55 protein-coding genes and 2 tRNA genes (1 of these 57 only partly in view) are annotated in these 56,196 nt (G+C 63.0%); 26 read left to right on the forward strand and 31 right to left on the reverse strand.

Going from position 1 to position 56,196, the window contains the following annotated elements; all coding sequences use genetic code 11:
- Positions 1-327 precede the first annotated feature (327 nt).
- Positions 328-3,111 (reverse strand): valine--tRNA ligase, encoded by a 2,784-nt coding sequence (locus JQK88_RS11970; RefSeq protein ID WP_203278399.1) that lies wholly within the window; start codon positions 3,109-3,111, stop codon positions 328-330.
- 310 nt (positions 3,112-3,421) lie between these two features.
- Between JQK88_RS11970 and JQK88_RS11975 the strand changes: the two genes are divergently transcribed.
- Positions 3,422-4,051 (forward strand): bleomycin resistance protein, encoded by a 630-nt coding sequence (locus JQK88_RS11975; protein WP_203278400.1) that lies wholly within the window; start codon positions 3,422-3,424, stop codon positions 4,049-4,051.
- A gap of 60 nt (positions 4,052-4,111) precedes the next feature.
- Here JQK88_RS11975 and JQK88_RS11980 read toward each other — a convergent pair whose 3' ends face one another.
- The 5 genes from JQK88_RS11980 to JQK88_RS12000 form a co-directional block, all read right to left on the reverse strand.
- The gene (locus tag JQK88_RS11980) at positions 4,112-5,029 is read right to left on the reverse strand and encodes a PopZ family protein (protein WP_203278401.1); all 918 of its coding nucleotides are present in this window, start codon (positions 5,027-5,029) and stop codon (positions 4,112-4,114) included.
- 360 nt (positions 5,030-5,389) lie between these two features.
- On the reverse strand, positions 5,390-6,778 hold the full coding sequence (locus JQK88_RS11985) for a TolC family outer membrane protein (RefSeq protein WP_203278402.1): 1,389 nt from the start codon (positions 6,776-6,778) through the stop codon (positions 5,390-5,392).
- A gap of 186 nt (positions 6,779-6,964) precedes the next feature.
- A complete protein-coding gene (locus tag JQK88_RS11990) occupies positions 6,965-7,639 on the reverse strand; it encodes a protein-L-isoaspartate O-methyltransferase family protein (RefSeq protein WP_203278403.1) in 675 nt (224 codons plus the stop codon).
- A gap of 109 nt (positions 7,640-7,748) precedes the next feature.
- Positions 7,749-7,822 (reverse strand) — tRNA-Cys (locus JQK88_RS11995).
- A 452-nt stretch (positions 7,823-8,274) separates the two neighbouring features.
- The gene (locus tag JQK88_RS12000) at positions 8,275-8,535 is read right to left on the reverse strand and encodes a hypothetical protein (protein WP_192257346.1); all 261 of its coding nucleotides are present in this window, start codon (positions 8,533-8,535) and stop codon (positions 8,275-8,277) included.
- 232 nt (positions 8,536-8,767) lie between these two features.
- Here JQK88_RS12000 and JQK88_RS12005 point away from each other — a divergent pair.
- Both JQK88_RS12005 and JQK88_RS12010 read left to right on the forward strand, forming a co-directional pair.
- Positions 8,768-8,842: transfer RNA gene (locus JQK88_RS12005), tRNA-Asn, on the forward strand.
- Positions 8,843-8,961: 119 nt separating this feature from the next.
- Positions 8,962-9,105, forward strand: coding sequence for a hypothetical protein (locus JQK88_RS12010; RefSeq protein WP_192257374.1), 144 nt, complete (start codon positions 8,962-8,964; stop codon positions 9,103-9,105).
- Here the strand turns inward: JQK88_RS12010 and JQK88_RS12015 are convergent.
- The 3 genes from JQK88_RS12015 to JQK88_RS12025 all read right to left on the reverse strand — a co-directional run bounded on the left by JQK88_RS12015 (position 9,092) and on the right by JQK88_RS12025 (position 12,441).
- Complete coding sequence (locus JQK88_RS12015; protein ID WP_112565410.1) at positions 9,092-9,982, reverse strand: adenylate/guanylate cyclase domain-containing protein; 891 nt, start codon at positions 9,980-9,982, stop codon at positions 9,092-9,094. The genes JQK88_RS12010 and JQK88_RS12015 overlap by 14 nt on opposite strands.
- A 336-nt stretch (positions 9,983-10,318) precedes the next feature.
- The gene (locus JQK88_RS36050; protein ID WP_376740400.1) at positions 10,319-10,579 is read right to left on the reverse strand and encodes a DNA ligase-like domain-containing protein; all 261 of its coding nucleotides are present in this window, start codon (positions 10,577-10,579) and stop codon (positions 10,319-10,321) included.
- Positions 10,580-12,081: 1,502 nt separating this feature from the next.
- Complete coding sequence (locus tag JQK88_RS12025) at positions 12,082-12,441, reverse strand: hypothetical protein (RefSeq protein ID WP_203278404.1); 360 nt, start codon at positions 12,439-12,441, stop codon at positions 12,082-12,084.
- Between the two features lie 265 nt (positions 12,442-12,706).
- Between JQK88_RS12025 and JQK88_RS12030 the strand changes: the two genes are divergently transcribed.
- From JQK88_RS12030 to JQK88_RS12050, 5 genes are all read left to right on the forward strand, one after another.
- A complete protein-coding gene (locus tag JQK88_RS12030) occupies positions 12,707-12,868 on the forward strand; it encodes a hypothetical protein (protein WP_210388284.1) in 162 nt (53 codons plus the stop codon).
- 67 nt (positions 12,869-12,935) lie between these two features.
- Positions 12,936-13,367 (forward strand): cupin domain-containing protein, encoded by a 432-nt coding sequence (locus JQK88_RS12035; RefSeq protein ID WP_192257380.1) that lies wholly within the window; start codon positions 12,936-12,938, stop codon positions 13,365-13,367.
- 111 nt (positions 13,368-13,478) lie between these two features.
- Positions 13,479-14,234 (forward strand): copper homeostasis protein CutC, encoded by a 756-nt coding sequence (locus tag JQK88_RS12040; protein ID WP_192257382.1) that lies wholly within the window; start codon positions 13,479-13,481, stop codon positions 14,232-14,234.
- On the forward strand, positions 14,231-14,722 hold the full coding sequence (locus JQK88_RS12045; protein WP_192257384.1) for a GNAT family N-acetyltransferase: 492 nt from the start codon (positions 14,231-14,233) through the stop codon (positions 14,720-14,722). Before JQK88_RS12040 ends, JQK88_RS12045 begins: the two co-directional genes overlap by 4 nt.
- 73 nt (positions 14,723-14,795) lie before the next feature.
- Positions 14,796-15,284: an SRPBCC family protein gene (locus tag JQK88_RS12050; RefSeq protein WP_203278406.1), complete on the forward strand. Its 489-nt coding sequence runs from the start codon at positions 14,796-14,798 to the stop codon at positions 15,282-15,284.
- Positions 15,285-15,301: 17 nt separating this feature from the next.
- Here the strand turns inward: JQK88_RS12050 and JQK88_RS37770 are convergent, their stop codons facing one another.
- The 4 genes from JQK88_RS37770 to JQK88_RS12065 form a co-directional block, all read right to left on the reverse strand.
- Entirely contained in the window at positions 15,302-15,412 is a 111-nt protein-coding gene (locus JQK88_RS37770) for an MFS transporter small subunit (protein WP_446669875.1), read from the reverse strand.
- Positions 15,413-15,447: 35 nt separating this feature from the next.
- On the reverse strand, positions 15,448-16,245 hold the full coding sequence (locus JQK88_RS12055) for an FAD binding domain-containing protein (RefSeq protein ID WP_203278407.1): 798 nt from the start codon (positions 16,243-16,245) through the stop codon (positions 15,448-15,450).
- Between the two features lie 12 nt (positions 16,246-16,257).
- A complete protein-coding gene (locus tag JQK88_RS12060) occupies positions 16,258-18,609 on the reverse strand; it encodes a xanthine dehydrogenase family protein molybdopterin-binding subunit (protein WP_203278408.1) in 2,352 nt (783 codons plus the stop codon).
- A gap of 108 nt (positions 18,610-18,717) precedes the next feature.
- On the reverse strand, positions 18,718-19,218 hold the full coding sequence (locus tag JQK88_RS12065) for a (2Fe-2S)-binding protein (RefSeq protein ID WP_112565388.1): 501 nt from the start codon (positions 19,216-19,218) through the stop codon (positions 18,718-18,720).
- Between the two features lie 245 nt (positions 19,219-19,463).
- Here JQK88_RS12065 and JQK88_RS12070 point away from each other — a divergent pair, with 245 nt between their 5' ends.
- From JQK88_RS12070 to JQK88_RS12085, 4 genes are all read left to right on the forward strand, one after another.
- Positions 19,464-20,648, forward strand: a complete 1,185-nt coding sequence (locus JQK88_RS12070) for an FIST signal transduction protein (protein ID WP_192257392.1) — start codon at positions 19,464-19,466, stop codon at positions 20,646-20,648.
- Positions 20,649-20,652: 4 nt separating this feature from the next.
- The gene (locus JQK88_RS12075; protein WP_203278409.1) at positions 20,653-21,996 is read left to right on the forward strand and encodes an ATP-binding response regulator; all 1,344 of its coding nucleotides are present in this window, start codon (positions 20,653-20,655) and stop codon (positions 21,994-21,996) included.
- Between the two features lie 519 nt (positions 21,997-22,515).
- Positions 22,516-23,016, forward strand: a complete 501-nt coding sequence (locus JQK88_RS12080) for a hypothetical protein (RefSeq protein ID WP_203278410.1) — start codon at positions 22,516-22,518, stop codon at positions 23,014-23,016.
- A 30-nt stretch (positions 23,017-23,046) separates the two neighbouring features.
- On the forward strand, positions 23,047-23,478 hold the full coding sequence (locus JQK88_RS12085) for a DUF6392 family protein (RefSeq protein ID WP_203278411.1): 432 nt from the start codon (positions 23,047-23,049) through the stop codon (positions 23,476-23,478).
- Positions 23,479-23,496: 18 nt separating this feature from the next.
- Here the strand turns inward: JQK88_RS12085 and JQK88_RS12090 are convergent, their stop codons facing one another.
- Complete coding sequence (locus tag JQK88_RS12090) at positions 23,497-24,180, reverse strand: response regulator (RefSeq protein WP_023681717.1); 684 nt, start codon at positions 24,178-24,180, stop codon at positions 23,497-23,499.
- Between the two features lie 208 nt (positions 24,181-24,388).
- On the opposite strand from JQK88_RS12090, the gene JQK88_RS12095 reads away from it, so the two are divergent.
- From JQK88_RS12095 to JQK88_RS12105, 3 genes are read left to right on the forward strand one after another with little or no spacing between them, the layout of a single operon-like run.
- Entirely contained in the window at positions 24,389-25,096 is a 708-nt protein-coding gene (locus tag JQK88_RS12095; protein WP_203278412.1) for a fumarylacetoacetate hydrolase family protein, read from the forward strand.
- Positions 25,097-25,100: 4 nt separating this feature from the next.
- Positions 25,101-25,751: a maleylacetoacetate isomerase gene (gene maiA, locus JQK88_RS12100; protein ID WP_203278413.1), complete on the forward strand. Its 651-nt coding sequence runs from the start codon at positions 25,101-25,103 to the stop codon at positions 25,749-25,751.
- A gap of 39 nt (positions 25,752-25,790) precedes the next feature.
- Complete coding sequence (locus JQK88_RS12105; RefSeq protein ID WP_203278414.1) at positions 25,791-26,831, forward strand: zinc-dependent alcohol dehydrogenase family protein; 1,041 nt, start codon at positions 25,791-25,793, stop codon at positions 26,829-26,831.
- A 26-nt stretch (positions 26,832-26,857) separates the two neighbouring features.
- Here JQK88_RS12105 and JQK88_RS12110 read toward each other — a convergent pair whose 3' ends face one another.
- Entirely contained in the window at positions 26,858-27,721 is an 864-nt protein-coding gene (locus tag JQK88_RS12110; protein WP_203278415.1) for a DMT family transporter, read from the reverse strand.
- An 85-nt stretch (positions 27,722-27,806) separates the two neighbouring features.
- On the opposite strand from JQK88_RS12110, the gene JQK88_RS12115 reads away from it, so the two are divergent.
- Positions 27,807-29,246, forward strand: coding sequence for an aminotransferase-like domain-containing protein (locus JQK88_RS12115; protein WP_376740397.1), 1,440 nt, complete (start codon positions 27,807-27,809; stop codon positions 29,244-29,246).
- Between the two features lie 4 nt (positions 29,247-29,250).
- Here JQK88_RS12115 and JQK88_RS12120 read toward each other — a convergent pair whose 3' ends face one another.
- Complete coding sequence (locus tag JQK88_RS12120; RefSeq protein ID WP_203278417.1) at positions 29,251-30,144, reverse strand: LysR family transcriptional regulator; 894 nt, start codon at positions 30,142-30,144, stop codon at positions 29,251-29,253.
- Between the two features lie 131 nt (positions 30,145-30,275).
- On the opposite strand from JQK88_RS12120, the gene JQK88_RS12125 reads away from it, so the two are divergent.
- Entirely contained in the window at positions 30,276-31,730 is a 1,455-nt protein-coding gene (locus JQK88_RS12125; RefSeq protein WP_192257408.1) for an MFS transporter, read from the forward strand.
- 15 nt (positions 31,731-31,745) lie between these two features.
- On the opposite strand, the gene JQK88_RS12130 is transcribed toward JQK88_RS12125, so the two are convergent.
- The 3 genes from JQK88_RS12130 to JQK88_RS12140 form a co-directional block, all read right to left on the reverse strand.
- Complete coding sequence (locus tag JQK88_RS12130; protein WP_112565372.1) at positions 31,746-32,243, reverse strand: MaoC family dehydratase; 498 nt, start codon at positions 32,241-32,243, stop codon at positions 31,746-31,748.
- Positions 32,244-32,421: 178 nt separating this feature from the next.
- Positions 32,422-32,847 carry a phasin family protein gene (locus tag JQK88_RS12135; RefSeq protein WP_192257410.1) on the reverse strand — a complete coding sequence of 142 codons (426 nt, stop codon included), beginning with the start codon at positions 32,845-32,847 and terminating at the stop codon, positions 32,422-32,424.
- Between the two features lie 110 nt (positions 32,848-32,957).
- On the reverse strand, positions 32,958-34,253 hold the full coding sequence (locus tag JQK88_RS12140; RefSeq protein WP_203278418.1) for a DUF445 domain-containing protein: 1,296 nt from the start codon (positions 34,251-34,253) through the stop codon (positions 32,958-32,960).
- Between the two features lie 280 nt (positions 34,254-34,533).
- Between JQK88_RS12140 and rirA the strand changes: the two genes are divergently transcribed.
- Positions 34,534-34,995 (forward strand): iron-responsive transcriptional regulator RirA, encoded by a 462-nt coding sequence (gene rirA / locus JQK88_RS12145; RefSeq protein WP_112565484.1) that lies wholly within the window; start codon positions 34,534-34,536, stop codon positions 34,993-34,995.
- A gap of 5 nt (positions 34,996-35,000) precedes the next feature.
- Here rirA and JQK88_RS12150 read toward each other — a convergent pair whose 3' ends face one another.
- From JQK88_RS12150 to hemP, 5 genes are all read right to left on the reverse strand, one after another.
- Positions 35,001-35,789 carry a heme ABC transporter ATP-binding protein gene (locus JQK88_RS12150; RefSeq protein WP_203278419.1) on the reverse strand — a complete coding sequence of 263 codons (789 nt, stop codon included), beginning with the start codon at positions 35,787-35,789 and terminating at the stop codon, positions 35,001-35,003.
- Positions 35,790-35,812: 23 nt separating this feature from the next.
- The gene (locus tag JQK88_RS12155; RefSeq protein WP_203278420.1) at positions 35,813-36,910 is read right to left on the reverse strand and encodes a FecCD family ABC transporter permease; all 1,098 of its coding nucleotides are present in this window, start codon (positions 36,908-36,910) and stop codon (positions 35,813-35,815) included.
- 4 nt (positions 36,911-36,914) lie between these two features.
- Positions 36,915-37,802: a heme/hemin ABC transporter substrate-binding protein gene (locus JQK88_RS12160; RefSeq protein ID WP_203278421.1), complete on the reverse strand. Its 888-nt coding sequence runs from the start codon at positions 37,800-37,802 to the stop codon at positions 36,915-36,917.
- 125 nt (positions 37,803-37,927) lie between these two features.
- Positions 37,928-38,986, reverse strand: coding sequence for a hemin-degrading factor (locus JQK88_RS12165; RefSeq protein WP_203278422.1), 1,059 nt, complete (start codon positions 38,984-38,986; stop codon positions 37,928-37,930).
- 31 nt (positions 38,987-39,017) lie between these two features.
- On the reverse strand, positions 39,018-39,224 hold the full coding sequence (gene hemP / locus JQK88_RS12170; protein WP_023673860.1) for a hemin uptake protein HemP: 207 nt from the start codon (positions 39,222-39,224) through the stop codon (positions 39,018-39,020).
- On the opposite strand from hemP, the gene JQK88_RS12175 reads away from it, so the two are divergent.
- From JQK88_RS12175 to hmuQ, 5 genes are all read left to right on the forward strand, one after another.
- Positions 39,217-39,534, forward strand: coding sequence for a hypothetical protein (locus tag JQK88_RS12175; RefSeq protein WP_192257704.1), 318 nt, complete (start codon positions 39,217-39,219; stop codon positions 39,532-39,534). The genes hemP and JQK88_RS12175 overlap by 8 nt on opposite strands.
- A complete protein-coding gene (locus JQK88_RS12180; RefSeq protein WP_246749815.1) occupies positions 39,480-41,627 on the forward strand; it encodes a TonB-dependent hemoglobin/transferrin/lactoferrin family receptor in 2,148 nt (715 codons plus the stop codon). The genes JQK88_RS12175 and JQK88_RS12180 overlap by 55 nt, the downstream gene beginning before the upstream one ends.
- A 4-nt stretch (positions 41,628-41,631) precedes the next feature.
- On the forward strand, positions 41,632-42,072 hold the full coding sequence (locus JQK88_RS12185) for a hypothetical protein (RefSeq protein ID WP_203278514.1): 441 nt from the start codon (positions 41,632-41,634) through the stop codon (positions 42,070-42,072).
- Between the two features lie 127 nt (positions 42,073-42,199).
- Complete coding sequence (locus tag JQK88_RS12190) at positions 42,200-43,171, forward strand: energy transducer TonB family protein (RefSeq protein WP_192257426.1); 972 nt, start codon at positions 42,200-42,202, stop codon at positions 43,169-43,171.
- A gap of 51 nt (positions 43,172-43,222) precedes the next feature.
- Positions 43,223-43,537 (forward strand): heme-degrading protein HmuQ, encoded by a 315-nt coding sequence (gene hmuQ / locus JQK88_RS12195; protein ID WP_203278424.1) that lies wholly within the window; start codon positions 43,223-43,225, stop codon positions 43,535-43,537.
- A 38-nt stretch (positions 43,538-43,575) separates the two neighbouring features.
- On the opposite strand, the gene JQK88_RS12200 is transcribed toward hmuQ, so the two are convergent.
- Both JQK88_RS12200 and putA read right to left on the reverse strand, forming a co-directional pair.
- On the reverse strand, positions 43,576-44,637 hold the full coding sequence (locus JQK88_RS12200) for a glycosyltransferase (RefSeq protein WP_203278425.1): 1,062 nt from the start codon (positions 44,635-44,637) through the stop codon (positions 43,576-43,578).
- A gap of 85 nt (positions 44,638-44,722) precedes the next feature.
- Positions 44,723-48,331, reverse strand: coding sequence for a bifunctional proline dehydrogenase/L-glutamate gamma-semialdehyde dehydrogenase PutA (gene putA, locus JQK88_RS12205; RefSeq protein ID WP_203278426.1), 3,609 nt, complete (start codon positions 48,329-48,331; stop codon positions 44,723-44,725).
- A 164-nt stretch (positions 48,332-48,495) separates the two neighbouring features.
- Here putA and JQK88_RS12210 point away from each other — a divergent pair, with 164 nt between their 5' ends.
- Positions 48,496-48,948: an Lrp/AsnC family transcriptional regulator gene (locus JQK88_RS12210; RefSeq protein ID WP_112565348.1), complete on the forward strand. Its 453-nt coding sequence runs from the start codon at positions 48,496-48,498 to the stop codon at positions 48,946-48,948.
- Position 48,949: 1 nt separating this feature from the next.
- Here the strand turns inward: JQK88_RS12210 and JQK88_RS12215 are convergent, their stop codons facing one another.
- Together JQK88_RS12215 and JQK88_RS12220 are read right to left on the reverse strand one after the other, a co-directional pair.
- Entirely contained in the window at positions 48,950-50,149 is a 1,200-nt protein-coding gene (locus tag JQK88_RS12215; protein ID WP_203278427.1) for a cytochrome-c peroxidase, read from the reverse strand.
- Positions 50,150-50,153: 4 nt separating this feature from the next.
- On the reverse strand, positions 50,154-50,597 hold the full coding sequence (locus JQK88_RS12220) for a FixH family protein (RefSeq protein WP_203278428.1): 444 nt from the start codon (positions 50,595-50,597) through the stop codon (positions 50,154-50,156).
- A gap of 156 nt (positions 50,598-50,753) precedes the next feature.
- Between JQK88_RS12220 and JQK88_RS12225 the strand changes: the two genes are divergently transcribed.
- Positions 50,754-51,674: a sugar kinase gene (locus JQK88_RS12225; RefSeq protein ID WP_203278429.1), complete on the forward strand. Its 921-nt coding sequence runs from the start codon at positions 50,754-50,756 to the stop codon at positions 51,672-51,674.
- Between the two features lie 7 nt (positions 51,675-51,681).
- On the opposite strand, the gene JQK88_RS12230 is transcribed toward JQK88_RS12225, so the two are convergent.
- The 3 genes from JQK88_RS12230 to JQK88_RS12240 form a co-directional block, all read right to left on the reverse strand.
- Positions 51,682-52,707 carry an aldose epimerase family protein gene (locus tag JQK88_RS12230; RefSeq protein WP_192257688.1) on the reverse strand — a complete coding sequence of 342 codons (1,026 nt, stop codon included), beginning with the start codon at positions 52,705-52,707 and terminating at the stop codon, positions 51,682-51,684.
- A gap of 187 nt (positions 52,708-52,894) precedes the next feature.
- Positions 52,895-54,352: an NAD-dependent succinate-semialdehyde dehydrogenase gene (locus JQK88_RS12235; protein ID WP_203278430.1), complete on the reverse strand. Its 1,458-nt coding sequence runs from the start codon at positions 54,350-54,352 to the stop codon at positions 52,895-52,897.
- Positions 54,353-54,546: 194 nt separating this feature from the next.
- Positions 54,547-55,494: an AEC family transporter gene (locus JQK88_RS12240; RefSeq protein ID WP_203278431.1), complete on the reverse strand. Its 948-nt coding sequence runs from the start codon at positions 55,492-55,494 to the stop codon at positions 54,547-54,549.
- Between the two features lie 110 nt (positions 55,495-55,604).
- Between JQK88_RS12240 and JQK88_RS12245 the strand changes: the two genes are divergently transcribed.
- A protein-coding gene (locus JQK88_RS12245) for a caspase family protein (protein WP_203278432.1) crosses the window boundary here: on the forward strand, positions 55,605-56,196 show its beginning. It continues 2,423 nt past the right edge of the window; only the first 592 of its 3,015 coding nucleotides appear in the window; it begins with the start codon at positions 55,605-55,607; its stop codon lies off the right edge, out of view.

The following is a 56,196-nucleotide window of genomic DNA, read 5'->3' on the forward strand; positions in this document are numbered from 1 at the left end:
TAGAACCAATTCAGGTTAACGGTGCAACAATGAAATCACATAGCGTACACGTACACTCTCGCGGACCGCATTTCGAACACAGTGGCGGCCTAGCCAGCAGGTCCGAAAATGGCCATTGGGGAGGCACCTTAGGAAAAAAATCAGAAAGAAACGCTTAAAACGGCACGAAATCCGGCTGTTTTACTGGCATTCCGCCCGATTGTTACATTATGGCAACAATGGGGCTGAAACTTTCCGTTTACGTCAATATTAACGCAACGGAATGCCTATTTTTCGGGCAAAAGAGCAGTCGCGACGCGCTTGTCGGCGCCTCGCGAATCCGGCACCTCAACCGGCGTCGCGCACCCTGGTCAGCGCCACCGAAAGCTTCTCCTGCTGATCACGGTATTCGTCGAGTTTTTCGCGCTCGGCGTCGACGATTTCGGCCGGCGCGCTAGCGACGAATCTTTCGTTAGACAGCTTCTTGTGCAACCGGGCGATTTCCTCGGTCACCTTGGCCAGTTCCTTCTGCAGCCGCGCCGCCTCGGCGGAGAGATCGATCAGGCTGCCGAGCGGCAGGCAGATGGTCGCTTCGTTGAGCACGATCTGGGCCGAGCCCTTGGGTGCTGCGTCCTGCAGCGAGATGTCGCCGACCCGCGCCAGCCGCTTGATGGCGGAAGCATGGCGTTCTAGCCTCTGGTGGGTCTCGGTGCTGGCGCCGACCACCACCAGCGGCGCGATCGCTGCCGGCGGCACGTTCATTTCCGAACGCACGGAGCGGATGCCGGAGACCAGATCGACCAGCCAGTTGATGTCGGCGGCCGCATCCGCGTCCTCGAAGTCTGGTGATGGCCAGGCGGCGTGGCAAAGCAGCGTTGCGCGCGTCCTGCCCTCGCCTGCCGTCTGCGCCCACAATTCCTCGGTCATGAACGGCATCATCGGATGCAGGAGCTTGTAGATCTCGTCAAGCACGAAGGCGACGCAGGCGCGGCTTTCCGCCTTGGCCGCCTCGTCGGTGCCCATGAACACCGGCTTCAGGAGTTCCAGATACCAGTCGCAGAACAGGTTCCAGACAAAGCGGTAGGCAGCGCCCGCCGCCTCGTTGAAGCGGTAGCTGGTGATGCCCTCGGTGATCGCGTGCGACGCCCTGGTCAGCTCGGTCAGGATCCAGCGGTTGACCGGCAGCTTGGCGTCGTTCAACCAGAAATCGTCATTGCGCGCGACCTCGTTCATCTCGGCAAAGCGCGTCGCGTTCCATAGCTTGGTACCGAAATTGCGGTAGCCGGCGATGCGCGCCGGGTCGAGCTTCACATCGCGCCCCTGCGCCGCCATCACCGTCAGGGTGAAGCGCAGTGCGTCGGCGCCAAACTCATCGATGAGGTCGAGCGGATCGATGACGTTGCCTTTCGACTTCGACATCTTCTGCCCGTTCTTGTCGCGCACCAGCGCATGCACATAGACGGTGTGGAATGGCTCCTCGTGCATGAAGTGCAGGCCCATCATCATCATCCGGGCGACCCAGAAGAAGATGATGTCGAAGCCGGTCACCAGCACGTCGGTCTGGTAATAGGTCTTCAGCTCCGGCGTGTGATCCGGCCAGCCCAGCGTCGAGAACGGCCAAAGTGCCGAGGAGAACCAGGTATCGAGCACATCCTCGTCACGGGTCAGGATCTCGCCCGGCTTGAAATTCTCGAGCTTGTCCTCGACCCAGGCCTTCCACGGCCCTTCCAGCGCCAGATAATATTCGATGGCAGCGGCCAGCGCCTCTTCCTCGGTCTTCTCGACAAAGACGCGCCCGTCAGGCCCGTACCAGGCCGGGATCTGGTGGCCCCACCACAACTGGCGCGAAATGCACCAGGGCTGGATGTTCTCCATCCAGTCGAAATAGGTCTTTTCCCAGTTCTTCGGCACGAAGTTGGTACGGCCTTCGCGCACCGAGGCGATTGCCGGTTTGGCGAGTTCGGCGGCATTGGCATACCACTGCTCGGTCAGGAACGGCTCGATCGGCACGCCGCCGCGGTCGCCATGCGGCACGGCATGACGGTGCGGCTCGACCTTTTCGAGGAAGCCGCCGGCCTCCATCAGCTCCACAATCTTCTTGCGCGCGACGAAACGGTCGAGACCGTCGAGTTCGTCCCATACGGCCTGGCGCTCCGGCGTGATCTCAAGGCCGGCGAGGAAGTCCTCGTTGTCCGTCAGTTTGATGGCTGCCTCGATGGTCAGGATGTTGATGGCCGGCAGCTTGTGGCGCTTGCCGACCTCGAAATCGTTGAAGTCGTGGGCCGGCGTGATCTTGACCGCGCCGGAGCCTTTTTCCGGATCGGAATACTCGTCAGCCACAACAGGGATTTTCCGGCCGACGATCGGCAGCACGACATTCTTGCCGACCAGATGTCGGTAACGCTCGTCGTCCGGGTGCACGGCGACCGCCGTATCGCCCAGCATCGTCTCCGGACGGGTGGTCGCCACGGTGATGAATGTCCCGGGATTTTCCGGATCGAACGCCTCGCCCTCGATCGGATAGCGGAAGTGCCACAGATTACCGTTGACCTCCTGCGGCTCGACCTCGAGGTCGGAGATCGCCGTCAACAGCTTCGGGTCCCAGTTCACAAGGCGATTGTCCTTGTAGATTAGACCTTCCTTGTAGAGGGTGACGAAGACTTCGAGCACGGCCTTGGACAGGCCCTCATCCATGGTGAAACGTTCGCGCGACCAGTCGGCGGAAGCGCCAAGCCGCTTCAGCTGGTTGAAGATGGCACCACCGGATTCGGCCTTCCACTCCCAGACCTTTTCAATGAATTGTTCGCGGGTGAGGTCGCGGCGATGGATCTGTTTTTCCATCAGCTGGCGCTCGACCACCATCTGCGTGGCGATGCCGGCATGGTCCATGCCGGGCTGCCACAGCACGTTCTTGCCGCGCATGCGCTCGAAGCGCACCAGAATGTCCTGCAGCGTGTTGTTGAGCGCGTGGCCCATATGCAGCGAGCCGGTGACGTTGGGCGGCGGGATGACGATGGTGAAGGCCTCCGCCCCCTCCTCCGAACCTGCCCCGGCACGGAAGGCGTCCGCCTCTTCCCAGATTTTGGCGATCTTCGGCTCGACGGTCTTTGCGTCGTAGGTCTTTTCAAGCATGGGAAAATGGTCCGCGCTGTCGGGATTTTGCTGGTTCGGTGTAAATCGGAAGGTCTTGGCCAAGTCAACCGCAAGGGCCGCCTCGGGTCATGAGAAGCAAATAGGCGTGGCGAGGATCGGATCAAGCGGGAGCTGTTCGCGATCTACTCATCAACGATGGCAGCCCCCTATTCGCCGGAGACAGCCTTGTCACTCGCGCCTTGACCACTGATCCCAGCCATCTTAGGTTGCCAACGCTGCTGTAGGGCGCATCGGCTTCCAGCCGGAGGGGCATTGCCCGCCTACGCCACCTCAACCCCGCAATGCGCCCATGCCGACCCTCGATCACCACAAGAAACAGGCCAAGCTCTATCTCAAATGGCACCGCGAGCGGTATTATCCCGTCGCCGCTGTGATTGGATGGCTCTTGCCGCGTTTTCGCCATCTCAGCGACAGCCAAATCCTCGACCACGGCTTCAAGCTTGCCGATGCCCAGGAACTCGTCGCCAGGAAGTCAGGTTTCGAGAGCTGGCAGGCGCTGAAGGAAGGCCTTCAAACTGTGACCGATCATGCAGCAGACGCCGCAAAACCACATCTCGCCTTTGCCGAGCCACAGCTCTTTGTCGGCGACATCGCAGCAGCCTGTAATTTCTACCGGCAAAAGCTCAGCTTCGAGACGCGCTTCACCTATGGCGAGCCGCCTTTCTACGCCCAAATCATCCGCGATGGCGCACGGCTCAACCTGCGCCATGTCGACAAGCCTCCACTCGCCGCCAATTCGACCGATGACCTACTGGCGGCGACGATCATTGTCGACAACATCAAGGCTCTGTTTCTGGAGTATCAGGCGGCCACCGCCCCGTTCCACCAGACATTGCGGACCGAACCCTGGGGCGCCCGCACGTTCATCGTCAAGGATCCCGACGGCAACCTCATCTGCTTCGCAACCAGCGCGGGCTGACCTCATCGACAAAAACGCCGCCTCATGGGCGGCGTTTCGAGAAGTGATCGTTGGAGGAGATTACTGCGCGCCGCGCGCGACGCGCTCGATTTCCTCGCGCACCAGGCGCTCGACCAGCGTCGGCAGATTGTTGTCCAGCCAATCCTGCAGCATCGGCCGCAGCATTTCCTCGGCCATCTCGTCGAAGGTCTTCTTGCTGCGGCTGGCAAAGGCGTCGGAGAGCTCGCCGAAGGCCGCTGCGACCTGCCGTCCGGTGTGTTCCGAAACGATCGCCGGGCGAACCGGTGTTGCATCGGCCTGGCGCGCCTGCTCGCTGCGCGACGGGCCTGACTCGAAAGCCGGCTCGGCTGCGAGATCGTCCTCGAAAGCCTCGATCTCCGCGGCAGCAGCCTGCCGCTTCTCGGTCTCTTGCTGCCTGATCTCTTGCTGCCTGATCTCTTGCGGCCTGACGTCTAGCGGCTTAGCCACATCGGCGGGCTTTGTCTGACTGCCCACGGCTGCAATTTCGCGCCGCCAATCGGTGACGATGGAATCGGTGGTCTCCGCCTTTGGCCGGGCTGGCGCTTCCGCCCTGGCTGCCGGGGCTGACTCGCTGGCTATTCTGGCGCTCACTTCCGCCAGGGTCATCGGCGCATGCGTGGGGAGCGCGACGGTTGTAGCAGCAGGATTTGCCGGCGTGGCCGGCTTCACCGAAGCCGGCTCGGAGCGCGGCTCCAGCCGTGCCGCGACAGGTTCGGCCAGTTGCGCCTGCACCTCGGCCAGCGTCACCGGCTTCTTGCTTTCGGCCGCGCTGTGCAACTCGCTGCGGAAGGCCTCGACATCCGAGGCCGGCCCGGCGGCAGGTACAAGGTCCTGACGCAACTCATCGGCGTCACCCGGCTGCTTGCGGCCGGCGTCGCTGTCTTCGATGATCCTTCTGATGGAAGCCAGTATTTCTTCCATGGAAGGTTCGCGCTGCGCGCTGCTTGCCGTCGCCATCGTCACATCCGCCGCCCCGCGCATGACCCCGAAAATCGGTTCGATTTTCGGACAGGATCATGCGCAAAATCCAAGTGCTACAGCGTCCTTGCGCGTCCAATCGGACGCGCGGCGCTGTAGTGACCCGCTCTGTCCGTCAAAGCCGGACACGAATCATGGCGACAGCGTAGCCGACGGATCGCCATCGGAGAATCCCCAATCTCGGGAGATGCGGGATTTCAACAATTTAGACATGGCTGCGAACCGAAAACCTTCCTCGGAAAAGATCCTGTCGGTACAAAAGGATAGCGCCGCGCATCCCTGGGATGCGCGGCGCCCCAACACTCCAATCCTGGCGGGACTTGAAACCGCCTGGCGCGATCAGCGGCCGTCCGGTGTGCGCAGACCGATCCACTTGTCCTTGACGGCTCTGTAGTGCTCTTCAGGCTTGTACTTCACCACATTCAACGCCAGGCGCTCGACCGACAGGCGGCCCATGGCCGAAAGAATAGCATAGCTCGCCACCACCACATCGCGCTCGGAGGTGGCAAGGTTGATCTTGGCGCTGATGACATCGTTCTGGGCGTTCAGCACATCGAGCGTCGTGCGCTGGCCGACATTGCGCTCTTCGATAACGCCGTTCAAAGCCAACTGCGCGGCGGCGATCACCTGCCGGTTGGCCGCGACGCTCTCCTGTGCAGAGGTGTATTGCGTCCATGCCGATGTCACCGCCTGACGCACCTGGTCGCGGCTGACATCGACCTCGATGCGAGCCTGGCTGAGCGATTCCTTCGACTGGCGGACCAGGGCCGAGGTGCGGCCACCCGAATAGATCGGAATGGTCAGTGTCGCACCAATGTTAGCGGAACGGGTGGTGCCATTCTGCGACGTCAAGGTTTCCGGCGAGTTTTTGGAGTAGTCGTCCGAAACGCCGGCGGAAGCGGAAAGCTGCGGCAGCAGCGCACCTTCGTGCGACTTCACTTGAAATGCGGCCGCGTCGACCAGATGCTCGGTAGAAAGAATGGCCGGATGTTCGGTCGCCGCGATGTCGATCGCCGCATCGAGGCTCCTCGGCAAAAGCTTCGCCAATGGCGACGCCGCCTTGAGGTTGCCCGGCTCGTCACCGACGATCTGGCGATAGGTTGCGGCACTGGCCAGCGCCTGCGCGCGGGCCGCACTCAACTGCGCCACCGCCTCCGAGCGCGAGGCGTCTGCCTGCGCCACGTCGGTGCGCGTGCCTTCGCCGACCTCAAAGCGCGAGCGCGCCGCGCGCGCCTGCTCGGTCAGGAATTGCAAATTCTGTTCGGTCAGCACCGCCACCTGACGGTCATGGATGACATCCATGTAGGCGCTTGCCGCGTTGAACAGCGTATTCTCTTCGGTGTTGCGCAGGCTCTCGACCGACGCCTTGACCTGCGCCTCGGCTGCCGCGACGTTGTTCTTGGTCTGAAACCCGTCAAACAGCATCTGATTGATAGCGACGCCGAAGCTCCCGGTTGTCAGACGAGTGCCGGTGTTTGAACCGTTGAGGTGCCGGCTGGCGTAGCCGACGTCCGCACTCCCGGTAATGACCGGCCTGTATCCCGACTTGGCGATCGCCACGCCCTCATCGGTGACGCGCACGCCCGCACGGGCCGAATTCAGCGACGAATTGTTCTGGTAGGCCTTGGAAAGCGCGCCGAGAATGGTTTCCGCCGAGGCGGCTATCGGCGAAAGCGCTGTCGCGGAAATAAGGACGGTAGCAAACAAGCTTTTGGCTAAGGACGGCACTTTAAATCCCTCATTCGTTTTGCACGGGAACCACGCCACGCCAGCCCATCCCTAGGGATCAGCCAGCGCCGCGTCGATTTATCGTTCCCCCGCTGACGGCCTCCCGAAACACCGGTTAACCAAATCAGCAACGATTGTCCAATCGCAAGCCAACATGACAACGCCTTTGCTGCAAGGCAAAATCACTTAGAATTCGAACGCATGAATACGTTCAAATCCCGGTAGTGGCTTAATTGCCGCATTAAATGCCCGTCTTCCGGTTACAACCCCCCCTGCTTTGAAAAACAAACGGGCCACACCCGCATTGCCCTGCCCTTCAACGGCGACCAGACGGCCACCTTCGGCGAGTTGGCCGAGCAGCGCCGCCGGCACTTCCTCGACGCTGCCGCCGATCAGAATCACATTGTAGGGCGCCTTGGCGGCATGGCCCTGCGGCAGCGGCCCGGTGACCACGATGACATTGTCGCAGCCCTGCGCCGAGAGTGCGGCCTTGGCCGTCTCTGCCAGCGCGGCATCGCTTTCCAGAGCAATGACGGATTTTGCCAGCCTGGACAGGAGTGCTGCGCAATAGCCGGTGCCGCAGCCGACATCGAGTACCGAATCGCCGGCGTCGATTTCGGCCAGTTGCAAAAGCTTGGCCAGCGGCGACGGCTCCATGAGGTAGCGCGCCCCGCTGCCGTCGGCGCCGTCGGAAATGCGGATATCCTCGTCAATATAGGCAAGAGCCTGTTGGCCAGCCCCGACAAAGGCCTCGCGCGGCACGGCAAGCATGGCATCGAGCAATGCTGCGTCGGTCACATCGGTGGTGCGGACCTGGCCGTCAACCATCTTGACGCGAAGCTCGGAGAAATCAGCGCTCATGTCCCAACCAATCCGTCAAAAACCAATGCGCCGAAATGCGCTTGCCGCGCCAACACTGCGGCGCATTCGACCGGAACTCAAGCCCCCGCCGCGCGGGAGCTGAAGCAACTGGAGGCCTCGCCCGGAATCGAACCGGGGTGCAAGGATTTGCAGTCCTCTGCGTAACCACTCCGCCACGAGGCCTCGTCGCTCCCGGCGAGCGAACTCAATATGGTGGCGACGAAAGGTCGTCAAGCGTCCGCGCAGCATTCCGGCGCGCTTTCCGCGTCAGCCTCCGCAACGTGGTTCCGAGCGGCTTAATCTCTTGGCACGCCAGCATATTAGCCGGTCATTAAGCATGTCCGAGAGGCAGCAGACGAAACTCGAACCCATGGCTCTGCGTAGCGGAAGATGGAGGTAATTCATGCGTCGGCCCGCGGCAGACCGGGAATCCAACACATCGCGCAGATTGTCGCTGCTGCGCTGCGAACAGCTTGTGCGCTACGCGATCGACCGCTTTGCCATCGAGGGCGCAAGCCGGCTCTCGCCGCACGATCGCGCGCGGCTGGCTTCAGCGGCTGCCCGTCATCAAGGAAATCTGCGAGGGGCTGGAAAAGCGCAGCGACGGCTGAGCCGGGACCGTGCGCCCATCACATTCAACCCGGCCGCCGGCGTCGTTCCCACCAGACGACGAACCGCCGCCGCTGGCGGCGCACCGCGGCAAATTCGTAGGAAAGCACCAAAAGGCCGAGCGGAATCATCCAGAAACCGAGAATCGGCAAGAAGCCGAGAATGCCGAAAAACACCAGCACGCCACCGATGGCGATCCTGAGGCCGCGTGAGCGCGGCATGGTGAACTCGCGGCCGAACACCGAAATTTTCCGCGCCGATGCCTGGTTTTCGCCTGCTGCAGTCATGTCGAACGTCGATCCGGTTGCCACCAGTTAAAGCCATATATGGTAAAGGCTGCAATTGCCCTTTCGGTTCCGCCGACCAGGGCCGGACGGCGTCCAAGACCGCTCATATGTGGTGTCATCGGGCGATTGCCAGAAACCATTGCATGAAAAAGCGCTAAAAAATGCGAAATGCTTCTTTGCAAAGCCGAAACGGGTTTGCTATAGGCTGCGCCACTCACATGAGAGCCTCTGTTCCCCGGTAGCTCAGTGGTAGAGCAACCGGCTGTTAACCGGTTGGTCGCTGGTTCGAATCCGGCCCGGGGAGCCAATCTTTTCCATAGGTTTCAGAGTTGCAGGAACCGCCGAAAATTGGCTGGTCTACAGCATATCTACACAACTCGACTTCGCTAGGCGCCGATCGGCATGAGATCGCGCGAAGGAGAGAAAATGGCCATGGAACACGTTTTTGACGATTTGATCGGCCTGCAACGGACACGGCCGAGATGGTATTGGCGCGCCAATGCTGCAGCATTGGCGATTCGCCTCGCCCTCGCCGCCTTGATGCTCTCCAGCCGGGTCAGCCTGAGATAATTTCGTAGCTAAGGATCTGAGCGTCGCTGAGGGACGACCTCCGCCCAGGCGAGATGACGCCGGAGCCGAACAGGAGAACTGCTTCACGGCGAACGAACACTTCATGGTCAGGCCCAGTCGACACAAATGTGCCCGACGAGCTTCGCTCAACAAGCCCCGCCCTGCCGTTCGAAATGGTGAAGGTCGCGTGGTGCCTTGAGACCCAGGGCCGCGGGACGACGATATTGCATTCAGGAGATCGGCCGATGGTCACGAATTCGTTGTTGCGGCAAGATCGCAACTGATCTCCATAGCGGATGACCAGATTGATGTGCCTTGGCGGGGCGAACCGCCTATCGATAATGGTGCCCCGGCTGGCGATCTGCGTAGTGAGCGCCCCATCGTCGCCACCCAGGGTATAGACGTCGAACGGCTCTTCCTTCCCCTTGAAGGGCATTTTGTCGATGAGCCGCAAGGAACTGCGGCCCTCTGAGGAAAGGGCTTCGAAGAAGCTCTGGCTGATCAGCACCTCCCCCGGGTTGGCCGTGGTGGACAACCTTGCGGTGACATTGACAACGTCGCCGAATACTTCGCCCCGCGTGCGAATAACCGCCCCGAAGTGCAATCCGATCCGGGTGGTCAGCGACCCTCTCGTCAGCTGGCTGACAATTTGACGGACGGCCCTCAGCGCCCCCTCTGGCCTCTCGAACAGGCTAAGCACGTCATCGCCCTTCGAGTGAATGAAATCACCGCCGTTCCGGGAGGCGATCTCGCGTATCGCGTCTAGGCAATCCGAGACCTGCTGCAGAGCGGCATCGTCGCCGATGCGCTCATAGAGCGGCGTGCTGCCCACCACATCGGCTAAGAGGACTGCGGCTAGAACTCTTTCCTGATCCATCGTCCTAAAACTCCGGCACCGACCTATGCTTGCGTTGTAGAATGCACGGCAGCGCAGTGTGGCGCTACCGTCAGCACGACATGGTGGGCATGGCCCGCCTGCCTCTGATGGCCGTCCGGGCAGTTGCGGTGCTGATGCTGCCGGCCACCGGCTGACTCAGGCGATCAGGAAGTGCAGTTCCTCCAGTGGAACGGGACAGGCCGGCGCAGCCGCCAAGCTAGGAGTCGAAAGGTGTCCCGTCGCCTTTTCGAACGAACGAAGGGCGGCGGGACAAAAACCGGCGATAAGGGATGTTGATCGTCGGTCGAAGCGTTCTATCTCCGCAACGAAACAGCATCATGTCTCCTCGCGGAAAACCTGTAACGAGGCGTGCCGCAAGTCCTCCTCGCCGCGAAGATGCTTCACGGTCGCGACGAGGCCCAACTTGAACGCCGGCCGCTCCTCCAGGGCCATATCGCGGAGATCATGGCCGTTTAGGTGCAGCAGGTCGAATGCCACGAAATACAAGTCGTGCTGCCGGGGGGTGATCGCTTTGCGTAAAGCCGCGAAGTCGGACAGGCCCTTGTCGTTGAGAACGATGATCTCGCCGTCGGTGATTGCGCTCTCGGCGCCGACCTCGGCACTTGCTGCGGCGAGGTCGCGATATTAGAGGTCCAGTCCAGGCTGCGGCGGGTGAAGAGGCACGTGCCCTCTTCGTCGATCACTATCTGCGATCGATACCCATCGAATTTGACTTCGTGAATCCAGGCATCGCCCTCGGGAGGCTTCTCCACAAGGGTCGGCATCAACGGCTCGACAAACTTCAAACGCATGCACCAGCCGCCAACCGGAGATTCAATTAGCATGCGCTTTATTAGTTCTGGAAAATTTTAACGAATCATTGACCGCGCTGTCCCAAAATAGGACGGCGCGGTCAAATCCCAACCGACTGCGCAGGCGGCTCCGGCAAACGCGCCCTACCCAGCCCAGTGTGTCGGAGCCGCTCCCACACCCGTCTTATTACCAGCAATGGTTGAATCAACGGTTACGACAAGGCCCAAGCACAGCCAGAAATACCATAGCGCGGCGGGGTTGAGCCAATTAGATTCCATCCGCAACTGTGGGCGATCTCGCGCTGCTTCTCTGCCTCTCGGGCCAACCTGTAATTCTGGCGGCGGGCACTATAGGCACGGCACACCTGATTGCTTGGCGGAATCGCTTGCCGCCGTCGGTTGGCGGCCAGTTTTGATCTCTCCTGCTCAAACGCATGACGAAGGTACGGCGAAAGTCGGCTAGGTCCTACAGCGGTGGGTCAATTCCGCCCGGCCGGCGCTTAGGCAGGTAAAGCCCCAAACCCGACTGCCTAGGCGCCGGTTTGATTTCGTGCATCTTGTGCTTGCAACCAAAGTCTCGCGTTTGGGTAGCTATCTCCCATTGTGAACCGGAACTCGCCGGATGTTGGCCCCAACCCCCAACTCCCGACGGGCCCATCCCGATTTGTCACACAAATCAGGGCCGGGGTTAGCCGGCAATTCCAGACTTTGCACAAAAGGTGCCAAGTCTTCCCCCGATCAAATCAGAGGCCGTTCTGCCAATCTGTTAACCAATTCACCTTGACGGTGGGCGGAAGGCTTCACCAGATTGCCTTCAATGCCAGCGATTGTGCCCCATCACCGGACGGCATGACGTTACGTCAAGAATCAGCTACCGCTGCAACTGCGGCGGACCCGATACCCGCTTGGCCGGCGCTGATCAGGCAACCTCCATTGCGGCGCCGGCCCCTTTACATCATCGACCAACTTAAAGATGGCATTGCGTTGCCAAGAAGCGCTTGGCTGAATTGCCGCCGGCCGAATCATTGCCCCCAGGATGTCACGCCCAGCATCGCGTAATCGCGTTGCGCAGTGCTCTGCCGCCAACCGACAATTCAATTAGTATGCACTTAATTAGACCCGGAGAAATTAGATCCGGAGAATTTTAACGAATCATTGACCGCGCTGTCCCAGAATAGGACGGCGCGGTCAAATCCCAACCGGCTGCGCAGGCGGCTCCGGCACCCAACCCCCGCCGCACTGTCGGAGCCGCTCCCACACAACCCATTAGTACCAGCAATGGTTGAATCAACGGTTACGACAGGTACTTTCCGGTGCGTTTTGCCAGTCGTTAGACTTTGATGGAAAAAAGGGAATAGTCGTGCTGGGATCCAGCAGCCGGTGATGGCCCACGCTGGATTCGGGACGTGGGCGTTTAGGTTCCCGCGCCAGTACGGCGACAAGCACCGAGCAGTCGAGTTCCTCGTTGAATGAAACGCACGGATCCGCCTCCAGCAAAATTTGCGCCATGCGAAGCGATTTCAATCTGGCCGTCTTGGCTACACGTTCAGCGCATTCGACCTCGATGACCGCTTTCGAGGACCGCGCACCTGGGCGATCTCCCAGCCAACACATTCCTGCAACCTCGAACTCCCGATGCTGTTCCATCCATCGATTCCATACATTCGTGAACCATGTCGCCGTTCATTTTGATGAAGCCTTGCCCACGCTTAGCAGGGATTCACATCGAATTCAGTTCGATCTGGGATCGGCCTATGGAAACGATCCTTTGAGATGCGCGCCATCGGCGCGGAAGAAACTAGCTCTGTGCAAAACCCCGAAGCGATGTCCAGAGGGGCGGCGATAGGACGGCAGGGACAACATCTGGACTCCAAATGGCATGAACCGCATTGTGATCGCGGGAGAAGGCAAAATGGACAAACTGAATATAGGGGCTGATCAGGCCAAACGCTGGAGAGACCAGGCCGTGCGCGGTCGCCGGAGGCGCCTTTCGCGTAACGTCGGTGCGTGGGTACTGATCCTGATGGCGATAATCGTCTTCTCTGGTCTGATTGCCTTCAAGGCGTACAGATAGATAGCCAAGGCTCGCCAGCTCGCGTTCATCCCTGCCGCGCGGCGTGGCGGCAAAACCTGGAGGACCCATGCGAAAGATTCTGGCATCGGCACTGCTGCTCGCGACAGCGCTGTCTGCAAACCCTGCTGCGGCACTGGACAGTTCCAGTCCACCCGTCGTCGTGACGCCGCTTGCCGATCGTACCCAGACGGCTTCCGGCCAGCTAATCGTGCTGCCGCAGAAAAATGTCCAGGTGCTGGTCTCGACCTACGATATTGCGGTGGGCGCCACGTTGCCGGTGCACAAGCACCCGTTTGCCCGCTACGCCTATGTCGAGGCCGGAACGCTCAAGGTGACGAATGTCGAGACCGGCAACAGCAACACCTACAAGACTGGCGATTTCATCGTCGAGATGATCGGCCAGTGGCACCAGGCGACCAATATCGGCGACGGCCCGGTCAAGCTGCTGGTCATCGACCAAGTCGAGCAAGGCGCCAAGAACACGGTGCTGCGCCAGTAATTGCGGCTCGGCGGGGTTGCCGGCTGGCACAAGCGGCGATTGGCTGTTCCGCTTCCCCGGCAACCGAGCCGATGCTAGGGCTGGCCGTCTGCAATCACGAAGGATCCCCCCTTGGCCGGAAATGCTCGCCCCCTGATCGAAATCTGCGTCGAAGGCATCGACGGATTGCTGGCGGCGCAGGCCGCCGGCGCCGACCGGGTCGAGCTCTGCGCCAGCCTGGTCGAAGGCGGCATCACGCCCAGCTTCGGCACGGTGCGCGCCGCTCTCGAGAGCGCGACCATTCCCTTCCATGTCATCGTGCGGCCGCGCGGGGGCGACTTCCTCTACAGCGAGGCCGAATACCGCTCGATGCTCGCCGATGTCGCAGCACTTCGCGATCGCGCCGTCGCCGGTGTCGTCGTCGGCTGCCTCAATGCGGATGGCACCATCGACGAGGCGCGCATGGGCGCATTGGTCGAGGCGGCCGGTCCGCTCGCCGTCACCTGCCACCGCGCCTTCGACATGACCCGCGACCCCTCCGAGGCGCTGGAAGCGCTGGTCCGCTGCAAGGTCGGCCGCGTGCTGACCAGCGGCCAGAGGGACACCGCGGTGGAAGGCGCCGGCCTGTTGGCGGAGCTGGTCCGCCAGGCCGGCAGCCGCATCATCATCCTCGGCTGCGGCGCGCTCGCCCCTGAAAACATCGCCGAGGTGCTCAAGAAAACCGGGCTGATGGAAATGCATTTCGCCGCGCTCAAGGACGTGCCGAGCGCAATGGCCTACCGCAACCCGCAAGTCGGCATGGGCGGCACCGATCTCGACCGCGAGTACCGCACCACGGTGACCGACGCGGCGCTGGTGGCGGCGACGATTGCGGCGGCCAGGACATGACGGCCGCGCCGATCAGCCGCGTCTCGCCCCAGGACGAAGCGGCGATCCTCGCGCTCAACAATGAGCATGCGGCCGAGCTGTCATGGCTCGAACCCGAACGGCTGTCCTTCCTGCTTAGCGAAGCGTTTTACATCAGGCGCATCGGCTCCCTCGAAGCCTTCATCATGACCTTCGACCAGGATGCGCGCTACGACAGCCCGAACTTCCTCTGGTTCCGTGAGCGCTATCCACGCTTCGTTTATGTCGACCGCGTCGTCGTGGCCGGCCGGGCCCGCGGCCGCGGCCATGCCCGGCGGCTTTATGAGGATCTGTTCGCAGAGGTCGCCCGCGCCGGCCACAGCATCGTAACCTGCGAGGTCAATGCCGACCCGCCCAATCCGGTTTCGGACGCCTTCCACGCCGCGCTCGGCTTTGCCGAGGTCGGCGACGCGGTGATCCATGGCGGCGAGAAGGCGGTGCGCTACTACCTCAGGCAGATCGCCGGCTGACACGAGCGGCTCTGGCGCCGTAAACAAGCCAGAACTAATGTAGCGGTTTCCAGCAGCCGGGGGCGAAACACCAATGCCGAGCAACGTCTTCCGCTTCGACGAAAGCTGGGACATTCCCGAGGCGACGCCGCAACAGGTCTGGGACGTGCTCTCCGACGCCGAATTGCTGCCGCTGTGGTGGGGCGACGTCTACAAGGAGGTCGTGCCGCTCGACCGCAAGGGCAAGGGCGTCGTCGGCTCGCGCGCCAAGGCCCGGGCGCGCGGCGCCCTGCCCTATGAATTGAACTTCATCATCGAGGCGGCCGAGCTCGAGCCCGGCCGGCTGGTGGTGGTCAAGACATTCGGCGATTTCGACGGCCTGTGGCGGGCGGAACTGTCGCCTTCGGGAACCGGCACCCACGTCGATCTCGTCTGGCAGGTGACGGTCGAGAGGCCGATCCTCAAATTGCTGGCGCCGTTGCTCAGGCCGGCCTTTGCCTGGAACCATCGCTGGACGACGCCGCGCGGCGAAGCCGGCCTGCGCCGCTATCTCGCGGCGCAGAAGAATGGCGAAGCAGCCTGATGCCGCCTCGCTGAGCGCTACTGGAACAGCGCCATGGCGCTGTTGACGGTCATCCAGAACCCCCACGGCAGCGGAAAGCCGACGAGCAGCCAAGCGAGCGTAAGCTTGAGCGTATAAAAAGGCGCCACGAAGGCCCCTTTCCAGTCACTCATGTCAGAAAAGTTCAGGCGTTGGCGGCCGCCACCGCGCGTTTTGCCATCACTGCGATCAGGCTGGCGCGGTAGTCGGCTGAGGCGTGGAGGTCGGTCATCAAATTCTTCGCCGAAACCTTGACGCCGTCGAGCGCCGATGCGGCAAAGTTCTTCGCCAGTGCCGCCTCGATCTCTTTCGAACGGAATACGCCGTCATCGCCGGCGCCGGTGACGGCAACACTGACCCCGTCCTTGCCCTTGGCCACGAACACGCCGACGATCGCATAGCGAGATGCCGGATTGCGGAATTTTTCGTAAGCCGCCTTGGCCGGCGCGGTGAAGCTCACCGCGGTGATGATCTCGCCGTCTTTCAGCGCCGTCTCGAACAGGCCGGTGAAGAATTTGGCGGCTGATATCTGGCGCTTGTTGGTGACGATGGTAGCGCCCAGCGCCAGCAGTGCCGCCGGATAGTCGGCGGCCGGATCGTTGTTGGCGACCGAGCCGCCGATCGTGCCCTTGTAACGCACGGCAGGGTCGCCGATCAGCGACGCCAAATGCGCAAATGCCGGGCAGGCCTTCCTGAGCTTCTCGTCATTGGCTACGTCGTAATGAGTGGTAGCGGCGCCGATGGTGACAGTCTTGCCCGACACCTTGACGCCCTGCAGCTCCTTGATCCGCGACAGGTCGACCAGGTCGGAAGGTGCTGCAAGCCTGGTCTTCATCGCCGGGATTAGCGTCATGCCCCCCGACAGAAGCTTGGCGTCGCCGCTCTTCACCAGCTTGGCGGCGTCGGCGACCGAGGCGGCGCGGTGGTAATTGACCGAATACATCTTCGTTCCTCCTCAGTGCTTCTTCGCCGCGCGGATCGCGGCCCAGACCGTTGACGGCGAGGCCGGCATGGCGATGTCGGTGATCCCGATAGCATCGGTGATGGCGTTGATGACCGCCGGCGGCGAGCCGATCGCGCCAGCCTCGCCGCAGCCCTTGATGCCGAGCGGATTGCTCGGGCACGGCGTGTTGGAGGTCGAGACTTTGAATGACGGCAGGTCGCCCGCGCGAGGCATCGTATAATCCATGTAGCTCGCCGTCAGCAGTTGCCCGCTGGCATCATAGTGCGCGCCTTCCAGAAGCGCCTGGCCGATACCCTGGGCAATGCCGCCATGCACCTGGCCCTCGACGATCATCGGGTTGATGATGTTGCCGAAATCGTCCGCGGCGACGAACTGGACGATCTCGGTCGTGCCGGTTTCCGGATCGATCTCGACCTCGCAGATGTAGCAGCCGGCCGGGAAGGTGAAGTTTGCAGGATCGTAGAAGGCGGTTTCCTTCAGCCCCGGCTCCATGCCGGCCGGCAGATTGTGGGCGGTGTAGGCGGCAAGCGCCACCTGGAACCAGGGCAGGCTCTTGTCTGTGCCGGCGACCTTGACTTCGCCATTCTCGATGACGATGTCGCCCTCGTCGGCTTCGAGCAGGTGGGCGGCGATCTTCTTGGCCTTGGCCTCGACCTTGTCGAGCGCCTTTGATATGGCCGACATGCCGACCGCGCCCGAGCGCGAGCCGTAGGTGCCCATGCCCATTTGCACCTTGTCGGTGTCACCATGGACGATCGAGACCGAGTCGATCGGCACACCGAAGCGCTGATTGACGAGCTGCGCGAAGGTCGTCTCATGGCCCTGGCCATGGCTGTGCGAGCCGGTCAACACTTCGATCGTGCCGACGGCGTTGACCCGCACTTCGGCGGATTCCCACAGGCCGACGCCAGCGCCGAGCGAGCCGACCGCCGACGACGGCGCGAGGCCGCAGGCCTCGATGTAGCAGCTCATGCCGATGCCGCGGAGCTTGCCTTGCTTTGCCGCGGCTGCCTTGCGCTTGGCAAAGCCGGCATAGTCGGACGCCTTTGTCGCCGCATCGAGCGAAGCGGCATAGTCGCCGGCGTCATAGTTCAGGATCACCGGCGTCTGATGCGGAAAAGAAGTGATGAAGTTCGTTCGCCGCAGCTCCGCCGGCGACACGCGCAGTTCGCGCGCGGCCGCCTCCATGGTGCGTTCCAGCAGATAGGTCGCCTCCGGCCGTCCTGCCCCGCGATAGGCGTCGACCGGTGCGGTGTTGGTGTAGACGGTGCGCACATTGGCGTGGATCGTCGGGATGTTGTACTGGCCCGACAGCAGCGTCGCGTAGAGATAGGTCGGCACGCAAGACGAGAACAGCGACATGTAAGCGCCGAGATTGGCAATGGTGTCGACCTTGAAGCCGGTGATCTTGTTGTTCTTGTCGAACGCCATTTCGACCGTCGAGACATGGTCGCGGCCATGCGCGTCGGTTAGGAAGCTTTCGGTGCGGTCGGCCACCCATTTGACCGGCACGCCGGTTTTCTTCGACGCCCACAGGCAGACGATCTCTTCGGGATAAATATAGATCTTCGAGCCGAAGCCGCCGCCGACATCGGGCGCGATGACACGCAATTTGTTTTCCGGCGCGACATTGTAGAAGGCGCTCATCACCAGCCGCGCGAGATGCGGGTTCTGCGAGGTCGTCCAGCAGGTGTAATGGTCCTCGGCCTTGTCGTAATGGCCAAGGGCCGCACGCGGCTCCATGGCGTTGGGAACCAGCCGGTTGTTGACGATCTTCATGCGGGTGACGTGCGCCGCCGCCTTGATCGCCGCGTCGGTCGCCTTGGCGTCGCCGATCTCCCAGTCGAAGATGAGATTGTCCTCGGCCTCGGCATGGACCTGGGGCGCGCCTTTTTGCAGCGCCTTGGTGGCATCGACCACCGTCTTCAATTCCTTGTAGGTGATCTCGACAGCCTCGGCCGCGTCGCGCGCCTGGCCCTTGGTCTCGGCCACCACGATGACGATGGCGTCACCGACATAACGCACCTTGTCGACGGCCAGCGGCGACCAGGCGCCCATCTTCATCGGCGAGCCATCCTTGGAATGGATCATCCAGCCGCAGATCAGGTTGCCGATGCCGTCGGCCTTGAGTTCCTTGCCGGTCAAGACGCCGATGACGCCGGGCATGCCTTGAGCCTTTTTGACGTCGATCTTCTTGATCTGCGCATGCGCGTGCGGGCTGCGCACGAAAGCGGCATGCTTCATGCCGGGCACCACCATATCGTCGACATAGCGGCCGGCGCCGGTGATGAACCTTTTGTCTTCCTTGCGCGCGACCCGAGCGCCAATACCTTCAATACCCATAAGAAAATTCCTCCGGAATTTAAGGGAATAGGCAGTAGGGAGTTAGGCAGTAGGGGGAGATCTCGCGGTTCAGTATGGCCGTTTTGCCTACTCCCTACTGCCTACTCCCTAAGCTGCCTGTTTCGCCCTGCCCTTCGACGCCTTCGCCATCGTCTTCGATGCGGCGAGGATCGCCTTGACGATGTTGTGGTAGCCGGTGCAGCGGCAGATGTTGCCTTCGAGCTCGGTGCGAACCGTCGCCTCGTCGAGGCCTTCGGGATGGCGCGCGATCATGTCGGTCGCCGTCATGATCATGCCTGGTGTGCAGAAGCCGCATTGCAGCCCATGATGTTCCTTGAACGCGGCCTGCACCGGATGCAGGTCGGCGCCGTTGGCGAGCCCCTCGATCGTCACCACGGTCGACCCGGAGGCCTGCACGGCCAGCATCGAACAGGACTTCACCGCTTTGCCGTCGACATGCACGACGCAGGCGCCGCATTGCGAGGTGTCGCAGCCGACATGCGTTCCGGTGAGACCAAGATTTTCACGCAGGAAATGAACCAGAAGCGTTCGGTCCTCGGCAGCGCCGCTGACCCGTTTTCCGTTCACGACAAACGAAACGTCCGACATGCATCCTCCCTGGGTATAACCTCGGTAATCATGCTGCCGATGCGGCTTTGGCGCTCGGCCAGGCGCTATTCGTACACCGCACAACGCGCAAAAAACACACGGTGCTCATTGTACTTTCGGACATGGACAAAACGAAAATCATGGGCCCGTCCGCCCCATTGCCAAAGCGCGGATTGAAGGCAACAATGCCATCGACGCTGGCGCAAAAGACATAAAAACAGGCGCACACAAAATGCGTCGGAGGAATGCGGAGAAAGCTGCTGGCCAGTTCACGGACGAGCTATGCATCCGGTCTGTCGGCGCTCACCACAGACGAGCCTGACATGGATGCATTCGCCTGGGCGGTCGCCACGGAGGCCGCTGCCATCAACGCCGGCTTTGCGCTGCTGTTCTTCTCGCAGAGCCTGGTCGACGCCACCGCCCTGTCGCAAGCGCTGAAGACCCATGCGCCGACGCTGGCCTATGCCGCCTGTTCGACTGCCGGCGAGATCACCCCGCAGGGGCTGGAGGAAGGCCATGTGCTGGCTCTTCTGCTTCCTTCCGCATCATTCTGCGCGGTCAGCGCCATGGTCGACAATCTCTCCTCCTCGGGCATGGACAGGATCACCGGTGAAGTCGAGGCCTTGCGGCGCCTGCTGCGCGGGCGCATCGGCAGTTGCCATTCCAACAGCACCTTTGCGCTCTGCTTCATCGACGGCCTGTCCTTTGCCGAGGAAGCGGTGACCTCGGCCATCCATTGGGGGCTGGACGACATCCCGCTGATCGGCGGTTCGGCGGGCGACGATTTGAAATTCGAAACCACCAGGCTGATCTCGAACGGCAAGGTGGCCTCCGACAGCGCCATCATCGTGCTGATATCAACCGAAATTCCCTTCCATGTCTTCAAGACCGACAATTTCGTCCCCACAGACGAGAAGCTGGTGGTGACGGCATCCGATCCCGATCACCGCACCGTGCGCGAATTCAACGCCACCAATGCGGCCGAGGAATATGCCGCCTCGGTCGGCATCGTTGCGCAGACCCTGACGCCGATGAGCTTCGCCTCGCATCCGGTGGTGGTGAAGGTGGGCGGCGAATATTACTGCCGCTCGATCCAGAAGATGCATCCCGACGGCTCGCTGTCGTTCTTCTGCGCCATCGACGACGGCGTCGTGCTGTCCATCGCCCAGCCCAAGGATATGGTGGAATCGACGCGCGCTGCCCTGCGCGACGTCGAGGAGCGGCTGGGTGGCATCGACATGATCCTCGGTTTCGATTGCGTGCTGCGCCGGCTCGATGCGCGCAACCGCCAGGTCTTCCGCGATATCTCCGAACTCTACCGGGTCAACAACGTCATCGGCTTCGGCACCTATGGCGAACAATACCGCTCAATGCACCTCAACCAGACCTTCACCGGCATCGCTTTCGGCGAACGCCAGGCGGCGGAATAGGCCCATGCCGCTCAGGGATATAGACGACGTCGACAGGCTGAAGAAGATCAACGCCGCCCTGGTCAGCCGCGTCGAGCGCTCGATGGACCAGCAGGGCAACGCCTTCTCGCTGTTCCAGACCGCGATTTCGCTGGAGAACCGGGTGCGCATCCGCACCGAGGAACTGCACTCGACCTTGCGCCGGCTGGAGCAGTCGAACATCGACCTCAGTGCCGCCAAGGAAAACGCCGAACTGGCGAACCTGTCCAAGACCCGGTTCCTGGCTGCCGCCAGCCATGACGTGCTGCAGCCGCTCAACGCCGCCCACCTCTCCGTCTCGGCACTGGCCGAAGTGCAGACCAGCGACGAGGGCAAGAAACTCGTCCGTCAGGTCGAGCGCTCGCTGGAGACTATGGAAGACCTGTTGCGCACGCTGCTCGACATTTCCAAGCTCGATGCCGGCGTGGTCCAGCCCGACATTGGCGACGTCAATCTGGAGACGCTGTTTTCCTCGCTACGCTCGGATTTCCAGCCGGTTGCCAAGCTGAAGGGGCTAACACTGAAATTCCGCCCGGTCAGTGCCGTGGTGCGTTCGGACCGCACGCTGTTGCGCCGCATCCTGCAGAACATCCTGTCCAATGCGCTGCGCTATACCCGTTCGGGCGGCGTGCTGGTCGGCACAAGGCATCGCGGCGACACCATCCGCATCGATGTCGCCGACACCGGCTGCGGCATTCCCGACGACCAGCGCGAAGCGGTGTTCGAGGAATTCCATCGCGGCTCCGCCATTCCGGCCGATGCCGGGATCTCCGGCGGCGGGCTGGGGCTCGGCCTTGCCATCGTGCGGCGCATGGCGGCCGCGCTTGGCCATCCAGTGACGTTCTCCTCGAAGGTCGGACGCGGCACGATCTTCCACATCGATGTTCCGGTCGGCATTGGCGCCAGCGCCGACGCCATCGCCAGCCTTGCCGAGATGGAGCGTCCGCGCGGCTACGGCCTGTTCGGCACCAAGGTGCTGCTGGTCGAAAACGACGCCGATGTGCTGCAGGCGATGACTTTCCTGCTCGAGCGCTGGCAATGCCTGGTGCGCGCCGCCACCTCGACCGAGGACGCACTCGGCCTGCTCGGTGACACCGACTGGGTGCCCGACATCGTCATTGCCGACCAGCATCTCGACGACGGCGACCTCGGCACCGCAACAATAGCCGAAGTCCGCGACTATCTCGGCCGCGCCGTGCCGGCGCTGATCGTCACAGCCGACGCCTCCGAAGCCGTAGCCAAAGCCGCCCGCGCCGCCGGCATCGAACTGATGCGCAAGCCGCTGAAACCAGCGCAATTGCGCGCCCTGCTGGCGCATTTGCTGGCTTAGAGGTTCCTTCGCGAGGAAAGTAAACGCAGCATGAGTTACTTAAAGGAAAATCTCATTGGAAAAGAGTTTCGATCAATTAATTACGAAAACGGGAGTATCACGATAACATTTGATAGAAATTCATATATTACAGTAAATACCAAAATTTCATGCTCCATCGTGGCTTACATGCAGTCTATTATAATAATAGATGTTTTCATGGATTCAGATTCGGTTTCCATTATATTTTCAGACAGATCTAGTATTTTAATTTCGAGAGTAATTGAGCACGGAATTTCTCCGGAAAGTTTTGTCTATCATGGCGAAGACAACATAATCATAGTAGATAACTCTACAGAAGAAGAATTATCATGACAGTGCACCTTGCGATGCCCTCTTAGCGCATCGATGCGCAAGCCGCTGAACGTAGCGCGCATTTGCTGGCCTGATAGCACAATGCCGGAAACGGGTGGCCGGGCTCGACCCGATTTGCGAAGCTGACCCCTTGCCCTGCGTATCGCAGGCAGGAAGGATTTCGCCATGAGGCCGAAACATCGGGAACACAAAGCAGTCCATCCAGATAGCGCAGTACGCAACCCGTTTGAGGTCATGGACGTACCGAACCCTGGAGATCAGGAGGTGATGGACTTTGCCTCCGGCGCAACGCTGTCCGGATCCACGGATGACGAGAATGCCAAGGCCTGGGGCGCAAACGGTGGTCAGAACGATTCAATTGAAGGCAACTGGTCGAGTCGCTGGAATGGCGGCGCCGATCCCACGATCGCCGGCGATGCAAAGGACAAATGGAAACAGGGACAAGCCGAAGTGAAATCAGTGAGAGAGCAGGTCTATCTGCATTTCAGTTGGGACAACGCAGCCCGCCACGGCCTCATCGAAGCGCGGCGCGAAGGCAGCAGGATGGTTGGAAAATACCTCAATCTGAGCGATCCCTCAGTTACGCGGCCCTGGATCGGTTTGATCGTGAACGACGAGCGGATCGACGGCCGCTGGCCGGCCGGACGATTGGATTTTCGCAGATAACGGATCGAACGATGGGAGTATGTTACAGGAATGACCAACGATATTCTTGGCTACCTGGGAAAGTCGGCGTCGGCGTTTTTCACGTCACCGCCGTTTGAGTCATGGAAATTCAAAAAGACAGTTGATGATGACCTGCCCGAAATCCGCATTAACTACGTATCTGCGCCCAATAATTTTTCAATCACCTCCGATGTCCACGACAAAATAGACTGCATATTCATAGAGGCTGACAATCTGGATCGAGGTCTCTGGGATATTCCCTTTTCATCCAGTCGCAACGACGTGCTGAGCCGTTTTGGCGTGCCTTCAAAAAGCGGCGCCGCACGGACTGATCCCATTTTGGGCGAGTACGGCCCTTGGGACCGATTTGACGAGGCGGATCATTCAATACACATCGAATATCAGCCTCATGCAGATCGGATAAGGAGGGTGACGCTGATGCGCGCCGACATGGTGCCATGAGTAACCGAGGGCTGCCCTTCAAAACCCCGCCTGATCGCGAAACAGCTCCGCATTGTCGAGCTTCGACACCTCGATCACCGCTTGCGTCCGGCTGTAGACGTTGAGCTTGCGCAGGATCTCCGAGACATGCGCCTTCACCGTGGTCTCGCCGACCTGCAGCTCGTAGGCGATCTGTTTGTTGAGCAGGCCCTGGCGCAGCATCTGCAGCACGCGTAGCTGCTGCGGCGTCAGCTTGGCCAGGCGCTGCACCATGTCGGCGCGGTCGGTGCTGTCAGCGTCCGGCGGCTGTCCCTCGTAGTTTTCCGGCACATAGATTGCGCCCTCCATCACCGAGCGGATGGCGGCGGCGAGATCGCTTTTGCGCGCCGATTTCGGGATGAAGCCGGCAGCACCATAGGACAACGCCTCGGAGATGATCTTCGGCTCCTCATAGCCCGAGACGACAACCACCGGCAGGCGCGGATGGCGGGTCCTGAGCTGCAGCAGCCCGTCGAAGCCATGGACATCGGGCATGTTGAGATCGAGCAGCGCCAGATCGAACGGTTTTATTCCACCCAGAAGATCGAGCGCTTCGGCGATCGAGCGCGCCTCCACCGTGTCGACTTCCGGGTAGGCCATCTGAACGGCGCTGTGCAACGCCTCGCGAAACAGCGGATGGTCGTCGATGATCAGGAAGCGGGCGCGATCGTTGATTGCGGTCATGGGGTTCGTTTCAGTCCTTCCTGGACAGGATACTCCCGCTGGTATGGCCAGCTTATTGGCAAATAGTCTATCGCCATCTTAACCCCGGAGGCGAAGCCGACTTCTTCCAAACAATCAAGGCGGCGCCGACACTTTTGCGGACGCTCATGCCTTGCCCGGCGGTCCAAATCGGTCAAATGTGCCGGCAGTTGAAGCAGAAAGACCGCGCATGACAGATTTCGTCCTCCCCTTGCCCGCAACCCCATCGGTCGCCATAGCAGGCTCGTCAGACCGCTTTGCGGTGCGCCGCATCTTCTGCGTCGGCCGCAACTACGCCGCCCACGCCCGCGAACTCGGCAATGACGAGCGCGACCCGCCCTTCTTCTTCACCAAGCCGGCCGATGCGGTAGTCGACAGCGGCAGCACGATCCCCTACCCGCCGCTGACCAAAAACCTGCACCACGAGATCGAGCTGGTCGCGGCGATCGGCAAGGCCGGCTTCCGCATCCCGCGGGCTGAGGCGCTCGACCATGTCTGGGGCTACGGCGTCGGCATCGACCTCACCCGCCGCGACCTGCAGGACGAGGCCAAGAAAGCGGCGCGTCCCTGGGACTGGTCAAAGGCCTTCGACCGTTCGGCGCCCTGCGGCCCACTAGTGCCGGCGGCAAATTCCGGCCACCCGCAAAAGGGCCGTATCTGGCTCGCCGTCGACGGCGCGGTGAAGCAGGACGGCGACCTCGCCGAGCTGATCTGGCCGATCGCCGATATCGTTTCGATCTGCAGTGAGTCGGTTGCACTACAACCGGGCGACCTGATTTTCACCGGCACGCCGGCCGGCGTCGGCGCGGTGGCGCCGGGCCAGACGATGACCGGCGGCGTCGACAACATCGGCACGATCGAGATCACCATCGGCCAAGATTCCATGGGCAAGACGTGATCCGATGAGCGACCTAGTCCTCCACAACTACTACCGCTCCTCCACCTCCTACCGCGCGCGCATCGCGCTGGAGATGAAGGGGCTGACCTACGATTACGTGCCGCATCATCTGCGCCATGGCGACCATCTGGAACCGGCTTACCTAGCCGTCAATCCGCAGGGGCTGGTGCCGGCGCTGATCCTTAGCGACGGCACGCTTTTGACGCAGTCGCTGGCGATCATCGAGTATCTCGATGAGACCAATCCCGAACCGCCGCTGCTGCCCAAGGACGCGCTCGGCCGTGCGCGCGTGCGAATGCTGGCGCAGATGATCGCTTGCGATATCCACCCGGTGAACAATCTGCGCGTGCTGACCTCGCTGCGCACTTTGTTCGGCGCTGGCGACCAGGATGTCGTCAACTGGTTCCGCCACTGGGTGAACGAAGGTTTCCAGCCACTTGAGAAGATTCTGGCTTCGTCGCCAGAGACCGGCACCTTCTGCCACGGCGACGCGCCGGGCCTGGCCGACATATGCCTGGTTGCCCAGATCGCCAGCAACGCCCGCTTCGGCGTCGACCTGACTCCCTACCCGACGATATCGCGCATCCACGCCGCCTGCATGGCACTGCCGACCTTTCAGAAGGCAGCGCCCGAGAATCAGATAGATGCGGAATAGAAGCGTAATGTTGCTGGCGCAGAGCATGAGGACCACCCGATGAAAGCCGTCGTCTTCGAGAAATTCGGCGAAGCGCCGACGATCCAGACCGTGCCGGATCCCAAACCGGCCGCCGACGGCGTCGTCATCAAGGTAGAGGCGACCGGGCTGTGTCGCAGCGACTGGCATGGCTGGATGGGTCATGATGCCGGCATCGCCCTGCCGCATGTGCCCGGCCACGAGTTGGCCGGCGTTGTCGTAGCCGTCGGCAAGCGGGTCACCCGCTGGAAGGCCGGCGAGCGTGTCACCGTGCCGTTCTGCGTCGGCTGCGGCCGCTGTTTCGAGTGCACCTCCGGCAATCATCAGGTCTGCGAGCACCAGTCGCAGCCCGGCTTCACCGCCTGGGGTTCGTTTGCCGAATATGTCGCCATCGACCATGCCGACACCAATCTCGTACGCCTGCCCGAGGAGATGGAATTCGCCACCGCCGCCAGCCTCGGCTGCCGCTTCGTCACCTCGTTTCGCGCCATTGTCGACCAGGGCCGGGTGACGCCGGGCGAATGGGTGGCAGTGCATGGCTGCGGCGGCGTCGGCCTGTCGGCGATCATGATCGCCAGTTCCATGGGCGCCAATGTCATTGCCATCGACCTCACCGACGAGAAGCTGGATTTCGCCAAGAGGATCGGCGCGGTGGCGACCATCAACGCCTCGACGACGCCGAATGTCGTCAAGGCGGTCAAGCAGATCACCAATGGCGGCGTGCATATGTCGATGGATGCGCTCGGCCATCCCACGACATCGTTCAACTCGATTTCCAATCTGCGCCGGCGCGGCCGCCACGTGCAGGTCGGCCTGATGCTGGGCGAACACGCCCGCCCGCAAGTGCCGATGGACAAGGTGATCGCCTTCGAGCTCGAAATCCTCGGCAGCCACGGCATGCAGGCCTATCGCTACCCCGCAATGATGGAGATGATCCGCACCGGCAAGCTGAAGCCCGAACTGTTGGTCGGCAAGAAGATCAGCCTCGACGAGGCGCCGGCTGCCTTGATGGCGATGGGCGGGTTTGAGGGCATCGGCATTGGGGTTGTGACGAAGTTTTAGGGGCGGAGCCGCCCTCCGCACCCAAACTACCGCGCGAACTTCTTCGCCCCGAACACACAGGCGACCACGCCGAGTGTAACGACAACCATCAGCGGGCTTACCTGTTCGTGCAGAAGCGTCGCCGCCAAAGCGAGGCCGAAGAAAGGCTGCAGCAGCTGCAATTGTCCCACGGCGGCGATGCCGCCTTGCGCAAGGCCGCGGTACCAGAACACGAAACCGATCAGCATGCTGAACAGAGAGACATAGGCGAGACCTGCCCAGGCGCCGGAGCCGATGGCGGCAAAGGATTGCGGCAGCGTTGCGAACGTCAGCACCAGCATGATCGGCAGCGAGATCGCCAACGCCCAGCAAATGACCTGCCAGCCGCCGAGCCGGCGCGACAGCGCGGCTCCTTCCGCGTAGCCCAGTCCGCAGACGATGATGGCGGCCAGCATCAGGCCATCACCGACCGGTGACGCCGTCACGCCTTGCATCAGGGCAAAGCCCGCAACCAGCGCGCTGCCGATGCACGAGAACAGCCAGAAGGCAGGCCGAGGACGCTCACCACCGCGAAGCACGCCGAAGATCGCGGTGGCCAGCGGCAGCAGACCGACGAAGATGATGGAATGGGCAGAGGTGACGTGCTTGAGCGCCAGCGCCGTCAGCAAGGGAAAGCCGACAACCACGCCAAGGGCCACGATCACCAGCGACAGAAAATCGCTACGCTCCGGGCGCTTTTGGCGGAACAGAATGAGCATTGCCAGGCCAAGCAGTCCGGCAATCGCCGCGCGGGCCGAGGTCAGGAATGTCGGATCGAAATCCGCCACAGCCACACGCGTCGCCGGCAGCGAACCGCTGAAAATCAGCACGCCGACGAATCCGTTCACCCAACCGCTCGCGCTCTTGTCCATTCCAGGCTCCATTGCTTTCACCCTCTATCGGGCCGGAGGGTATGGAACTGCCAGAGACAATGCGGTACAATTTCGCAAAACTGTAATGGTCAATCGAGCAATACAGATGACTGAACTCGCTCTCAAAACCAACCGTGCAGATACGCTTGCCGCGACCACGCTTGTCGAAACTGTCATGGCGACCATTCGCCAACGGATTGCCGCGCGCAGCCTGACGCCGGGCGCGCGATTGCCCTCGATCCGCGCTTTCGCCAAAGCCATGCAGGTATCCAAGTCGACCGTGGTCGAGGCCTATGAACGTCTCGCCGCCGAAGGCGCGATCCGCGCCCGGCCGGGCTCGGGATTTTATGCCGCCGGATCGTTGGCGCCGCTGTCGCTGGCCGAGATCGGCCCGCGGCTCGACCGCGCCATCGATCCGCTCTGGGTATCGCGCCAGTCACTGGAAGCCGGCAGCGAGATGCTGAAACCCGGCTGCGGCTGGATGCCGGCCTCGTGGATGCCGCAGTCCGCCTTGCGCCGGGCGCTGCGCACTGTGGCGCGAGCCGACGATGTCGACCTCGCCGATTACGGCACGCCGCTCGGCCTGCCGCCGCTCAGGCAATTGCTGGCGCGGCGTATGGAAGGGCATGGCATCGACGTCTCCCCCGAGCAGATCATGCTGACGGAATCCGGCACGCAGGCCATCGATCTCCTGTGCCGGTTCCTGATCGAGCCCGGCGATACAGTGCTGGTCGACGACCCCTGCTATTTCAATTTTCACGCGCTGCTGCGCGCCCACCGCGCCAAGGTCGTCAGCGTTCCCTACACGCCATCGGGGCCGGACATCGAGCTGTTTGCGCAGACGCTGGCCGAGCACAAGCCGCGCCTCTACATCACCAACTCCGCCATCCACAACCCGACCGGCGCGATCCTGTCGCCGGTCACCGCGCACCGGCTGTTGAAGCTTGCCGACCAGTCGGACCTGACCATCATCGAGGACGACATCTTCGCCGATTTCGAACACAGCCCCGCCCCGCGCCTTGCTGCATTCGACGGCCTCAGCCGCGTTGTCCATATAGGCAGTTTCTCCAAGACGCTGTCAGCTTCGGTCCGCTGCGGCTTCATCGCCGCACCGCGCGAATGGATCGAACAGCTCACCGACCTCAAGATCGCCACCACTTTCGGCGGCGGCCGGCTGGCGGCCGAGCTGGTGCTGGCGCTGCTCAGGGACGGCAGCTATCGCAAGCACATGGATCTGCTGCGCGCGCGCCTTTCCCGCGCCATGAGCGAGACGGGCGCGCGCCTGAAAACGATCGGCATCACACCATGGATCGACCAGCCCGCCGGCTTGTTTTTGTGGTGCAGCCTGCCCGATGGCGTGGATGCCGCCGACATCGCCCGCCGTGCCTTGGCCGACAACATCGTGCTGGCGCCCGGCAACGCGTTCAGCCTGTCGGGAACCGCCAGCCGCTTCCTGCGCTTCAACGTTGCCCAGTGCGCAGATGAGCGGATTTTCCGGGTGCTTGAGACGGCAATGGCGCGCTGATCGCTCACCGAGAGGCCGCGCAGACCTCGCGCACGCAATCGCGCAGCCAGCGTTGCGCCGGGTCGGCATCGAGCCGCGGATGCCAGAGCATCGAGATGGTCACCTCGACCGTGGCGACCGGTAGCGGAAAGCTGACCATGCCGGCTCGTGCGCCTTGCGTATGCCGTTCGGGGATGCTGGCGATCAGATCGGAAGCGCGCGCCATGGCGAGTGCTGCCGAGAAGCCGGAAACCATGCACACCACGGTCCGCTGTAGGCCAAGCTGTGCCAGCGCCTCATCGATCGGTCCCCTCTCCCGGCCACGCCTTGAAACGCTGATGTGGCGGCCGGCGGCATAGCGTTCGGGCGTCACCACACCTTCGCTCAAAGGGTGACCCGCTCGCACCGCGCCGACGAAGCGGTCGCGGAACAGCGCCTGTATGCGCACTTCAGGTCCGGTTTCGCCTGCAACGCCGATTTCCAGGTCGATCGCGGTGTCGCGCAGAGAGGCGACATCCTTGTCGGCTTTGGGCGCAAAGCGCAGCCGCACGCCCGGCGCCTCGGCCTGGATGCGGGCGACAAGACGCGGTCCAAACTCCTCGACGAAGCCCTCATTGGTGCGCAGCGTGAAGATCCGGTCCAGCTTCGCGAGATCGAGAAGCCTGGCAGGGCGCAGCAACGCCTCGGCATCCCCAACGACGCGGCCTGCCTGCTGACGCAACTCCTCCGCGCGCGGCGTCGGCACCAGGCCCCGGCCAGCCCGAACCAGCAGCGGATCGCCGGTCGCCTCGCGCAGCCGCGCCAGCGTGCGGCTCATCGCCGAAGGGCTGAGCCGCAGCCGACTCGCGGCGCGCGCCACACTGCCTTCGGCCAAAAGGACGTCGAGCGCGAACAGCAGGTTGAGATCGGGCGATGTCATCAGCGGATTGTAACACATGACATGGCGTTTGATGCATGGATAAGATGCAAATGCTGCGCCTTTCGCTATGCCACCTCAGAAATTAGATCTCCAACAGGTCCGTTTCCCGGGCCTGAAAGAAGGAGATCGCCATGGCAATTGCTGAGCAGAACGAGCGCGCATCGGTGCCGCGACAAACCCAGTCCGCAGTCCTGGCGCTGGCCAGCCTGTCGCTCGCCACGCTGCTGTCGTCGCTTGGCACCAGCATTGCCAGCGTCGGCCTGCCGTCCCTGATGCAGGCCTTCGACACGTCCTTCCAGTCGGTGCAATGGGTCGTTCTCGCCTATCTGCTCGCCATCACCGCGCTGATCGTCAGCGCCGGACGGCTGGCCGACATGTTTGGCCGCCGGCGGTTGCTGCTTGGCGGCATCGCGCTGTTCACGCTGGCCTCGGTGCTCTGCGGCCTGGCGCCGACGCTGTGGCTGCTGATCGCGGCGCGTGCTATGCAAGGATTGGGCGCGGCGCTGATGATGGCGTTGACGCTGGCCTTTGTCGCGGAGACCGTAGCCAAGGAACGAACCGGCAGCGCCATGGGCCTGCTCGGCGCCATGTCGGCGATCGGCACGACGCTCGGCCCCTCGCTCGGCGGCTTGCTGATCGCTGGCTTCGGCTGGCGGGCGATCTTCCTCGTCAATGTCCCGCTGGGCGTCGCGGCCTTCGCCCTCGCCTGGCTGGCCCTGCCTGTCCGCGGCAAGGCGGCCGAAGCCGATCGAGGCAGCTTCGATGCGGTAGGCACTGCCCTGCTCGCGTTGACGCTCGCTGCCTATGCCTTGGCCATGACGCTCGGCCGGGGCAATTTCGGCACCCTCAACATCGGCCTTCTGATCGCCGCCGGCATCGGCGTCGTTATGTTCGGCGTTGTGCAAACGAGGGCGAAGAATCCCTTGATCCGGCTTGCCCGGTTGTACGACATCCGGCTCACCGCCAGCCTCGCCATGAACCTCGTCGTCGCCACGATCATGATGGCAACGCTGGTGGTCGCTCCATTCTATCTGGCGCGCGGGCTCGGGCTCGATGCTGCAATGGTCGGCGTGGTGCTGTCGACCGGTCCGCTGGTCTCGGCGCTCTCGGCGCTCATCGCCGGCCGCCTCACCGATCGCTTCGGTGCCAACAGGATGATGATCGCCGGGCTGCTCGCCCTCGCCATCGGCACCTCGCTTTTGTCGCTCGCCATGACAAAACTCGGCGTTGCCAGCTATGTCATGCCGATCGCCGTCACCTGCTTCGGCTACGCCCTGTTCCAGACATCCAACAATGCCGCCGTCATGAGCGGTGTCGCCTCGGCCGAGCGCGGCGTCGTGTCCGGCCTGCTCAATCTGTCGCGCAATCTCGGCCTGATCACCGGCGCATCGCTGATGGGCGCCATCTTTGCGGCCGCATCGACGGGAGGGCGGCAAGGCCAGGAGGTGTCGGCCTCAGCAGCAGCCGCGCACGGAATGCACGTCACCTTTCAGGCGGCAACGGCTATGGCAGTGGCTGCACTGTTGCTGGCGCTGCTATCGGCCCGATCAGCCGGCAGGTCATCGTCGCGGCAACAGCCATCGTGATCGAAGGTAGGGTGCTTAAGTTGCGGCCCGCTTGCGGCGCTCATAGAGCATGACCAGCGTTTCGGCAGTCAAAGCCGGCCTCTGCTCACCCTCGATCTCGACGGTGTTGGCGGCCTTCATCAGATACTGGCCCGGCCCCCTGTCCTCCACCGACAACAGCGTCGAGCGCAGCCTGATTCGTGCGCCGACCCTGACCGGCGCCAGGAAACGCACCTTGTCGAAGCCGTAGTTGAAGGCGGCCTGCGTGTTTTCGGGCACGACGCCCAGATCGAGCGCCAGTGCGCCGATGATCGACAGCGTCAGATAGCCATGCGCGATCGTGGTGCGAAACGGGCTTTGCCGCTTGGCCCGCTCCGGATCGACGTGAATCCACTGATGGTCGCCGGTGCATTCGGCGAACTGGTTGATGCGGCTCTGGTCGATCGTCGTCCATTCCGACACGCCGAGCTCCTGCCCGGCCATCGCCCTTAGCTGCTCAAAGGTCGGCGGCGTTTTCGGCCGTATTTCCGTCATTCCTGCTTTCCCGATGGCTCCAAATGCCTCGGACCACGAACCGACCGCCCCTGTCAATTCGCCTGTTGCGATTCCGTTCCGTCATATTCCCCCGAACGGTACACCTCATCCGTGGCCATGCGCCGCAAACGGCCGTCTGTGCAGAGGCGGCGGGCAGCGGGTCAGGCCGTGCCCAAGATCACTTCTTCTTCTCGTAGCCGGAGCGGATTTCCTCCATCGCTTCCTTGATGCGCTCGCGCAGGATTTCGACGGATTCGGTGCCGGACCTCTTGACCAGTTCGGCCACTTCGCTGGCATTTTTCAGGGCGGCTTCGAAGGATTTCTTGGCGAACTCCGCCTGTTTCGTCATCAACTCCTGCGGATTGCCCGGCGCCTTGTAGTTCTGCGCCATGTCGCTGATTTCGCGCAGCGTGTCCTGCAGCATCTCGCGCTGCCGGGACAGCAGCGAGGTCGCGCCGGCAGCCCCCGCCCGCGCCGATTTCTCCAGCGCCTCGAGGTTCTTGCGGTGATGCGCGAGGATCGCCTCGACATTCGGCACCTTCAGGTCGCGGCCGAACCGGCTGAACATGTCCAGGAAAGAATCGGATTCGGGTTGTTTGGCCATTGGTCGCTTGCTCCCCAGTTTGCGCAAATGCTGAACCCTAGGCTGGACAATAGCACTCGCGCGCCGCGTGTCCATTCGCCCGCTCAATGCAATTTGGCGGCGAATGCAGGTCAACCGGCAAGCAACAGCAGCTCACCCACATAGAGCGCGACGCCGGCAAGGCCGCCGATGATCATGCCGTTGAAGCGGATATATTGCAGGTCCCTGCCGATGTTCATCTCGATCAGCCTGGTCAGCTGGGCAAGGTCCCAACGCTTGACCTGGTCGGCGATGAATGTCGACACGCCGCTTTTCTGGCTCTCCACGAACGAGGCCAGCGCCACGACAAAGCCCTGGTTCATGTCGGCCCTGATCTGCGGATCGCCGGCAAGATGGCGGCCGACTTCGACGAACATGTTGGCGAGATGCTCGCGGACAATCGAATTCTCCGCCTTGGTGTCCTGTTCGATGAACAGGCGCAGACTCTCCCACATGTCGCCGGCCAGCGCCTTGACCTCCGGCCGCGCCAGAAAATCGCGCTTCAGTTTCTCGGCCCGCTTGGCGTATTGCTTCGAGGTCCTGAGCCGCTCGATGAAGGAATGCGCGAAACGATCGAATTCGGCGCGCATCGGGTGATCGGGATCGGCTCGCACCTCGTCGAGCAGCGAACCGGCGGACGCTACGATTTTCTTCAACAGATAGGCGTCGGCCCGGAACAGGTTGAACAGCGACGGCAATTCCTCGCGGATTTTTTCGCGCATGGTCGCCAGCGCCTCTTCGTCGCTCAGGAACCGGCCGATCACCCGGGTGAACTCATCGAACAGTTTCTGATGGCGGCGGTCGTCGGTCAGCGCCGACAGCAGCTCGGCCGCCAGCGGCGCCAGCGGCACCTTGTCGATCTGCTCCAGCATGCGGCTGGTGACGAAACCACGCAGGCCGGATTGCTCGATTGCCGCAAGCGTCTGCGGCACCAGGCGCACGACAAAGCGCGACAGGCCGGCAGAGCGTTCGGCGTCAGTCAGCCAGTCGGCCACAAGCACCGCAAAATCGACCTCGGCGAGTTTTTTGCGCACCGGCTCGGGCGCCAGGAAATTGATCTCGATAAACCGGCCGAGATTGTCGGCGATGCGGTTCTGGTTCGCCGGGATGATGGCGGTGTGCGGGATCGGCAGGCCGAGCGGCCGCTTGAACAGCGCCACCACCGCATACCAGTCTGCCAGGCCGCCGATGGTCGCCGCCTCCGCGAAGGCCGCGACAAAGCCCAGCCACGGATAAGTGCGCTCGAACGATTTGGCGACGGCAAAGACCACGACGCAAAGCGCCAGCGCGGCCGTGGCGAGGAACTTTGTCCACCGCAGCGCGGAAAGCTTGGCGCCTGCTTCGGTATCGAAACCGCCGGACACCAGGGACGGGGCCGATTGAGACATTGTGGGCCGCTCCTCGTCGATCTCAGGGTATTTAGGGACTGTTTCGGCCCGTGACATGACAGGACGGCCGATTTCGCCTCAAGACATGCCGATTACGCACACAAAGTTGACAGGAATATTCATCTATGATGCAATCCCAGTCTGGAATTGTTCCAAGGTATAGGCCATATTCCCAAGAGGCCAGTGTGGGCGAATCCGAAACTCCGGGTGAGAAAGCCGCACCAGCACAAATCTAAATCTGGTGCAGTTCCAATGCGCCAGCACTTGGGTGAGGAATGAAATGCGGTTAACGCGCCAGACCAACTACGCCATGCGCATCCTGATGTATTGCGCGGCAAACACCGAACGGCTGAGCCGCATTCCGGAGATCGCGGCCGCTTATTCGGTGTCGGAGCTTTTCCTGTTCAAGATCCTGCAGCCGCTGGTCGAACACGGTCTGGTCGAGACGGTGCGCGGCCGCAATGGCGGCGTCAGGCTTGGCCGTCCCGCCGAGCAGATCAACCTGTTCGACGTCGTGCGGGTGACCGAAGAGAGCTTCGCCATGGCCGAGTGCTTCGAGAACGACGCCGCCGAATGTCCGCTGGTCGACAGCTGTGCCCTCAACTCGGCGCTGCGCGAGGCGCTCAACGCCTTCTTTGCCGTACTCTCCCGCTACACGATTGCCGATATGGTGGCGGCGCGGCCGAACGTGCGCCATTTGCTCGGCATCGACATGCTGGTGCAGCGCGCTCCGGCCGCCTGAACTTTCTAGACAGCGGACTGCGGCAAAACAAACGGCATATTGGCGGCCGGCAACACGCCGACCCGCAGCCGGCAATCGAACACTTTTTCGATGAGATCGTCGCTCAGCACCTCTTGCGGCGAACCGTCAGCGGCGAGCCGGCCGCGATGCATGACGAAAACCCGGTCCGCATACATGGCCGTCAGATTGAGGTCGTGCAGGATAGCAATCACGCCGCCGCCGCGCCGGGCGAAGTCGCGCGCGATGTTCATGATGATCAGCTGGTGCTTGATGTCGAGGCTGGAAACCGGCTCGTCGAGGAACAGATAACGCGGCTTGCCGTCGAGTACCGGCGCCCAGACCTGGCACAGCACGCGCGCCAGCTGCACACGCTGCTGTTCGCCGCCCGAGAGCTCCTGGTAGAACCGGCCGGCAAAGCCGTCGAGATCCACTCGAGCCAGCGCCCGCTCCGGCAGTCGTTCGTTTTCGCCCGGCAGCACGCCGGAGCGGCCGCCGACAAGACCGAGCCTGACCACTTCGCGCACGGTGAAAGGGAACGACAGCGTCGTCGCCTGCGGCAGCACGGCACGCGCGGTTGCAGCCTCCACCGGCTTCATCGCCGCCAGGTCGCGGCCGTTGATATCAACCGTTCCTGAAAACGGCAGATCACCTGACAATGCCTTGAGAAAGGTGGTCTTGCCCGAGCCGTTAGGCCCGACGATTGCCGCGATCTCGCCGGGCCGCGCGGTAAAGTCGACATCGGTGACAATGCGCTTGCCGCCGATCGCCACCGAGACATCGCGTGCTTCGATCATGCCCGCCTCACAGGTTTCAAGTCTCACAAGTCGATTACGCCGCGCTTGCGCAGCAGGATCCAGAGAAAGAACGGCGCGCCTGCGATCGCCGTGACGATGCCGATCGGCAATTCGGCCGGCGCCACGATGACACGGGCGACGGCATCGGCCAGAAGCAGCATCGAGGCGCCGAGCAGCGCCGATGCCGGCAAGAGATAGCGATTGTCCGGACCGATCAGCAGCCGCAAGAGATGCGGCACGACGATGCCGACGAAGCCGATACCGCCACTGACCGCGACCGAGGCGCCGACCGCCGCCGAGACGCTGACGATCGCGGTGTATTTCAGCCGCTGCACCGGGATGCCGAGATGGCCGGCTGTCGCCTCGCCGAGCGCCAGCGCATTCAGCCCGCGGGCCATGAACGGCATTGCCGCCAGCGCCAAAACGATGATCGGGCCGACGGAGGCGATCTTCGGCCAGGTGGCGCCGCCAAGCGAGCCCAGTTGCCAGAAGGTCAGGTCGCGCAATTGCCGGTCGTCGGCCATGAAGATGAGGATGCCGGTCAGCGCCATGGCAAGGGCGGCGAGCGCAATGCCGGCAAGCAGCATGGTGGCAACCGAGGTGCGCCCCTGCCGCGTGGCGACGCGGTAGAGCACCAGCGTCACCGCAAGGCCACCGCAAAAGGCGGCGATCGGCAAGGCCATGCTGCCCAGCGCCAAAGTGAGCGGCGCCAGCCAGCTTGTACCGAGCACGATGACGGCGACCGCACCGAGGCTCGATCCGGCGGAAACGCCGATCAGGCCGGGGTCGGCGAGCGGATTGCGAAACAGGCCCTGCATCACCGCGCCCGACACGGCGAGTGCTGCCCCGATGAGCACGCCGAGCAGCACGCGCGGCATGCGGATGTCGTAGACGATCAGCCGGTCGCGAGCGCCGAGCGCGGCATTGGCCGGCACAACGCCGGTCAGCCAGTCACGAATGACGCCGACGGCCGACGCGTCGGAGGCGCCCGACGTCAGCGACAGGAACATGGAAAGCGCAAGCACCAGGCACAGGAGCAAAATAACCAGGCGCGCGCGCCCCGAACGATCGCCTTCGGCCACCAACTTGCCCGCCGCGCCGGCGATCGACTGATCCACCATTCGCTCAGTCCGTGACCTGACTGCCATAGAGCGAGACGGCGAGATCGTGGATGGCGTTGGCCGTGCGCGGGCCGAAACCGAGGAGATAACCGCCATCCATCAGGATCAGTTTGCGGCCTTCACCGGCCGGCGTCGAGGTGATCGACGGGATGGCGAACAACTCAGCCTCCGCAATCGGCGGTCCGGCATTCTTCATCGCCAGGATCACGTCGGGCCTGGCGGTGACGATGGCCTCGTCGGACATCGGCTTGTAGCCGGAAAAACCTTCGACCGCATTGACCGCGCCGGCAAGCTTGATGATGCCGTCGCCGGCAGTGTCGCTGCCGGCGGCGAGGATCTTGCCGCCCTGGATAGACAGCACGAACAGGATGCGCTTGCGCTCCTTGATCAACGCCGTTTGTTTTTCGGCCGCCTTCAGCTTGGCATCGGTCTCGGCAGCAAGCGTCTCGGCCTTGGCGTCGACGCCGAGCGCCTTGCCGACGATGCGGATCTTTTCCAGGATGCCGTCATGGCTATAGTGCTCGGGCACGTCGATGAACGGAACGCTCGACTTCTTCAGCACATCGACCGCTTCCTTCGGCCCGCTGCCATGCAGCGCCAGGATGCCGGACGGATTGACCGACAAAACACCTTCCGCCGACAGCTGGCGCATATAGCCGACGTCGGGCAGCGCCATCGCGGCGGCGGGGTAGCGGCTGGTCGAATCGCGGGCGACGAGATGGCCCTCTTCGCCAAGCGCGTAGACGATCTCGGTGATCGAACCGCCGATTGCCGCGATCCGCGACGTGTCGGCAAACACGGCGAGGTTTTCGCTGGCCGGCGCCGGGCCGGCAAGAAACAGCGACAGGCCCATGGCCGCGGCAAGCGTCGGGCGCCTGAACAGTGAAATCATCGTCGTGATCCTCAGGGCATGATGCCGAAAAGTGGGAAGCGGTTTTCGGACGACATCATGCTCTATCTCTTTGATTTAGAGACGGATTCAGATTTCAGGTCGAACAGACCTGAAATCATCCGACTCTAGGCTGCGGTCGGGCTTGGAATGCGCGGCAGGTTTTCGGCGAGGAACCGCCAGTCGTCGCGCTCGCCCTCGCCTTCATGGCGCTTGCCGAAGAACTGGATGATCATCTTGCCGTCGGCGCCATAGGCTTCGAGCGAGGTGACATGACCGTCCTTGGTCGGCTTGCGCACGGCCCAGACCTCCTGGATGTGATCGGTGCGCAAATGCAGATGGAAGGTCTCGTCCAGCACGTTGATCCAGGGCCCCATCGGTTTGATCGACTTGACCGGGCCTGAATGGATCTGGATGCAGCCGCGGTTGCCGACGAAGCACATGATCGGCATGCCGCCGGCGGCGGCATGATGGAACATGGCGCTGACGGCGTCATTGTCGAGCAGCCAGGCATAATCCTGGCCGACCATGCGCACGGCCTGGCGGCGGCTGAGTTTCAGCGCCTTCAGCATGCCGAAGAACTGGTGCACATCAGTCAGCCGGCTCCAGCGGTCACGCAGATCATCGATGTTTGCGGCGACGCCTGGCGTTTCGGCGTCGTCCTCGGCCAAGCCTGCGACAGAAACGGTCGGCTCCTGGTTCGACGATTCGAGCGCCGCCACCAGCTTCTGGTAGGCATAGAGATTGGACGCCGGCCGCAGATGCACCTTGTGCACGGCATCGCCCGCCGCGTCGAAGAATTGCAGGCTGCGGCGGATGTCGCCGCCGTCGCGCTTTTCCACGGCAAAACCATGCGCCCAGACTTTCGGAAAGATGCGCAGGTCGATGTTTTCGCCCAGCACCATGGCATTGTGCGTGCCCGGCACGACCTTGTCGTAGACGCCGATCTTCTCGTGCACCGCGCTTTCGTTGCGGGTCAGCGCCATCACTTCGCCGACGGCGTCGAGGCCGGTCAGCAGATCGTTGACGCGCGGCTCGACGCGCACGACCCCCTCGCCGCAATGGGCGGCGACCAGTTCGGCCTCCGAAATGCCAAGCTCGGCGGCAAGATCGCGCTCCCGCGCTTTCGGATTATCTGCCCGCGCCCGCCGGATTTCACGCGGAGCGGGTTTTACGCGCTGGTCCATGTCCTGCTTACCTGTCTGCCTGTCTGGTTCGTCACTTGTTGAGGATGAGCTTACCCTGACGGGTGATCTTGAGCCGGTAGAGCGCGCCATGGTGCTCGATGCCGATCTCGTGCTCGCCCTGGAACAGCGTGTTGGACGACAAGGTCCGCACCGCCAGCGGCACCCGGTCGAAGCGGGTCGGCGTCTCCTCGGAACGGCGGACGCGGTAACGGAAGTCATTGGGATTGTGGGTGTTCATTTCTGTCTATCCCTTTCCTGTGCCGGGCGTCTGGCTAGGCGTTGCAAAAATGCCGATTCATTTCTTGACTCGAATAGTCATGTTTATTAGTCAGTGCATTACCGGACCAAATGAGTCAACATTTAAGACGCCGGACGAAATGAAAAATGCCAGCGAGCGCCGCCGCCAGCCAGCATCGAACCTGGAGTTGGGGCAATGGGGTTGGCAAATCGTGGACGACTGGATCTGGCAAACGCCGATCCGGCGCATCGGCCTATGGCAAAGGCAATTGCAGCCTTGCTTGCGGGGGCAGCAGCGATCGCATTGTTGACGCCGCCGGCCAGCGCACAACAAGCTACCGACCAGCAGCAGACTGATCCGAGCAAGAAAACCGAGGACACCAAGCCCGCGCCGGCCGGCGTAACGCTGCTCGACAAGATCCTCGTCATCAGCCGCACCGGCGAAACGGCGATCGTATCGCTGGCCTCGGCCAGCCATGTCGACCAGGAACAGCTGGATCGCCGCATGGCGACGACACCCAATGAAATGCTGCTTGGCGTGCCGGGCGTCACCGCGCAGGCCGACGCACGGCGCGTCAGCTCCAGCATCAACATCCGCGGCCTGCAGGATTTCGGCCGCGTCGCGGTGATCGTCGACGGCGCCAGGCAGAATTTCCAGCGCTCCGACCACGGCACGCAGTCGACCTTCTATGTCGATCCCGAACTCATCAAGTCCGTCGACGTGATTCGCGGACCGACCGCCAACACCTATGGCTCCGGCGCCATCGGCGGCGTCGTCTTCTTCGACACCAAGGATGCGGAGGATTTCCTCAGGCCGGGCGAAACCTGGGGCGCATCGGTCACCGGGCGCTATGAAAGCAACGGCAAGGGCTGGACCACCAGCGCCAGCGGCGCCTACAAATTCAACGACAACTGGGATGTGCTGGGCAACATCGTCTACCGCGACTACGACGACTACAAGAATGGCAGCGGCGACACCGTCGCCGGCACCGGCTTCGACGTGCTGAGCGGCCTGCTCAAGACCACCATCCGCCCGAGTGAAAACAGCCAATTGAAGCTCGGCTGGGTCGGTTCGAGCGATGGCTGGACGGAAACCAGCGGCGGCGTACCGGCGAACGATGTCGACCTGAAGTCGAACACCTTCACCGCCCGCTACAATATCACCGACGACGCCAAGAGCTGGCTCGATCTCCACATCAACGCCTCATACAACAAGACCAATCTCGACCTGACCACGCTTGTGCCGCAAAACCGCTTCGATCCGGTCACCGGTCTTCCCGTCGTGCTTCCGGCGGGCTCGACGTCGACCTTCGATGTCGGCACGACCGGCATCGACATCTGGAACACGTCGCGCTTCGAGACCGCCGCCATCTCGCACGAGCTGACCTATGGCGGCGACTGGGTCGGCGACGATGTCGAGACCGGCGGCACGTCGGGTGGCGACAGCTTCTACACGCCGTCGGGTAAGCGCGACGTTTCGGGCGCCTATATACAGGACAGGTTGAGCTGGGACTGGCTCGAAGTCATCACCGGTCTGCGTTACGACAATTACAGCCTGAAGGATTCGGACAACGAAACCTCAGGCGACAGGCTGTCGCCGCGCATCACCGTTGGCCTCTCGCCCTTCGAAAGCGCCAGCCTGGCTGGCCTGCAATTCTATGGCACCTACGCCGAAGGCTACCGCTCGCCGTCGCTGACGGAGACGCTGATCAGCGGCAATCATCCGGCCGGCGTCACCTTCCCGTTCCTGCCCAACCCGAACCTGCGGCCTGAAACCGGCAAGACCACCGAATTCGGCGTCAACTACAAGCTGAACGACATCATCGAAGCCGGCGACGCGTTCCGGCTCAAGGCGGCCTATTTCCACAACAATGTCGACGACTATATCGAGGGCGTGACGCTGTCGGCATTCGACCCGACCAGCGGCTGCCCGTTTGGCCCCGGCATCCCGATCTGCTTCCAGTACCAGAACTTCGCCCAGGCCAAGATCAACGGCTTCGAACTGGAAAGCGTCTACGATGCCGCCTGGGGCTATGCCGGGCTCTCGGCCTCTATCATCAACGGCCACACCATCTCCTATGAAGGTGAGCGGGCCGACCTTGCCACCATCCCGTCCTCGCAGGTCACCGGGCAGCTCGGCTTCCGCTTCCTCGAGGACAAGCTTACAGTCGGCGGCGAGGTGCAGTACAACGGCAAGCCGAAGGGCAATCCTGTTGCCAAGGATCATACGCTGGTCAACGCCTTCGCCAGTTACCAGGCAACCGACAATTTGAAGGTCGACTTCCGCGCCGACAATTTGTTCGATGTCAAATACACCAACCCGCTGAACGGCGGCACCACCGCCGTCATCTACGAGCCCGGCATCACGCTGAAGCTGGCCGCAACCATGCGCTTTGGAGGCTGACACCCTGACAAGCTTGACGACATCGCTTCGTCTCCTGACCTCGATGCTGGCGATGTCGCTTGGCTTGGCGTCGGCGTGGGCGCAGCCCGCGCCGGCGCCCCAACTCAGCCTCGAGCTCAATGCCGCGCAGCCCTCCGACAAGGGCTGCCGCCTGACCTTCGTCGTCAACAATGCGCTCGGCGCCGATCTGTCCAAGGCAGCCTTCGAGATCGCGCTGTTCAACGAGGCCGGTGTCGTCGACCGTCTGAGCGTGCTCGACTTCAAGGACCTGCCGGCCGGCAAGACCAAGGTGACCCGCTTCGACCTCGCCGGCACCAACTGCGCCAAACTCAGCCGTGTGCTGATCAACAGCGCCACCGAATGCGCCAGCACCGGTGTCGAGCCGGGAGCCTGCATGCGCGGTCTGAAGACGCAAACCAAGACCGGTATCGCTTTCGGCGTCTGAGGTGGGCCTGCATCCCACCTTCAAGCACAACAGCGCGACCTGGCCCATCTCCGGTCCGCCGTCATGGCCGGCAACCGATCTTGATTTGACAATCCCACCTCGCTCGCGGCAGGTCTCGCCGCGACACATGCAGGACATCAGCCCCCTCCCCGACGACGCCGGCAACGAACTGGCGATTGCGCCGCCCGTGCCGCTTGAGCAGGCGCGTCCGTCAGCAGGAGACCGCAAATGGACGATGGCGATCATCGCTTCCTGCCTGTTCCATGCTGCGGCAGCGGCGGCGTTTTTTATCGCGCCGGCTGGAACATTCGATTCAAGCAACGCGATACAATCCGAAGGCACCGATCAACCGGGCGCCGACGTGGTCGGCAGCGCTTTGGATAGCCAGGCGCCCGACGCGATCGATGTCGCCTTGGTGACCGATCCGCAGCCGCCCAAGCCCGAGGCTGTTCAACCCGCCCCGCCAACCGAGGCGCCTCAATCCGTCAAGGAGCCGCCGGCACCCAAGCCTGCGCCGGAGGCTGCCGAACAGGCAACCGTCGCTCCAGATACACTGACGGCCGCCATCCCGAATGATAAAAGTGTCGCCCCAGCGGTTGAGAGGTCGACACCGCCAGCGGTTCAACCGCAAAGTTCAGAGGCGCCTCCCGCCGCCGAGCCTCCTGTTGATTTGCCTGCCGCCAAGCCGCCGGTCCCGAGCCCGAGGCCAAGCGCACCAGCCGGATCGGGAGAGGTTCGCGGCGCGGCAGATGGCGAGGAGCGCGACGCGCCAGCGGTTGCTAGCAAGGGCAAAAAACAGGGCGCGGCCGGCAATGCGATGGAAGCCCGCTACAGCGGTGAAATTCAAAAGAAGCTTGCTCGCGCCAACCGCCGCGTTTCGAAAGCGATTCAAGAAAAGGCCAGCAACAATGCCAGGGTCGTCTTCGTCGTCATGGCCGATGGCAGCATCGGCGAGGTACAGCTTGCCGAAAGTTCAGGGTCGGATGAGCTTGACCAATTCGCCTTGAAGCTGGTGCGCCAGCAGGCGCCGTTCCCGCCCATTCCGCCGGAGACCGGCAGATCAAGCTGGGTGTTCAGGGCGCGGATCGGTCCGTTTTAAGCAGCTCGTAGACCTTCGCCAAATGTCGTCCGCCAATTCAAGAGGAAGCCAATGTACATCGCCATGAACCGCTTCAAGGTCCAGAATGGCTCGGAGACCGCCTTCGAGGATGTCTGGAAGAACCGCGATTCCAGCCTCTCGGAGATGAAAGGCTTCAGGGAATTCCACCTGCTTCGCGGCCCGGTCAACGAGGCCGAGGGCTACACGCTGTTTGCCTCGCACACGGTGTGGGCAAGCTACGAGGATTTCGTCGCCTGGACCAAATCCGAGAATTTCCGCGCCGCCCACCGCAACGCCGGCACCTCGAAGGTGCACTATCTCGGCCATCCGCAGTTCGAAGGCTTCTCGGTCGTCGAGGGCGCCTGACGCGACTCGAGCGTGAGAACCTCAGGCGCTCTTGTCATTTATCGCATCGAGCCGCGGCCACCCAGCCGCCGCAACCATCCGGCAATGTGCAGGCGCAGCCGTTGCAAAGGCTGTCCGCGGGTCAGATAACGCACAAGGCGCGGATCGCGGGCGATCTCCCTGAATTGGCGCCCATGCTGCTTCAGGAATGCGGGTATGAAATTGCGCCCGTTGACATCGCTGAGCCAGGTTGAATTCGCCAGCACATAGTCGACGACATCCGCAGCCAGGACGCTCCTGTAGGTTCTGAAGCCAGGCGTTTGCAGCACAGGACCACCGGCAAAGGCAGTGCTGGTAGATAGGTTGGACCCGTGCAGGCGATAGAGACCGAGGCATTCGGACAAGATGAGGCTGCCACCGGCCATATGCGCACATGTTGCCGCCAGGTAGTCGGTCCCCACTTTCGCCTTGAAAGGGAACGACAATACCGGCTCCAGCGCACCACGCCGGTACAGGATGGCCGAGCACGGCGACCACAGCCAGCCCGACACGTTCGGAGCAAAATAGGTTACGGGATGCTGCGATGCATAGGGGATCCCTGGCGCAATGCCGGAAAGCTGGCCGCCGGGGCCAATGGCGACGCCATTGCGTTCCGGCCCGGAACGCGGTTTGCGCAACGCAAGGAAAGTACCGGCGAGCAAGGTGTCGTTGCCATCGATCAGAAAAACGTCGGAGCTGGACAGCGCGGCCGAATGCGTCGTGTTGAGATGGGTCGACAGATGCGCGAGGAGAAAGTCCGGCAGCCAGACGTCATCGGCATCGAGAAATGCGATGAAAGGCGCATCGGTCGCGGCAAAGCCATCGCGGAAGCCCGCGATCTGCCCGCCATTGTCCTGGCGCACCAGTTGGCGCAGGCGCCGATCGTCTATGATCTGGAGAAGCTGCCGGACATGCTCGGCCGAGCCGTCGGTCGAGGCATCGTCGACGATGACGCAGTCCCAATTCCGGTAGGTCTGCGCCAGCACAGAGCGTATGGCACGCTCGACATAAGACCGGTAATTATAGCAGGTGATGACCACGGCCACGCGCGGCAGCTCGAACGGTAGGGACGTGTCTTCCATCGGCTCGGCTGCGCCCGCTCGGGTTATTCTCTATCAGCGCATATCCTTGCAACCAGACACAGGCAAGCGAGCCGCGAAAAGTTCCCTACGCCGCGGCGAGCAGGCTGGCATTGCCGCCGGCCGCCGTGGTGTCGACGCAGACGGCGCGTTCATGCGCATAGGCCGCCGGGTTGAGCACTTCGCTGACAAGCGGCACGATCGGGCCGCTCCGGTTGGCGATGATCTTGCGCACGATGCGGGCTGCTTCCGGCTTGCCCGAGAAGGCGACAACATCGACGCGCAGCGAACGCGCCTCGACCGGGTCGGGCCGGCCATCTATGGCTGCCAACGGCAGCCCCTTGCCGGTCAACGCGGAGAGGGCTGCCGGCGCGCCGGGCGCCACGGCCAGCACCGCATTGCCGGCGGCAAGCGCCTGGATCGTCTGGGCAAGCAGCGTGTCGGCGTCCGGCCCGAGGCACAGCACCCGGCCGCGCGGCGACAGCGACAGCGTGTTGGCCTCGCCGGTCGGCCCGGGCAGGTCGACCTGGCCGAAATCGATTGCAGCGGCAGCGCCGATCGCCGCTGCGCCCTTGCCGCGCAGATGTTTTCTCAAAATGGCGATGCGGTCCGGCCGCGTCGACCAGCCGCCAAGCGTCGGATCAGGCAGGTTGTCGGCGAGCTCGGTCGCCGTCACCTTGTGGCCCTCCGCAATCTCGGTGCCGGCCTCCGGCGCCTTGCGGAACCGCCGGAGATAATGCGGACCGCCGGCCTTCGGCCCGGTGCCTGAAAGCCCCTCGCCGCCAAAGGGCTGCGAACCGACGACCGCGCCGATCTGGTTGCGGTTGACATAGATGTTGCCGGCATGGATGCCGTCGACGAAATGCTGGGCGCGGCCCTCGATGCGGGTGTGCAGGCCGAAGGTCAGGCCATAGCCCTTGCGGTTGATGGCGGCGATAACGGCGTCGATCCCGTCGGCGTCGAAGCTGGCGACATGCAGCACCGGGCCGAACACCTCGCGCTCCATCTCCTCGATGCCTTTGACCCGGAACACATGCGGCGCGACGAAGCGGCCATCTTTCGGTGCTTCGAGCTTGGCGATCAGCCGGCCCTGCAGGCCCATCGTGGTGCAATACTCGCGGATCGAAGCCTGCGCCTCATCGTCGATGACCGGACCGACATCGGTCGAAATAGCCCAAGGATCGCCGATGGTGAGCGCCTCCATGGCGCCCGTCAGCATCTCCAGCATCTTCTTCTCGACGTCCTTCTGCACATAGAGCACGCGCAGCGCCGAGCAGCGCTGGCCGGCACTCTGGAAGGCAGACGCCAGGATGTCGCGCACCGCCTGTTCGGGGAGTGCCGTGGAATCGACGATCATGGCGTTGAGGCCGCCGGTCTCGGCGATCAGCATGGCATCAGGCGCTGCCGTCTCGGCCAACTGCTTTTCGATCAGCTTGGCGACCTCGGTCGAGCCGGTGAAGCAGACGCCGGCAATGCGCGGATCCGCAGTCAGCGGTCCGCCGACCGACGGGCCATCGCCGGGCAGAAGCTGGATGACATCCTCCGGCACGCCGGCCTCACGCAACAGTTCGACGGCGCGGAAGGCGATCAGCGGCGTCTGTTCGGCCGGCTTGGCGATGACCGAATTGCCGGTGACGAGCGCGGCGGCGATCTGGCCGGTGAAGATGGCGAGCGGGAAGTTCCATGGCGAGATGCAGACGATGGCGCCGCGCGCCTCGGTGCCCGCTTCATTGTTCGCCGCTTCGGCAGCGTAGTAGCGCAGGAAGTCGACGGCTTCGCGCACTTCGGCGACGCCGTCGGCCAGCGACTTGCCGGCCTCGCGGGTGGCGAGCGCGAAGAACTCGACGGCATTGGCCTCATAGAGATCGGCGGCGCGGTTGAGGATCGCGGCGCGTTCAGCGACTGGGCGCTTCGCCCAGGCAGGCTGCGCCTCCACCGCAAAGCGCACGGCCGTCGCGACCTGCTTGCCGGCGGCTTCGCTGACCGTGCCGACGACCTCGTCGGGCTTCGCCGGATTGACCACCGGACGCTGCTTGCCGTAGCCGGCCGCACGCGTGATCGGCTTGGCATGCCAGCGCTCGGGCCCGGCGAAGGCCGCCTTGGCCTTGTCGATCGCCGCCAGCGTCACCGGATCGGTGATGTCGAACCCCTTCGAGTTGCGCCGCCCGGCGCCGAAGATCGTCGCCGGACGAGCGATCGCCGGATTGGCTGCCGGCCCCTGGCTCTCGACCGTCTCGAGCGGATCACGCGCAATATCCTCCGGCTCGACATCCTCGTCCGTCAGTTGGTGGACGAAGGATGAGTTGGCGCCGTTCTCCAGCAGCCGGCGCACCAGATAGGCGAGCAGATCGGAATGCGCGCCGACCGGCGCATAGATGCGGCAGCGCGTGCCTTCGGCCTGGCGCACCGTCTCATGCAGCGCCTCGCCCATGCCGTGCAGGCGCTGGAACTCGAAGGCGTCGCGATTGTCGGCCATCGACAGGATGGCGGCGACGGTATGCGCATTGTGGGTGGCGAATTGCGGATAGATGCGGTCGGTCATGCCAAGCAGTTTCTTGGCGCAGGCCATATAGGAAACGTCGGTATTGGCCTTGCGGGTGAAGACGGGGTAGCCGGAAAGCCCGAGCGTCTGGGCCCGCTTGATCTCGGTGTCCCAATAAGCGCCCTTGACCAGCCGCACCATGATGTTGCGGTCGTACTTTTTCGCCAGCGCATAGAGCCAGTCGATGGTGAAGGCCGCGCGTGGCCCATAGGCCTGGACGACGACGCCAAAGCCGTTCCAGCCGGCAAGCTCCGGCTCGGCCAGCACGCGCTCGATGACATCCAGCGACAGATCCAGCCGGTCGGCTTCCTCGGCGTCGATGTTGAGGCCCATGCGCGAATGGCGTGCGGCCAGCGCCAGCGACAGCAGCCGCTCAGCCATGACAGGCAGCATCTTTTCCTTCTGCGCCTCTTCATAGCGCGGATGCAGCGCCGACAGCTTGACCGAGATGCCATGGTTCTGCCGGATATCCGGACCGTTGGAACCGGAATCGAGCGAGGAAATGGCGTCGGCATAGGCCTTGAGATAGCGCAGCGCGTCGGCCTCGGTGCGGGCCGCCTCGCCCAGCATATCGAAGGAATAGAGATAGCCTTTCTGGATCATCGGACGGCCGCGCTTGATCGCCTCGGCAATGGTGCGGCCGAGCACGAACTGCTCGCCCATTTCGCGCATGGCGGCGGCGACCGCCTTGCGGATGACCGGCTCGCCCAGCCTTCGCACCATCGAGCGCAGCGTGCCTTCGATGCCGCCTTCGCCCTCGTCGAGCACGCGGCCGGTCAGCATCAGCGCCCAGGTCGAGGCATTGACGAAGATCGAACTCGAACCGCCCGAATGCGCCGACCAGTCATGCGGCGCGATCTTGTCGGCGATGAGATCGTCCATGGTCTCGGTGTCGGGCACGCGCAGCAGCGCCTCGGCCAGGCACATCAGCGCCACGCCTTCCTTGGTGGAGAGGCCGTAGGCCGAGAGAAAAACCTCCATCAGCCGCGGGTCGGACGAGCCGCGCACCGCCCGCACCAGATCGGCGGCACGAGCCGAGATCGCATCGCGGGCTTCGGTGGAAAGCCCCGTTGCTTCGGCAAGCCTCTTCACCGCCGCGTCTTCGTCGGGCAGGTAGTTGGCGCGGATCTGCTGGCGGATGGTGTCGAGCGGCATGGCGGTCCTGCGGAGCGAGCATCTGGGAGCGGGCCGGCGGTCGCCGGACCGAATGGCTCAAGCTAGCACAGAGACGTATTTTCAACCGGTCCAAAGAAATCGACATTGCAGGCCGAATGAACTATCATTGTGTTCACTTCCTCATCAATTGGACTGCAATATCAGTGACAGAAGACCAATTGGACCGCATCGATAAAAACATCCTGTCGTCTCTGGCGCGCGACGGGCGGCTGTCCATGTCGGAACTGGCCGGCAAGGTCGGCCTATCGAAGACGCCGGTACAGGCGCGGGTAAAGCGCTTGGAAAAGGACGGCTACATCAGAGGCTACCAGGCGATCATCGACCGCGAGCGCATGGGCGAAGGCCATGTCGCCTTCGTCCAGGTCAAACTGTCGGATACGCGCTCGGCCGCCCTCGACGCTTTCAACCGCGCGGTGCAGGCCGTGCCGGAAATCGAGCAGTGCCACATGATGGCGTCGAGCTTTGACTATCTGCTGAAGGTCCGCACCACCGACATCGCCGCCTACCGCCGCGTGCTCGGCGAGCGCATCTCGGCGCTCCCGCACGTCGCCCAGACCTCGACCTTCGTGGCAATGGAGACGGTGAAGGACCGCTGACTCACTCCGACAGCGTCTTCAAGAATGCCACCAGCGCAGCGCGTTCACGGTCCGACAGCTGCAGCGGGTGCACCTCGGAGGTGCCCTCGACAGCAGCGGGTGCCGCCGAATAATGCGCCACCACCTCCTCCAGCGAGGAGAACTGGCCGGCATGCATATAGGGCGGCCGCGTCGCTGCGCCCCGCAGCGACGGCGTCTTGTAGGCGCGCATCAGTTCGGGCGCGTCCTTGACCATGAAGCGCAGTTCGCCGCAGGCGCCGGCGTCACCATCGCGGAACGCGCCGAAGCAGTTGAACGGATCAGCTTCAACCTGCGCCACTGCATCGAAGCGGCCGCGATCCAGCGGTAAGTCCTTCACCGGTGGCACGCCGGTGTTGTGGAAACTGTTGTCGGTGAAGCGCGGCCCGTTATGGCAGGTCACGCAATTGGCCTTGCCGATGAACAATTTCAGCCCGAGCATTTCCTCCGGCGAAAAGGCATCGTCGGCTTTCGGCTTGGCGCCGGAGGCCAGGTCGATGGCGAAACGGTCGAAGCGCGTCTGCGCCGGTTCGATCGACCGTTCGAAGGCGGCGATCGCCTTGCCGATATTGGAAAAGACGCGGTTGACATCGTCCATCTGGGCCGCAGTCATCGCCTTCCACGCCGCCTGCTCGGCCTCATTGCCGAGCGGACTGGCATTGGCCGGCACGGTGGAAAGGTCAGGCAGCGGCCCAAAGATCCGCTCGTAGCGCTCGCCGAACCGCTTCTGGATGTAATGCGCGAAGGCGGCGCGGTTTCCCGCCTGCTCGAGCGGGTTTTCCAGCGGCGTCAGCGCCTGCGCCCACAGGCTGTCGCGCCGTCCGTCCCAGAAGAACCACGGATTGCGCGCCACCCCGGCCAGCGGCATCGAGCGCCTATTGGTGCGGCCGACGCCGACGGCCTGCGGCAGGTCGTCCTGGAACTGCCGGTCGATCTTGTGACAGGTCGAGCACGACACGTTGCCGTCATGGCTCATGCCCTGGTCGAAAAACAGAGTGGAGCCCAAAGCCGCTGCGGCCGGCACGTCAGCGAAGCGGTTGGTGGTGTCGGGCTTCAGCACCGGCAAGGCGTTCAGCGCCAGCGAAGCGATGGTCTTCTTTTCGGCATCGGAAAAATCCGGCTTGCCGCAGCCGGCAACCAGCAAAACCGCCACCAGTGCCAGAAGACGCGACAGGCGGCTCATCGGGTCACAGCACCACGTTGAAGACGACCGTGTCGGAACCGGCAGCGGCCGAAATGGCGAAGCGCAACTGCCACACGCCGCTCATGGTGAATTTCAACCCCTCGATTCGGTAGCGCCCCTCGCCCAGATAATCGGTCGCCTGCGGACTGGTCGGCAGGCCGTGATTGTGCTGCGGCATGCCGCCGGAGACCGAGATCGCCGCACCTTCCACGGGATCGCCTTTGACCGTCTTCAAGGTGAGCAGCCAGGATTGCAGCTCGCCTTGTTTGATAACGCCCCGCTCCGGCTGGAAACTTGCGACAAACAGGCCATTCGCCGTCTTCTTCGAGCGCGAAACATCCGTGCCCGGCGCCGACTGCGGCGCGGTCAGATAGACGATCGCCAGTATGCCAGCCAGCAAGGCGGCCAGACCAAGGCCCGCAAGAAGATAACGCCATATCGATGCCAAACCGGTTCCTCTTCCAAACATAACGTCCCGGGAAGCAATTCGCGTCCCGCCGCTTCTGTGGGAAAACGCTTCTGGCGCAAAAATCCGTCGCCGCCAAGCATGGCGCTGCCGGCTGCAAAAAGCTACAGGACCGAAACCAAACCCCGAGGGAGAATTATGGCAGCAGACGGCATCGCTTCGATCGGTGAATGCATGCTCGAACTGTCCGGCCAGACCGGGCCCAACTGGCGCATGGGCTTTGCCGGCGACACGTTCAACACGCTATGGGCACTGCATGCGCTGAGCGGCGAGAGGCCCGCCACTTACGTCTCTGCCTTCGGCGACGATCCGTTCTCGCAGGGTCAGATTTCCTTTTTCGCAGAAAACGGCATCGGCATCGGCGCCAGCCCGGTCATCCCGGGTGCCCGGCCCGGCCTTTACGCCATCACCTTGACCGGCGCCGAACGCGCCTTCACCTATTGGCGCGGCGACGCGGCGGCCAGGCGGCTTGCCTCGGACCCGGTCGCCCTGGCAAAAAGCCTTGAAAACCAGGCGCTTGTGTATTTTTCCGGAATCACTTTGGCAATTCTCAACGCCGCCGCGCGCAAGACGTTGCTGGCAGCGGTGGCCAAGGCGCGCGCTGCCGGTTCGCTGGTCGCCTTCGACCCCAACTACCGGCCGCGCCTCTGGCAGAGTCGCGAAGAGGCGCAAGCTGCGATCCTCGATGCGCTTGCCGTCACCGATATCGCGCTGCCGACCTTCCCCGACGAGCAGATGCTGTTTGGCGACGCCGCGCCGCAAGCGACCGCAGCGCGGTTTGGAAAACTGGTCGGCGAAGTCGTCGTCAAGAATGGCGAGGAGCCGGCGCTGATCGCCACTGGCGGAACCCTGCAGCCGGTCCCGGCCCAGCATGTCGCCACCCCCGTCGACACCACCGGCGCCGGCGATTCCTTCAATGGCGGCTATCTCGCCGCCCGGCTTGCCGGCCATGCGCCGGCAGAGGCCGTGCAGCGTGCGCATCGCGTCGCCGCCGCTGTCGTGCAGGTGCGCGGTGCGCTGGCGCCGTTCGAAACGCTGAAAACCGCTTTCAACAGCTGAGGAAATCTCAGGGTAAGCGGAAACGATACTCCGTGACCTGATGATAGATTTGTCCCGGCCACAGCGTGGCCTGCGGGAAATAGGGCCGGTTCGGCGCGTCGGGCCAGGCCTGTGCTTCGAGGCAAAAGCCGGAAAACGCCTTGTAGCGCCGCCCGCCCAGGCCGCCCGAGGTCGGCGTGACATATTGGCCGGTGTAAAGCTGCAGGCCGGGCTCGGTGGTCCAGACCTCCATCTCGACGCCTGAATTGGCGCCTTGCGCCCACGCCACCTGGTGAAGCGGACCACGGCTGGACGCCAGGCAGAAATTGACATCGTAGGGGAGCTGCTCGCCTTCCGTTTCCATGCGCAGCGGCCGCGCCTGGCGGAAGTCAAACGGGGTATCGTCTACAGGCTTGACCACGCCGGTCGGGATCATCTCGCCATCAACCGGCGTGTAGGCGCCGGCATTCAGCATCAGCCGGTGGTCGAGAATGTCACTGCTGCCGCCATCGTCGAGATTGAAGTACGAATGCTGCGCCAGATTGCACAGCGTTGGCTCCTCGCAGGTGGCGGTCAGCTCCATCGAGAGCGTGCCGGGGATCTTCAGCCGGTAGGTGCAGGTGACGTCGAGCGCGCCGGGGAAGCCCATCGTGCCGTCGGGATCGTGCAGCGTCAGCGTGACAAAATCCCTGCCGTGCAGCGAAACCGTCCATGGCCGATGGAAAAAGCCCCGCGAACCGCCATGCAGCGTGTGCTTGCCCAGGAAATTGCGTTCGGTCTGGTAGCGCTGGCCGGCGATGGTGAAGCGGCCGTCGCGGATGCGGTTGGCATAACGGCCGACGACCGCGCCGAAAAAGGCCCGGTCGGTCTCATAGGGTTCGAAGCGGTCATACCCCAGCACCAGCGGCGCGTCATGGCCGGCAAGCCGCAGATCCTGGATGATGGCGCCGAGCCCGATGATGTTGGCGCTGATGCCGCCGCCCCGGATGGTGAACCGGCGGACGGGTTCGCCCGCCTGCGTCGTGCCGAAGACCTCGCCGTCCTTCATCGCTATGCCCAAATGCTAATTCGTTGATCTGTCGACTTAGAGCAATTCCAGGAAAAGTGTGAAACGGTTTTCCGTCCGGAATTGCGAAAAACAATGAGATAGAGCGGTTCGGCGTTTCCGCTGAACCGCTCTAGGCCGGCTGAATGTCGTCTGGCAAGGGCAGGCGCATAGCCTGCCCCGCCTTTCTACGCTGTTAGAGGCCGAGGCCGCCAATGCAGACATATTTGGTGTCGAGATAATCCTCGATGCCCTGATGTCCGCCTTCCTTGCCGAGGCCCGATTCCTTGACACCGCCGAACGGCGCTTCCGGCGTGGTGATCAGGCCTTCATTGACGCCGACCATGCCGTATTTCAGACCTTCCATGACCCGGAAGGCGCGGCCGAGATCGCCGGTGTAGAAATAGGCGGCAAGGCCGAACTCTGTGTCGTTGGCGAGCGCGATGGCTTCTTCCTCGGTCTCGAACTTGAACACCGGGGCGATCGGGCCAAAAATCTCTTCCTTCATGAAGCGCATGTCAGGCTTCGCATTGGCGATGACAGTCGGCTGGAAGAACGAGCCGCCAAGCGCGTGGCGCTTGCCGCCGGCAACAACCTTGCCGCCCTTGGACGTGGCGTCGGCGATGAATTCCTCGACCTTCTCGACCGCCTTCACGTCGATCAGCGGTCCCTGCTGCACACCCTCTTCGAGGCCCGAGCCAACCTTCAGGCCATTGCTGGCTGCGGCCAGCTTCTCGACAAACTTGTCGTAGATGCCGGCCTGCACGAGGAAGCGGTTGGTGCAAACGCAGGTCTGGCCGGAATTGCGGTACTTCGCGGTTATCGCACCGGCAACGGCACGGTCGAGATCGGCATCGTCGAAGACCAGGAACGGCGCGTTGCCGCCGAGTTCCATCGACACTTTCTTGACGGTGACCGACGACTTCTGGATCAGGATCTTGCCGACCTCGGTCGAGCCGGTGAAAGTGATCTTCGATATCAGCGGGTTGGCGCAGATCTCATCGCCGATTTCGGCAGCCGAGCCGGTCAGGATGTTGACGACGCCCTTGGGGAAGCCGACTTCCTCGGCAAGCGCGCCCCAGGCGAGACCCGAGTAAGGCGTCTGCGAGGCCGGCTTGACGACGGCGGTGCAGCCGGCGGCAAGTGCGGGGCCGAGCTTGCGGGCAAGCATCGAGGACGGGAAATTCCACGGCGTGATGGCGGCGATGACGCCGACCGGCTCCTTGGTCACCAGGATGCGGCGATCGCCCCACGGCGACGGCACGACGTCGCCATAGGTGCGGCGGCCTTCCTCGGCGAACCACATGATGTAAGCAGCGGCCGAGCCGATCTCGCCCTTGGATTCGGCCAGCGATTTGCCCTGCTCGATGGTGAGCAGTTCGGCCAGCACGTCCTGATTATCCATCATCGCGTCATGCAGCTTGCGCAAGAGCTTCGAGCGTTCGAGCGCGGTGGTCTTGCGCCAGCTCTTGAAGGCTTCGGCGGCGGCTTCGATGGCGCGGCGGGTTTCCGCCTTGCCCGACTTCGGCACGGTGCCGATCTTGAGGCCGGTGGCCGGGTTGTTGACGTCGACCGTCCGGCCGCTGTCGGCCTGCACCCATTCGCCATTGATGAGATTGGCCTGGCGCATGAAATGGCTGGTTTTCTGAAGCATGGTCTAGCCTCCGTTCGGCGCACTGACGGGCCGGTTTCTGGATCTCTTCGACGAGCGTGCGCAAAGGCTGCGGAGCCGGCACGCTGAAGCCACTGCTCTTAACCTAGGGCAAGCCCCGCAAGCAATCGCAAGATGGCATATAGGGGTTGGGCCAGAGCAAGACGAGAGCCGTAACAGGCAAATTGCCGTGTGGCCTAACCGAAGACGTGAACCACCACCGTCAGCCAGAAGGTCGTCGTGAGAACGGCACAGGCGGTGGCGATGGTCATCTGGTTCGACGCCAGCGCCTGGCCGGTGTTGAACTGCACGGCGATCAGGTAGGAATTGACGCCGGATGGCATAGCGGCCACCATCACCGCCACCTTGGCCGTCAAGGGCGGCAGGCCGAGCAGCCAGACGAAGACCAGCACCAGCGCCGGCATCAGGAACAGTTTCAGCGCCGAAAGCACCAGCGCCGGCCGGACATTGCCCGAAATGCCGAAGCGGCGCAGGCTGAGCCCCATGGTCAGTGCCACCGGCGCCGCCGTAGCGGCCAGCGCATCGACCAGGCGCATGGCGACATCCGGCAGCGGTGCACCGGTGATGCGCCATGCAAGCCCCGCCAGAATCCCGATGATCAACGGATTCATGAACAGCCGCCTGAGGAAGCTACGCACAACGCGCAAGGGATGCACGGGTTCGCCGCTGCCGCGGCCGAACACTTCGAACAGCACGATCGAGGCCATCAGCATGGTCGGCAGATGCACGGAGACCAGCAGAGACAGCACCTCGAAGCCATCCGCACCGAATATGCCGAGGATAAAGGGCACGCCGAGCAGCACGACATTGGAAAACGCCGACGACACGCCGCCAACGACACCGGCACGAGAATCCCTGCCGAAGGCACGGGTGGTGACCAGATGGCCGGCGGCCCAGGTGATCGCGACGGCCGCGAAGTAAGCGCCCCATAGCGGCCATGGCGCGACACCATGGAAGTCGGACTTCACCATCGTCTGGAACAGCAGCAGCGGCATCGCCACGTTGACGGCGAACTCCGATATCCCTTCGCCGCTCGCCGGCCGGAGATAGCCGGTCCACCCGGCGATATAGCCGAGCGCGACAAGGCTGTAGACGAAGAGGACGGTTTCGGTGAGCGGCGACATTTCCCGAGGGATAAGCGAGCCATGCTCGCGGCGCAATCGCGCCCGAATTTGATCATCGTCGGCTGGCAAGCTTATAGAGGGTTTGGATCATTGGGCGGACGACACGACAAATGGCCTTTGTCGGCACCTCGAAAGGCAATCTTGTCCGGCGGTTGGCGGCTTTCGTCGCCATGCTGCTTTGCCTTGCCGTATCGGTGGCTCAGGCGGCCGAGACCAAAAGCCTCAAGGGCGTGGCGCTGATCATCGGCCAGTCGAAATACGACCATATCGCGGCCTTGGCCAATCCGGCCAACGATGCCCGCGACATGGCCAAGATGCTGACCGACCTCGGCTTCGACGCCCGCAACGTCACCGATCGTGATGCCGCCAAGCTGAAGCGCGACCTGGAGCGGTTTACCGAGGATGCCGAAGGCGCCGACGTCGCCTTCATCTACTATTCCGGCCATGGCATCGAGGCCGGCGGCGAGAATTATCTGGTGCCGGTCGACGCCGACGTCTCCTCGCTGAAAAATGCCGGTGAGGCACTGGTGCCGATTTCGGCCGTCATGGACGAGTTGAAGAAGACCGTGCCGGTGACGATCGTGCTGCTCGACGCCTGCCGCACCAATCCATTTCCGGCCGACGCGGTCGTGCGCCGGGCGCCGACGGCTTCCGCCGAGCCCATCGGCGCCGGCGGGCTGGAACCAGTGCGTGGCGCGAAGG

Origin of the sequence: Mesorhizobium caraganae (genome assembly GCF_016836705.1) — a bacterium.
GTDB lineage: Bacteria > Pseudomonadota > Alphaproteobacteria > Rhizobiales > Rhizobiaceae > Mesorhizobium > Mesorhizobium caraganae.

Excerpts from the sequence above, each read along its gene's own strand:
- JQK88_RS11975 (WP_203278400.1), top strand. The coding sequence starts at position 3,422 with ATGCCGACCCTCGATCACCACAAGAAACAGGCCAAGCTCTATCTCAAA.
- JQK88_RS12025 (WP_203278404.1), bottom strand. The coding sequence starts at position 12,441 with ATGGAACAGCATCGGGAGTTCGAGGTTGCAGGAATGTGTTGGCTGGGA.
- JQK88_RS12200 (WP_203278425.1), bottom strand. The coding sequence starts at position 44,637 with ATGGAAGACACGTCCCTACCGTTCGAGCTGCCGCGCGTGGCCGTGGTC.
- JQK88_RS11970 (WP_203278399.1), bottom strand. The coding sequence starts at position 3,111 with ATGCTTGAAAAGACCTACGACGCAAAGACCGTCGAGCCGAAGATCGCC.
- JQK88_RS12055 (WP_203278407.1), bottom strand. The coding sequence starts at position 16,245 with ATGTATTCGGTCAATTACCACCGCGCCGCCTCGGTCGCCGACGCCGCC.
- JQK88_RS12080 (WP_203278410.1), top strand. The coding sequence starts at position 22,516 with ATGAGGCCGAAACATCGGGAACACAAAGCAGTCCATCCAGATAGCGCA.
- JQK88_RS11980 (WP_203278401.1), bottom strand. The coding sequence starts at position 5,029 with ATGGCGACGGCAAGCAGCGCGCAGCGCGAACCTTCCATGGAAGAAATA.
- JQK88_RS12045 (WP_192257384.1), top strand. The coding sequence starts at position 14,231 with ATGACGGCCGCGCCGATCAGCCGCGTCTCGCCCCAGGACGAAGCGGCG.
- JQK88_RS12105 (WP_203278414.1), top strand. The coding sequence starts at position 25,791 with ATGAAAGCCGTCGTCTTCGAGAAATTCGGCGAAGCGCCGACGATCCAG.
- JQK88_RS12030 (WP_210388284.1), top strand. The coding sequence starts at position 12,707 with ATGGACAAACTGAATATAGGGGCTGATCAGGCCAAACGCTGGAGAGAC.
- JQK88_RS12110 (WP_203278415.1), bottom strand. The coding sequence starts at position 27,721 with ATGGACAAGAGCGCGAGCGGTTGGGTGAACGGATTCGTCGGCGTGCTG.
- JQK88_RS12165 (WP_203278422.1), bottom strand. The coding sequence starts at position 38,986 with ATGGACCAGCGCGTAAAACCCGCTCCGCGTGAAATCCGGCGGGCGCGG.
- JQK88_RS12215 (WP_203278427.1), bottom strand. The coding sequence starts at position 50,149 with ATGAGCCGCCTGTCGCGTCTTCTGGCACTGGTGGCGGTTTTGCTGGTT.
- JQK88_RS12050 (WP_203278406.1), top strand. The coding sequence starts at position 14,796 with ATGCCGAGCAACGTCTTCCGCTTCGACGAAAGCTGGGACATTCCCGAG.
- JQK88_RS11990 (WP_203278403.1), bottom strand. The coding sequence starts at position 7,639 with ATGAGCGCTGATTTCTCCGAGCTTCGCGTCAAGATGGTTGACGGCCAG.
- rirA (WP_112565484.1), top strand. The coding sequence starts at position 34,534 with ATGCGGTTAACGCGCCAGACCAACTACGCCATGCGCATCCTGATGTAT.
- JQK88_RS12155 (WP_203278420.1), bottom strand. The coding sequence starts at position 36,910 with ATGGTGGATCAGTCGATCGCCGGCGCGGCGGGCAAGTTGGTGGCCGAA.
- JQK88_RS12000 (WP_192257346.1), bottom strand. The coding sequence starts at position 8,535 with ATGACTGCAGCAGGCGAAAACCAGGCATCGGCGCGGAAAATTTCGGTG.
- JQK88_RS12010 (WP_192257374.1), top strand. The coding sequence starts at position 8,962 with ATGGCCATGGAACACGTTTTTGACGATTTGATCGGCCTGCAACGGACA.
- JQK88_RS12065 (WP_112565388.1), bottom strand. The coding sequence starts at position 19,218 with ATGTCGGACGTTTCGTTTGTCGTGAACGGAAAACGGGTCAGCGGCGCT.
- JQK88_RS12075 (WP_203278409.1), top strand. The coding sequence starts at position 20,653 with ATGCCGCTCAGGGATATAGACGACGTCGACAGGCTGAAGAAGATCAAC.
- JQK88_RS12120 (WP_203278417.1), bottom strand. The coding sequence starts at position 30,144 with ATGACATCGCCCGATCTCAACCTGCTGTTCGCGCTCGACGTCCTTTTG.
- JQK88_RS12115 (WP_376740397.1), top strand. The coding sequence starts at position 27,807 with ATGGTCAATCGAGCAATACAGATGACTGAACTCGCTCTCAAAACCAAC.
- JQK88_RS12160 (WP_203278421.1), bottom strand. The coding sequence starts at position 37,802 with ATGATTTCACTGTTCAGGCGCCCGACGCTTGCCGCGGCCATGGGCCTG.
- hemP (WP_023673860.1), bottom strand. The coding sequence starts at position 39,224 with ATGAACACCCACAATCCCAATGACTTCCGTTACCGCGTCCGCCGTTCC.
- JQK88_RS12095 (WP_203278412.1), top strand. The coding sequence starts at position 24,389 with ATGACAGATTTCGTCCTCCCCTTGCCCGCAACCCCATCGGTCGCCATA.
- JQK88_RS12070 (WP_192257392.1), top strand. The coding sequence starts at position 19,464 with ATGCGGAGAAAGCTGCTGGCCAGTTCACGGACGAGCTATGCATCCGGT.
- JQK88_RS12140 (WP_203278418.1), bottom strand. The coding sequence starts at position 34,253 with ATGTCTCAATCGGCCCCGTCCCTGGTGTCCGGCGGTTTCGATACCGAA.
- JQK88_RS12015 (WP_112565410.1), bottom strand. The coding sequence starts at position 9,982 with ATGGATCAGGAAAGAGTTCTAGCCGCAGTCCTCTTAGCCGATGTGGTG.
- JQK88_RS12090 (WP_023681717.1), bottom strand. The coding sequence starts at position 24,180 with ATGACCGCAATCAACGATCGCGCCCGCTTCCTGATCATCGACGACCAT.
- JQK88_RS12225 (WP_203278429.1), top strand. The coding sequence starts at position 50,754 with ATGGCAGCAGACGGCATCGCTTCGATCGGTGAATGCATGCTCGAACTG.
- JQK88_RS12060 (WP_203278408.1), bottom strand. The coding sequence starts at position 18,609 with ATGGGTATTGAAGGTATTGGCGCTCGGGTCGCGCGCAAGGAAGACAAA.
- JQK88_RS12035 (WP_192257380.1), top strand. The coding sequence starts at position 12,936 with ATGCGAAAGATTCTGGCATCGGCACTGCTGCTCGCGACAGCGCTGTCT.
- JQK88_RS12125 (WP_192257408.1), top strand. The coding sequence starts at position 30,276 with ATGGCAATTGCTGAGCAGAACGAGCGCGCATCGGTGCCGCGACAAACC.
- hmuQ (WP_203278424.1), top strand. The coding sequence starts at position 43,223 with ATGTACATCGCCATGAACCGCTTCAAGGTCCAGAATGGCTCGGAGACC.
- JQK88_RS12130 (WP_112565372.1), bottom strand. The coding sequence starts at position 32,243 with ATGACGGAAATACGGCCGAAAACGCCGCCGACCTTTGAGCAGCTAAGG.
- JQK88_RS12085 (WP_203278411.1), top strand. The coding sequence starts at position 23,047 with ATGACCAACGATATTCTTGGCTACCTGGGAAAGTCGGCGTCGGCGTTT.
- JQK88_RS12190 (WP_192257426.1), top strand. The coding sequence starts at position 42,200 with ATGCAGGACATCAGCCCCCTCCCCGACGACGCCGGCAACGAACTGGCG.
- putA (WP_203278426.1), bottom strand. The coding sequence starts at position 48,331 with ATGCCGCTCGACACCATCCGCCAGCAGATCCGCGCCAACTACCTGCCC.
- JQK88_RS12180 (WP_246749815.1), top strand. The coding sequence starts at position 39,480 with ATGGCAAAGGCAATTGCAGCCTTGCTTGCGGGGGCAGCAGCGATCGCA.
- JQK88_RS12150 (WP_203278419.1), bottom strand. The coding sequence starts at position 35,789 with ATGATCGAAGCACGCGATGTCTCGGTGGCGATCGGCGGCAAGCGCATT.
- maiA (WP_203278413.1), top strand. The coding sequence starts at position 25,101 with ATGAGCGACCTAGTCCTCCACAACTACTACCGCTCCTCCACCTCCTAC.
- JQK88_RS12240 (WP_203278431.1), bottom strand. The coding sequence starts at position 55,494 with ATGTCGCCGCTCACCGAAACCGTCCTCTTCGTCTACAGCCTTGTCGCG.
- JQK88_RS12235 (WP_203278430.1), bottom strand. The coding sequence starts at position 54,352 with ATGCTTCAGAAAACCAGCCATTTCATGCGCCAGGCCAATCTCATCAAT.
- JQK88_RS12135 (WP_192257410.1), bottom strand. The coding sequence starts at position 32,847 with ATGGCCAAACAACCCGAATCCGATTCTTTCCTGGACATGTTCAGCCGG.